The organism is Laspinema sp. D2d, from assembly GCF_025370755.1.
Taxonomy (GTDB): Bacteria; Cyanobacteriota; Cyanobacteriia; order Cyanobacteriales; family Laspinemataceae; genus Laspinema.
In genome coordinates this window covers 57,672-115,342 of record NZ_JAMXFC010000013.1, presented here as the reverse complement: position 1 = coordinate 115,342, position 57,671 = coordinate 57,672, and the positions used below count along the sequence as shown (strand labels likewise).

Annotated in this window: 36 protein-coding genes (1 of these 36 only partly in view); 16 read left to right on the top strand and 20 right to left on the bottom strand. The window is 45.2% G+C overall.

Features of this window, described 5'->3' with window-relative positions:
- Window positions 1-137: 137 nt before the first annotated feature.
- The 5 genes from NG796_RS11290 to NG796_RS11270 all read right to left on the bottom strand — a co-directional run bounded on the left by NG796_RS11290 (window position 138) and on the right by NG796_RS11270 (window position 4,776).
- On the bottom strand, window positions 138-569 hold the full coding sequence (locus tag NG796_RS11290) for an archease (protein WP_261206733.1): 432 nt from the start codon (window positions 567-569) through the stop codon (window positions 138-140).
- A gap of 3 nt (window positions 570-572) precedes the next feature.
- On the bottom strand, window positions 573-1,457 hold the full coding sequence (locus tag NG796_RS11285) for a CobW family GTP-binding protein (protein WP_261206732.1): 885 nt from the start codon (window positions 1,455-1,457) through the stop codon (window positions 573-575).
- A gap of 5 nt (window positions 1,458-1,462) precedes the next feature.
- Window positions 1,463-2,914 carry an RtcB family protein gene (locus NG796_RS11280; protein WP_261206730.1) on the bottom strand — a complete coding sequence of 484 codons (1,452 nt, stop codon included), beginning with the start codon at window positions 2,912-2,914 and terminating at the stop codon, window positions 1,463-1,465.
- A gap of 224 nt (window positions 2,915-3,138) precedes the next feature.
- Entirely contained in the window at window positions 3,139-3,942 is an 804-nt protein-coding gene (locus tag NG796_RS11275; protein ID WP_261206729.1) for a HEAT repeat domain-containing protein, read from the bottom strand.
- A 96-nt stretch (window positions 3,943-4,038) separates the two neighbouring features.
- Window positions 4,039-4,776: a phosphatase PAP2 family protein gene (locus NG796_RS11270; RefSeq protein WP_261206728.1), complete on the bottom strand. Its 738-nt coding sequence runs from the start codon at window positions 4,774-4,776 to the stop codon at window positions 4,039-4,041.
- Between the two features lie 189 nt (window positions 4,777-4,965).
- On the opposite strand from NG796_RS11270, the gene leuB reads away from it, so the two are divergent.
- The 9 genes from leuB to NG796_RS11225 all read left to right on the top strand — a co-directional run bounded on the left by leuB (window position 4,966) and on the right by NG796_RS11225 (window position 17,609).
- Entirely contained in the window at window positions 4,966-6,051 is a 1,086-nt protein-coding gene (gene leuB / locus NG796_RS11265) for a 3-isopropylmalate dehydrogenase (protein WP_261206727.1), read from the top strand.
- A gap of 163 nt (window positions 6,052-6,214) precedes the next feature.
- Window positions 6,215-7,081 (top strand): fructosamine kinase family protein, encoded by an 867-nt coding sequence (locus NG796_RS11260; protein ID WP_261206726.1) that lies wholly within the window; start codon window positions 6,215-6,217, stop codon window positions 7,079-7,081.
- A 1,393-nt stretch (window positions 7,082-8,474) separates the two neighbouring features.
- Window positions 8,475-9,746 (top strand): DUF1574 domain-containing protein, encoded by a 1,272-nt coding sequence (locus tag NG796_RS11255; protein ID WP_261206725.1) that lies wholly within the window; start codon window positions 8,475-8,477, stop codon window positions 9,744-9,746.
- Window positions 9,747-10,150: 404 nt separating this feature from the next.
- Window positions 10,151-10,489: a nucleotidyltransferase family protein gene (locus NG796_RS11250; RefSeq protein WP_261206724.1), complete on the top strand. Its 339-nt coding sequence runs from the start codon at window positions 10,151-10,153 to the stop codon at window positions 10,487-10,489.
- Window positions 10,461-10,805, top strand: coding sequence for a DUF86 domain-containing protein (locus NG796_RS11245; protein WP_261206722.1), 345 nt, complete (start codon window positions 10,461-10,463; stop codon window positions 10,803-10,805). Before NG796_RS11250 ends, NG796_RS11245 begins: the two co-directional genes overlap by 29 nt.
- On the top strand, window positions 10,806-11,891 hold the full coding sequence (locus NG796_RS11240) for a DNA cytosine methyltransferase (RefSeq protein ID WP_261206720.1): 1,086 nt from the start codon (window positions 10,806-10,808) through the stop codon (window positions 11,889-11,891).
- A gap of 535 nt (window positions 11,892-12,426) precedes the next feature.
- On the top strand, window positions 12,427-12,693 hold the full coding sequence (locus NG796_RS11235; RefSeq protein ID WP_261206718.1) for a hypothetical protein: 267 nt from the start codon (window positions 12,427-12,429) through the stop codon (window positions 12,691-12,693).
- A gap of 262 nt (window positions 12,694-12,955) precedes the next feature.
- Window positions 12,956-15,586, top strand: a complete 2,631-nt coding sequence (alaS, locus tag NG796_RS11230) for an alanine--tRNA ligase (protein ID WP_261206716.1) — start codon at window positions 12,956-12,958, stop codon at window positions 15,584-15,586.
- Window positions 15,587-15,755: 169 nt separating this feature from the next.
- A complete protein-coding gene (locus NG796_RS11225; RefSeq protein ID WP_261206715.1) occupies window positions 15,756-17,609 on the top strand; it encodes an adenylate/guanylate cyclase domain-containing protein in 1,854 nt (617 codons plus the stop codon).
- Between the two features lie 43 nt (window positions 17,610-17,652).
- On the opposite strand, the gene NG796_RS11220 is transcribed toward NG796_RS11225, so the two are convergent.
- Window positions 17,653-18,282: a class I SAM-dependent methyltransferase gene (locus NG796_RS11220; protein WP_261206713.1), complete on the bottom strand. Its 630-nt coding sequence runs from the start codon at window positions 18,280-18,282 to the stop codon at window positions 17,653-17,655.
- Between the two features lie 112 nt (window positions 18,283-18,394).
- On the opposite strand from NG796_RS11220, the gene hemH reads away from it, so the two are divergent.
- On the top strand, window positions 18,395-19,558 hold the full coding sequence (gene hemH, locus NG796_RS11215; RefSeq protein ID WP_261206800.1) for a ferrochelatase: 1,164 nt from the start codon (window positions 18,395-18,397) through the stop codon (window positions 19,556-19,558).
- 144 nt (window positions 19,559-19,702) lie between these two features.
- Here the strand turns inward: hemH and NG796_RS11210 are convergent, their stop codons facing one another.
- Window positions 19,703-20,305: a DUF4126 domain-containing protein gene (locus NG796_RS11210; protein WP_261206798.1), complete on the bottom strand. Its 603-nt coding sequence runs from the start codon at window positions 20,303-20,305 to the stop codon at window positions 19,703-19,705.
- An 853-nt stretch (window positions 20,306-21,158) separates the two neighbouring features.
- Between NG796_RS11210 and NG796_RS11205 the strand changes: the two genes are divergently transcribed.
- Both NG796_RS11205 and NG796_RS11200 read left to right on the top strand, forming a co-directional pair.
- Complete coding sequence (locus tag NG796_RS11205; RefSeq protein WP_261206711.1) at window positions 21,159-22,445, top strand: Glu/Leu/Phe/Val family dehydrogenase; 1,287 nt, start codon at window positions 21,159-21,161, stop codon at window positions 22,443-22,445.
- A 227-nt stretch (window positions 22,446-22,672) separates the two neighbouring features.
- Window positions 22,673-23,596 (top strand): Npun_R2821/Npun_R2822 family protein, encoded by a 924-nt coding sequence (locus NG796_RS11200; RefSeq protein ID WP_261206709.1) that lies wholly within the window; start codon window positions 22,673-22,675, stop codon window positions 23,594-23,596.
- A gap of 111 nt (window positions 23,597-23,707) precedes the next feature.
- Here NG796_RS11200 and NG796_RS11195 read toward each other — a convergent pair whose 3' ends face one another.
- The 8 genes from NG796_RS11195 to NG796_RS11160 form a co-directional block, all read right to left on the bottom strand.
- The gene (locus tag NG796_RS11195) at window positions 23,708-25,207 is read right to left on the bottom strand and encodes a response regulator (protein WP_261206708.1); all 1,500 of its coding nucleotides are present in this window, start codon (window positions 25,205-25,207) and stop codon (window positions 23,708-23,710) included.
- A complete protein-coding gene (locus NG796_RS11190) occupies window positions 25,204-31,194 on the bottom strand; it encodes an AAA family ATPase (protein WP_261206707.1) in 5,991 nt (1,996 codons plus the stop codon). The genes NG796_RS11195 and NG796_RS11190 overlap by 4 nt, the downstream gene beginning before the upstream one ends.
- 914 nt (window positions 31,195-32,108) lie before the next feature.
- The gene (locus tag NG796_RS11185) at window positions 32,109-38,141 is read right to left on the bottom strand and encodes a hybrid sensor histidine kinase/response regulator (RefSeq protein ID WP_261206706.1); all 6,033 of its coding nucleotides are present in this window, start codon (window positions 38,139-38,141) and stop codon (window positions 32,109-32,111) included.
- A gap of 663 nt (window positions 38,142-38,804) precedes the next feature.
- A complete protein-coding gene (locus NG796_RS11180) occupies window positions 38,805-44,831 on the bottom strand; it encodes an AAA family ATPase (protein ID WP_261206705.1) in 6,027 nt (2,008 codons plus the stop codon).
- A gap of 422 nt (window positions 44,832-45,253) precedes the next feature.
- The gene (gene rimM / locus NG796_RS11175; protein ID WP_261206704.1) at window positions 45,254-45,889 is read right to left on the bottom strand and encodes a ribosome maturation factor RimM; all 636 of its coding nucleotides are present in this window, start codon (window positions 45,887-45,889) and stop codon (window positions 45,254-45,256) included.
- Between the two features lie 154 nt (window positions 45,890-46,043).
- Entirely contained in the window at window positions 46,044-47,210 is a 1,167-nt protein-coding gene (locus NG796_RS11170) for a zinc-dependent alcohol dehydrogenase (protein ID WP_261206701.1), read from the bottom strand.
- 399 nt (window positions 47,211-47,609) lie between these two features.
- On the bottom strand, window positions 47,610-47,975 hold the full coding sequence (locus NG796_RS11165; protein ID WP_261206700.1) for a hypothetical protein: 366 nt from the start codon (window positions 47,973-47,975) through the stop codon (window positions 47,610-47,612).
- Between the two features lie 121 nt (window positions 47,976-48,096).
- Window positions 48,097-48,816, bottom strand: coding sequence for an SRPBCC family protein (locus NG796_RS11160; RefSeq protein WP_261206699.1), 720 nt, complete (start codon window positions 48,814-48,816; stop codon window positions 48,097-48,099).
- 132 nt (window positions 48,817-48,948) lie between these two features.
- Here NG796_RS11160 and NG796_RS11155 point away from each other — a divergent pair, with 132 nt between their 5' ends.
- Window positions 48,949-49,086 carry a hypothetical protein gene (locus NG796_RS11155; RefSeq protein WP_261206698.1) on the top strand — a complete coding sequence of 46 codons (138 nt, stop codon included), beginning with the start codon at window positions 48,949-48,951 and terminating at the stop codon, window positions 49,084-49,086.
- Between the two features lie 43 nt (window positions 49,087-49,129).
- On the opposite strand, the gene NG796_RS11150 is transcribed toward NG796_RS11155, so the two are convergent.
- On the bottom strand, window positions 49,130-49,717 hold the full coding sequence (locus tag NG796_RS11150; RefSeq protein ID WP_261206697.1) for a 2'-5' RNA ligase family protein: 588 nt from the start codon (window positions 49,715-49,717) through the stop codon (window positions 49,130-49,132).
- A gap of 299 nt (window positions 49,718-50,016) precedes the next feature.
- Here NG796_RS11150 and NG796_RS11145 point away from each other — a divergent pair, with 299 nt between their 5' ends.
- A complete protein-coding gene (locus NG796_RS11145; protein WP_261206696.1) occupies window positions 50,017-50,487 on the top strand; it encodes a hypothetical protein in 471 nt (156 codons plus the stop codon).
- A gap of 174 nt (window positions 50,488-50,661) precedes the next feature.
- Here the strand turns inward: NG796_RS11145 and NG796_RS11140 are convergent, their stop codons facing one another.
- The 4 genes from NG796_RS11140 to NG796_RS11125 form a co-directional block, all read right to left on the bottom strand.
- Window positions 50,662-52,002, bottom strand: a complete 1,341-nt coding sequence (locus NG796_RS11140) for an ATP-binding protein (RefSeq protein WP_261206695.1) — start codon at window positions 52,000-52,002, stop codon at window positions 50,662-50,664.
- A 139-nt stretch (window positions 52,003-52,141) separates the two neighbouring features.
- Window positions 52,142-53,059: a succinate--CoA ligase subunit alpha gene (locus NG796_RS11135; protein WP_261206693.1), complete on the bottom strand. Its 918-nt coding sequence runs from the start codon at window positions 53,057-53,059 to the stop codon at window positions 52,142-52,144.
- Window positions 53,060-53,069: 10 nt separating this feature from the next.
- Complete coding sequence (locus tag NG796_RS11130) at window positions 53,070-54,254, bottom strand: succinate--CoA ligase subunit beta (protein WP_261206691.1); 1,185 nt, start codon at window positions 54,252-54,254, stop codon at window positions 53,070-53,072.
- Window positions 54,255-54,403: 149 nt separating this feature from the next.
- Window positions 54,404-54,646, bottom strand: a complete 243-nt coding sequence (locus tag NG796_RS11125) for a hypothetical protein (RefSeq protein WP_261206690.1) — start codon at window positions 54,644-54,646, stop codon at window positions 54,404-54,406.
- A gap of 134 nt (window positions 54,647-54,780) precedes the next feature.
- Here NG796_RS11125 and NG796_RS11120 point away from each other — a divergent pair, with 134 nt between their 5' ends.
- Both NG796_RS11120 and NG796_RS11115 read left to right on the top strand, forming a co-directional pair.
- Window positions 54,781-56,679, top strand: a complete 1,899-nt coding sequence (locus tag NG796_RS11120; protein ID WP_261206689.1) for a hypothetical protein — start codon at window positions 54,781-54,783, stop codon at window positions 56,677-56,679.
- Window positions 56,680-56,909: 230 nt separating this feature from the next.
- Window positions 56,910-57,671, top strand: partial view of an SBBP repeat-containing protein gene (locus NG796_RS11115; protein WP_261206687.1) — the beginning only. It continues 2,103 nt past the right edge of the window; only the first 762 of its 2,865 coding nucleotides appear in the window; its start codon is at window positions 56,910-56,912; its stop codon lies beyond the right edge, outside the window.

The following is a 57,671-nucleotide window of genomic DNA, read 5'->3' as shown; positions in this document are numbered from 1 at the left end:
CTATTTTTTTGACTTTCTATTCTTACGAGAAGATGAGGGGAAAATCAGGATATTTTACCGGCTATCCAGGGAACAATGAGAATTTTATTGGGCTGAAATTAAAGGGAGTCTAGCATTTTAGTCCCTCCAAACCGCTGTTAAATATCCAGGATAACCCTTGCTATCCATCCCTCTGGGGTGGATTCAAGTTTAAATTGATGTAAGGTGACTGCTTTGACATCAACCCGCTGTTCATGGCGATCGGGGTCGAGGGTTTCTCCTTTGGCGATCGCCTCTAGGTGATACAGTCCATTGTTCTGGGCGATCGTCACTTGTTGTCCGAGTAATAACAACTGTTCACTGTCTTTATAATACAGGAATTCCTGTAAATAATTAAACAGTAACATATCCAATTCATCGTTTTCTAAGGTGAAGTAACGCTGTTCGGTCAAAACAATGGTTTCTAATTCAAAAATCATCGCATTCAGCGTAGCATTTCCTGCGGCAATAAACACTTCTTCTAACTCTTTCCCTTGGGCTAGAAAAGCAATATCTGCTGTTGCCACATCTTCTAAAAATTCATAAGGCATCGGCTATTCCTCACAGGATTGCAATCGCTGGATGATGTCAGATTGGCGAGTCTGTACTTGTTTCCCAATAAACACTAACTCGGTTTTTTCCCATTGAAAGGGTTCCAATTCCCAGCGTCCAGCGACGAAATTAAACAGATAATTCCCTTCGGAAAACCGGATAAATCCTTTAGCGCGATAGACCTCGGATTCTAGGGTATCGGCAAAGGATTCAAACCGAGAACGATCAAAGAGATGGTCCGAGGTATAGCTAAAGGAATCAAATTCCAGTTGATGAACGTGATGGGGTGGTTTTTGAATGCGATCGCGATTTAATCCAAATAGTAAATCCGGGTCCACTTGGCAGCGTTCAGTTTTGACAATTGGGGCGATATTATTAATCTCGGTTAGCTTCTTCTCAATTTCCTTTAAGTGTTCTTCATCGACCAAATCTACCTTATTTAACAGGATAAAATCCGCCCCTTCAATTTGCAGGCGACTGGTATGACCAATATGGGGATATTTGACTAATCCATCGGCATCAATGGTGGTAATTACTCCATCCAAAATTACTTGAGTTAATGTTTCTTGAATGTCAAACACCAAAGCATCGGGTTCCGCCACTCCAGTAGTTTCTACGACAATTACATCGGGGTGAATCGTTTCGATAATTTCCTCAACTGCCGCCTCAAATTCTCCGGCGAGGGAACAGCAAACGCAACCCCCGCCTAATTCGGCAATCTGAATATTTTTACCTTCAATGACTTTACTATCAATGGCAATTTCGCCAAATTCATTCATTAAAATGGCAATTTTGCGGGGAACGGTCTCTAAAATATAGCGCAGTAAGGTAGTTTTTCCGCTGCCTAACGGTCCGGTAATTACCGTAATCGGAGTGCGTGTTTCCATTGTGATTACCCCTTGACATTTCCAATGGGAACTAAGCGCACTACTCGCTTACTTAATCCGGCTAATTCGGTAGCTTCTACTACCTCATCTACATCTTTATAAGCGCCTCCAGCTTCCTCGGCTAAACCTCGCCAGGAAGTGGTTCTAATGTAAATCCCTTGCTTCTGCATATCTTTTTGTAATTGTTCTCCATTCCACTGTTTTCGGGCCTTGGTTCGACTCATGGTTCGTCCGCTACCGTGGGCGGTACTAAAGAAACTTTGAGCCCCTGTGGATACCCCTGCTAACAGATAGGATCCGGTTTCCATACTACCGCCTAAAATCACCGGCTGACCATAAGGTTTATAGCGGTCTGGAATGCCGTCCATTCCTGGACCAAAGGCGCGAGTAGACCCTTTGCGATGGACCAGTAGCGATCGCATTTCGCCATTGACGAGATGCTGTTCTAATTTTGCTGTATTGTGGGAAACATCGTAAACTTGATGCATTCCTAATGCTTCAGCGGACCGTCCAAATACATCAGAAAAAACCTCCCGAATCCGGTGCAAAATCACTTGTCGGTTGGCAAAAGACATATTTAATCCACATTTCATGGCGGAAAAATAATCTTGCCCTTCGGGAGAATTAAACGGCGCGCAAGCCAATTCGCGGTCTAAAATCTGAATCCCATATTTAGATTCCATGACTTTAAGAAAGACTTGCAGATAGTCCGTAGCGACTTGATGTCCAAATCCGCGACTGCCACAGTGAAACATCACCACCACTTGATTGGGAATGGTAATCCCAAAGGCTTCAGCTAATTCTTTATTGACGATATTTTCAGGACGGGCAACTTGAATTTCTAAATAGTGATTCCCGGACCCCAAGGTTCCGATTTGATTGCACCCGCGATCAATGGCTTTGTCGCTAATTTTAGACGCATAAGCCCCGTCAATACAGCCATTTTCTTCCGTGAGTTCTAAATCCTCGTCCCATCCATATCCCTGGTTAATACACCACTTAGCCCCCTCTTGAACCACTTGGCGAAATTCATTGCGAGAGACTTTAACAAAGCCTTTACTCCCCACCCCTGCGGGAACGCGTTCATACAGCTTATCGATTAATTTTTTAATGTGGGGTTTGACCTCTTTTTCGGTGAGATTGGTCACGACTAAACGCATTCCACAGTTAATATCAAATCCAATGCCTCCGGGAGAAATGACTCCCCCTTCGGCAATATCCATTGCAGCAACACCGCCAATAGGAAATCCATAGCCAAAGTGACCATCGGGCATACATAAAGCACTTTGGGTAATTCCTGGGAGGGTTGCCACATTGCTAATTTGGTCCGCAACCGCTTCATCCATATTGTGGATTAACTGTTGGGTTGCATAAATTCGCGCGGGAACGCGCATTCCAGATTTGTAAGAGGTGGGAATTTCCCAGAGATAATCAGAAATTCGTTCTAGGGGTTTCATAAAATTATTTGGAGGACAAAAATTGGGAACACAACCGGCAGCCCGATAACTCAGGGATGGATTGCCAACCCTAAGTTATCGGACTCTATTCGGTCTATCCTAACCTTTGCCTTAGTCTTTTGCCTACTCTGTTGAGATGGGGAAGGCAAATTAGGTTTACAACGGCTACTATTGATCCGGTATTTTAGTAGCCAAACCGCAAGAGAATACGGGATTGTTGTGGTTTATTTGCGCTTTTTCTTCTGTTTATTGCCAGCTTTTGGGTGAGTTTTAGGGGACCCAAACCCAGAGGCAACTTGGGTTTGAGAATGTTTTTCGGGATGTTTTTCAAACAAGGCGGCAATCCCAGCGGGGTCTTTCAGCTTCTTCTTGGCTTCTTTTAACCCCAACCCGACCTGAATGGTATCCCAATTGTCGCACCAATCTTTATTAATGCGATCGCCTGCAAAGGCTGCCTCAATCGCTGAAGCGGCTTCCACTGCTTTTAATTCAACTAAACTGAACACAATAAACCCGTTTAAAATTTGAGACTCGGGATCAAAATAGGCCAATCTTTCCGTTAAAATACTCACACATTCGTCCCGGACTTCGGGATGTTGAGTCGCCATCACTTCCAGAGAATTCACCGCCGAGGCTCGGGCCGAGGTATTATAATCAGGATTGGCTAAATAATCTCTCAAAGCTGGAATTGCATCTGGGCCAATTTGGGCCAAAACTTGAGGTAATTCGTCTATGAACCAATCGTGATCGTCTAATGTATGAATCAAGGAGACTAAGGGTTGAATCGCTGTTTCTGCCCGCAGTTCTGCCAGCGATCGCCAAGCATGAATCGGTCCCCAAACTTCCAGACTCTCGGCATCGGCATCGTGTAATTCATCATCCCCTATCATGCGAATTAATTCGGGAATCTGTTCGGCTGTAAATCCAAATTTTTCGAGATAATGGGTACTGTTTTTGAAGTCATACTTGAAAACTGCCCCATAAGTCAACAGGTTGCTAACCGGGGGAGTGTAATTGGTTGAACTCATGATATAGGTTTGCTCAATCGATTATTTCTCAGGTTTCTATCTTGCCATAAAACATAAAATTAAGCACTCGAATTTTCAGCAAATCCCCAAAAATCCTTAAAGCTGTTTTCGCCGCATTTCCTCTCGATGTTTGCGAATTTCAAAGCTGAGAATTGAGGCATTTAACCAAGCAAAACCCGTGGCATATCCGGCTAAAACATCCGTAGGCCAATGCAAGCCGACATACATTCGACTCCAGGCGATCGCCAACACCAGAAAAAAAGCTCCCCCATAAATTACCCCCCGCCATCGGGGAAAAGACCGGCCTAACAAATAGCCACAAAACCCATAAATCACTACCCCATTCATGACATGACCACTCGGATAACTGGAGGTATTCAAGTGATCATGGATTATTGCCCATATCTGGGGTGGTCGATCGCGATTGAAACCGGCTTTAATCAACAGACTAAGCAAAGACCCGCCTATCGCTGCCCACAACAATCCAAACAATTCAATCCACTGTCGGCGGAGCCAAAATTTGACCGTTAATCCCACAGAAATCCCGGTTAAGACCACAGGTCCACCTATATTAGAAAAGGTGGTCATCAAGATATCCAGAAGAGGAGTATGGGTTTTTTGAATAGCCAGCATGATATATAAATCCCAATCCCCAGTTTCTCCGTTCATGACCTTATGGGTAATATAAAAAAATACTCCAACGGACAGCACAAACAGCAGAATACCTGTAATTAACATCCGGGAGGGAAGAGATAACACGGATTGAGAATTAAATTGCTGGTGCCAAAATCGAACCAACTGGGATGCTTTTTGCCGAAACTTAAAAATGGTCATTTTAAATCCACTAATCGAACTCAATCAAACCCGAGAGGCTCCCTCTTCAGTTTAGAATCAAAAGACTCCGGTAGAAATTTGAGCGCTGAATGAGTGGCGATCGCCCCCGATCCTGATGTGCTCTGTCGAGTCTCAAATGGGACAGTTTTTGGATATGATGAATCATTTGCAAGAACTTGTTGAGAACCTATGACCCAAAACTACCGCATAACTCTTCTTCCCGGCGACGGCATCGGCCCTGAAATTATGGCGATCGCGGTAGACGTCTTAAACCTGGTCGGACAGCAACTCGACTTGAGTTTTACCTTCACCGAAGCGGCGATCGGCGGATCTGCCATCGATGCCACCGGAGAACCCCTGCCTTCGGACACCCTCAAACAATGCCAAGATAGCGATGCCGTCCTCCTCGCGGCGATCGGGGGCTACAAATGGGATAACCTCCCGCGCCACCAACGACCGGAAACCGGCTTACTAGGACTGCGGGCGGGTTTGAATCTGTTTGCCAACTTACGACCCGCGACCATCTTACCGCAACTGGTGGATGCATCCAGTCTCAAGCGGGAAGTCGTTGAAGGTGTAGATATCATGGTCGTCCGGGAACTCACCGGGGGCATTTATTTCGGTCAACCGAAAGGCATTTTCGAGACGGAAACCGGAGAAAAACGCGGCGTCAATACAATGGCCTATACGGAATCAGAAATCGACCGTATTGGGCGCGTTGCCTTTGAGACAGCCCGGAAACGCCAGGGTAAACTATGTTCCGTGGATAAAGCAAACGTCTTAGATGTCTCCCAACTTTGGCGCGATCGCATCACTCAACTCGCCGCAGAATACAGCGATGTAGAACTCTCTCACCTGTATGTCGATAACGCCGCTATGCAATTAGTCCGGTGGCCCAAACAATTCGATACCATTGTCACCGGCAACCTGTTTGGAGATATTCTCTCGGATGCTGCTGCCATGCTTACCGGCAGTATTGGAATGTTGCCTTCTGCCAGTTTAGGGTCATCCGGTCCCGGTTTATTTGAACCCGTCCACGGTTCGGCCCCAGATATTGCCGGACAGGATAAAGCGAACCCGATCGCCCAAGTCTTAAGTGCAGCGATGATGTTGCGCTATGGGTTAGATCAACCGGAAGCAGCAACAAAAATTGAGCAAGCGGTTCTCCAAGTTCTGGATGCCGGATATCGAACTGGAGATATCATGTCCGAAGGCATGAAACGGGTGGGATGTCGCCAAATGGGTGATGCGTTACTTCAAGCCTTAGCCGGATAAACGCCCCCTTGTCCCCTGTAAACCTGACGATTGATGGGTTTAAGTTAATCTAGCCCTCCCCTGTGTCATGGGGAGGGTGGACTCCTGGGATGGTTGGGCTATTTTAGAATAGGTCTTTAAAAACCAAATTTAATAACCGTCAGGGATGCTGAAGGAAGGAACCATGTGGGATCACATTGCGAAACAGATTGCTGAGGTAACCGGAGAGAAATTTGCCCTGGGCGATCGCCGTTCTGTGGGTGGGGGTTGCATCAATCAAGGGTATCGCGTCACGGGAGGCAATCGCACCTACTTTGTCAAGCTGAATCGCGCTGTGGATCTGCCCATGTTTGAGGCGGAGGCGTTGGGATTGCAAGAAATGTGGGACACCCACACCATTCGAGTCCCCAAACCGATTTGTACTGGCATTGCCAATGATTCAGCCTATATTGTTTTAGAGTGGCTGGAGTTGGCGTCTCGCGCCGATACTGAAGTTTCCCGAGAAATGGGGCGCAAACTAGCTGCATTGCATCAACATTCCGGTTCAGGCAAATTTGGCTGGAGTCGGAATAATACCATTGGTTCTACCCCACAAATTAATACCTGGACCGCCGATTGGACGGAGTTTTGGGCGGAACATCGCATCGGGTTTCAACTTCAACTGGCGCAACGAAAAGGGGGGCAGTTTCCCCAGGGCGATCGCCTCATCGATGCAATTCCTAAATTATTAGCAAATCATACCCCCCAACCCTCCCTCGTTCACGGCGATTTATGGGGTGGCAATGCCGGGGTGACTGAAGCGGGGGAACCGACTATTTATGACCCTGCCACCTATTATGGCGATCGGGAAGTTGATATTGCTATGACTGAATTATTTGGGGGATTTTCCACAGCTTTCTATCAAGGATATAACGAAGTTTGGCCCTTGCCTGCGGGATATGAACAGCGCAAAACCCTTTATAACCTTTATCACATTCTGAATCATTTTAATTTATTTGGGGGCGGGTATGGGTCCCAAGCCAATCGAGCGATCGCCACCCTATTAGATTAACGTATCCCCCAAATCAGAAGCCCAGACTTTTAAGGGTCTGGGCTTCTTTTATAAGCTAACTGACGGCTATTAAAAAACAATCGAGGGCTTTAGGCATCGGGAGTCAGTTAGCGGTTTTTAAAACTTTATTGAAAACCGTCAAAAAAAGGGATAACCGTTGCTGGTTTTAAAGATAAGCAACCAATGTGAATATCTGATGAAGATTTTCCTAACTTCAAAAAATTTTTTTAGGGACTTTGGCCCTCCCGAGGTTAGTCCCTGCCTATCTTGGTAATTCTGGTAAGGGATTTCCATAAAAAAACTTCTGCATTAGAAGTAATGCCGAATTATTCAAGCCCCCCTGGAACTAAATATTTATTCCTCTGGCTTCCCCCTTAAGAAGGGGGACGGGAGGGGGATCTCCCGGGGGGTTGGGGGGATCTCTGATAGAAGATTTTATTTTGTAGAGTTCCCTAACCTAAAAGGTTCCCTCCCAAAAGGGAGCAGATTTCGGATCCAATACTTGGAGACTCCACCCAAATAATAGGCCCAGACCCCGAGGGATCTGGGCTAATTTTATAGACCCGCTGACGATTATTCAATGGTAGAGGGCAAGGCAACAACTAAGTGTCAGCAAGTGAAGTTTAAAAGAGCTTTGAAATGAGTTAAAAAGAAGTTAAAACCTTTATTGCTTATTAAGATAATGAAAGAATGTGAATATCTTATGAAGATTGGAAAATTTTTCTAAAAATTTTTTGAGGGGTATGAGTCCGTGATCCCAGGGCCTCTCCTTTCCCCCGGATCCAGTACCCCAGAGCTAAAATTAGCTCTAAAAATATAACCAGACCCAATTGGGTCTGGTTATGGGTTATTTTTATAAACTGGCTGAGTCCTTATACAAGAAACGATTGTAAAAGGCATCAATACAGCCAGTGGTTTTTAAAGGGGCTTTGAAAGAAGTTACGAACAGGTTTGGAACCTTAGCTGATTATCAAGATAATGGAGAGCTGTGAAAATCTTGTGAAGATTTGCAAAACTTTCCAAATTTTTTTTACCCGGCTTTTGGAGTCGCGATTTTCGGGGCTACATCCAACCCGAGTCCCCCTCCTGCGTCATCTGGAATCCGGGAATTATCTGATTCTACTCCATTTCCGCAATGGCTTCCGGTGACTGGGGTTGGGCATGAATTGTAACCGTATCAACGCATGATTTGAGCTAAAATGATGTCCCGGATCGTAGCCGAAGCTGGAGAAGGGCGATCGCTCAATAGACCCGGAAACCTAAACTCATCAAAGAACCGTCCGAGGCACCCAAGCTAGGAACGATAACTGGCTAAACTGTTCAAGAAGATGGCCTTGTTCCACGTAATGACTTGACCCGATAACAAATTAGTTATATGAAAAGACTCGCGTTTGTGACTTTGAGACTGTTATCCCTGGCGATCGCACTCCCAGCAGTAACTCAAACCCTGTGGATTCATCCAGCGATCGCTCAGGGGGTCGTCAACGCCCGAAGATCCCAGTCCCAACCCTTCCCCTCCTTTAACAGTCAGCGACTCGACGAACAACTGATCCGCTATCAGCAACAGTTGAACCAATCCGGACCTCCAGATATCTTAATCGTCGGCAGTTCCCGCGCCCTACAAGGCGTAGACCCCCTCGCCTTAGAACTCGCCTTAGCCCATTATGGACATCCGGGACTGAGAATTTATAACTTTAGCATCAATGGAGCCACGGCCCAAGTCATTGATCTCCTATTACGGAGAATTTTGACCCCGGATCAACTCCCCAAACTGATTATTTGGGCCGATGGCGTGAGAGCTTTTAATAATGGTCGTCCCGATCGCACCTATCAAGCAATCCTGGAATCCGAAGGGTATCGCCTCCTCTCCAGTGGCGTGCGTCCTCTACAAACCCAAGGTTCATCCACCCCCACCAGAACCGGACCGACAAGAAGGCGGCAAAGTGCGGTCCCGGGGGCCTTTCCGAAAATAGACCCGCCCCCCCCACTCACCACCAATGATGACCCCCGAGAAGCCCTTGCCACAACCTATCAAGCGATGAATGTCTGGTTTAGTCAGGTCAGAGAAGAAATTGCCGCCACATACAATGACGAGGCACAACAGGCGATGTGGATCCGACGGGGGGACCCCGGAGACCGTCGGAACAACCCCAGACCCAGCACCCCCACTCCTGGAACTGGGAGACCCCCCCTGCCGACCATAGAAGCCCTGACTGCCCAGCAGACCCCGAACCAAATGCAACCCACGGGGTTCGTTCCCGTGAGCGATCGCTATAATCCCGAGACCTACTATCAGAAACATCCGCGAGTATCGGGGCAATATGATGGAGATTATGCAGCATTTAGCTTGCAAGGGGAACAAACCCGAGCATTAGAGGCGATCGCGCAATTTACCAACAGCAAACAAATCCCCTTAGTCGTCGTTAATCTCCCCTTAAATAGCGATTACCTCGACGCCGTGAGAAGTTCCTCCGAACAACAATTCCGAACTCAAATGCAACGCATGGCGACTCAACGAGGCTTTATTTTCCGCGACCTCGGGCAACTCTGGCCCACCCAGGATAATTACTTTGCCGACCCCAGTCACCTCAACCGCTACGGAGCCTTTTCCGTCGCCGTAGAACTCGCCGCAGACCCAACCATTCCTTGGGGGAGAGCGAGATAAACTGAGGGTTAATTATCAGGAGAATTAGCAATAATTGAAACAGGCATTTTAGGCCATAAATTCATAGATTATAAACCGGGTTTCTTCAGAGAAAATTTGGCAAATTTATAAAATTTTTACAGAAACCCGATTTTTTGTCCTGAGCAATCTAATCCCTTTCACCGTTCCCCTCAGTGGCTTGGATTTGGGGCATAGTTGAGTATAATAAAAATACCCCCTTACTCCCGCTAACCCATGCAAGCGTTTGAATTTAAAACCATTCTCCAAAACGGAACCATTAGCCTTCCGTCGAAATACCCCCACCAGTGGGAAGGTAAAATCATCCGCGTCATTGTTTTAGAAGACATCGATAGCACTTCGCCATCACTAGAAACGAACCCAATCACATGATTTCGCTGTTAACTATGAACGCAATTAACCACAATATCGAACTGCCCTTCGCCCAAATTCAAGCGTTTTGCCAACGCTGGCACATCACAGAATTTGCTCTATTTGGCTCCGTCTTGCGCGATGATTTTCGCCCCGATAGTGACATTGATGTGCTGGTCACGTTTGACCCGCAATTTCGGCGGGGTTTAGCCGAAACAATCCAAATGCGTCAGGAGTTAGAAACCCTTTTTGGCCGGGAAGTTGACTTAATTGTAAAACCTGCGATCGCCAAAAGTGAAAACTGGCTACGCCGTCAACAGATACTGGAATCTGCACAAGTTATCTATGCCACAAGATCTAGAATCCCTAATTGATATTGAAAATGCCGCTAAGCGTATCCTCCGCTATGCCAATGGTATTGAGCCAACTGAACTGATCACTAATGATGAAAAGGTTTCAGCGATTCTCTATCAGATTACAATCATTGGAGAAGCCACAAAGCGCCTTTCAATGGAATTTCGTCAACAACACCCAGAAATCCCTTGGCGAAACTTAGCTGGGATGCGTGATGTGATTGTTCATGAATACGATCAAGTTGACCTCGATATTGTTTGGGACGTAATCCATGGCGAAATTCCTCAACTTCTCGTACAACTTAAACCTTTAGTGATTAAGCCTCCAGAACCGTAAATGACTCCTGAACACCCCCCTGAAAAAATCCCTTATCTTGAGTTTCTGAATACTGAACTTAAACCCATTTCGGATCGCACCGATAAACCCTTGGTGATTGACCTATTTTCCGGTTGTGGGGGATTTGCATTAGGATTTGAAGCGGTCGGATTTAGAACCATTGGATATGAAATGGACTCCGACGCCTGTATGACTTATCGGAAAAATCTCAATTCTCTTTGCCATAAGGTTCTATTAACCCCTGAAAGTGAATTAGTTCAAGGCGCATCGATCATTATTGGGGGTCCTCCTTGCCAACCTTTTAGTGTTGGGGGAAATCAGCAGGGAGTCAAAGACAGTCGAGATGGATTTCCGATTTTTATCAATGCGGTAGAACGCCATCAACCGGCGATCGCCATCTTTGAAAACGTGCCCGGAATGCGATTTCGCAATAAAGCCTATTTTGAAGAAATTATCAACAGCTTAAAAGCCTTAGATTACATCATAGAATGGGAAATTCTTACCGCAAGTGATTATGGTGTTCCTCAACGCCGACAGCGATTATTTTGTATCGCCCATAAAGGCGCATGGGAATGGCCCAAAAAAACTCATCACTATCATCCTTACACCGCTGGAGAAGCCCTCGGAGAACTGGCATTGATGGCACCACCCAACTCCAAATTTCTAACTCCTAGTATGGATGAATATATTAGAAAATATGAAAAAGCGTCTAAATGTGTCAACCCTAGAGATTTACATTTAGATCGACCCTCTCGAACTGTAACCTGTCGGAATTTGAGTGCAGCAACGGGAGATATGTTAAGAATTCGCTTACCGGAAGGACGGAGACGACGGTTAACGGTTCGTGAAGGTGCACGCCTGCAAAGTTTCCCGGATTGGTTTGAATTTTATGGCAACGAAGACAGTCAGTGTAAACAAATTGGCAATGCCGTTCCCCCCGTTTTAGCCAAGTCGTTAGCAGTTAGGGTTAAGGCATATTTGAGAAATAGGGCGCGATCGCCCTCAAAAAAATGTCTTAAGTTTGAGGAACCTATTCAGCTATCTTTTAATTCTCTAAATTCCGATTTTCTGGAAGTAACTGAATAAAGCAAAATTTTTGAATAAAGTCCAGCGGTTCATAAAATTGAACAAGCTTGGTCGTCTTAACAGAAACAAAGAGTGATGTTTGTGTTGGTGTAGGTGAAAAGCCCGGTTACTCTGTCAAAAATAATACAAACTAATACCATAGACTCTTCGGATTTCCTGACTGTGCTGCACTCTTTATGGCCGCGTTGCTGAATGGAACAACGAAACAATCTCTACAGTCTGTCTGTTGTTCTTACTCAGTCTATCACGAGTCTCATTCAGTCTTAAACGGGGCCAAGCAGCCCTCCTGGTCTAGCGAAATCTCCCTGAAGAGGGGATTTTACCCTTTCGACTGCGGGTATAAGGAAGGGATATTTCTGAGATTGTCTTGCGGATTAAAAAAGTTTTCAAAATTCACCGGATTTTCTATTTGACCTTTGTTTTTATTAAGTCTAGTATAACGTAAAAATAATAAATTAGGTAATTTTATAAAATACTCCTGAATTTTTTAAGCATTCTTGTAGGAGGGGATGACCAATTTACCTCTACCAGTTCTATGCTTAAACAATTAACATTTTTCGTCTTTTTTGGTTTAGTTTTTGGTACGGTAATTGGGGTGCCTCAAGTTAAAGACAATCTCAGTAAGACCACGGAATTTATCAGTTCAAATCATACCCATACTGTTGATTCAGTCACTCAACAAAATCCGGATGAGAAAAAATGTACGATTCCTCGGGGTAGCGGGAGAAGAGATGACTGTTCTACTGAAGCATTTACACAACCCAGTTCCCAGGAGATGAGAACAGACTCTGTTGCTAGTTAATGAATATCAATTTTGAGTGGAATAGTGAAACCCAGTAGATCACCTACTGGGTTTTTTCAGGTTGGGGAATTGTTTAGGAGTGATGTTTTGACCCCTGAGAAAAGATATGGAGAGGTAATGCTGTACGATCGCCAATTAGTCCCAAGGATTCAGGGACCCTAACCTTTGCTGATCGCTGTTCCAGGGACGGAGGTAGCGATCGCCTCTCAACGAATGCGACAATAGAATACCTGTTCACTCAATGAAACTCGTTAACTAACTCATGCCTGCTGTTCCTGAATCCCTCTCCGGTAACCAAATCCGCGAAAAGTTTCTCAATTTCTATGCCGCTAGGGGTCATCAAATCCTACCGAGTGCCTCTTTAGTCCCAGAAGACCCTACGGTTTTACTCACAATCGCCGGGATGCTGCCGTTTAAACCCATTTTTCTCGGACAGCGCACTCCGGAATTTCCACGTGCCACTACGTCTCAAAAGTGCATCCGCACCAATGATATCGAAAATGTGGGACGCACCGCCCGCCATCATACTTTTTTTGAGATGTTGGGCAATTTTAGCTTTGGGGATTACTTCAAAGAACAGGCGATCGCTTATGCCTGGGAACTCTCCACCGAAGTCTATGGACTTCCCAGCGATCGCATTGTTGTCAGTGTCTTCCGCGAAGATGACGAAGCGTTCAATATCTGGCGGGACAAAATCGGCATTCCCCCCCATCGCATTAAGCGCATGGATGAAGCGGATAATTTCTGGGCCTCCGGTCCTACGGGTCCCTGTGGTCCTTGTTCAGAATTGTACTATGATTTTCATCCCGAACTCGGGGATGACAACCTTGATTTAGAAGATGATACCCGCTTCATCGAATTCTATAACCTGGTTTTCATGCAGTATAACCGGGACGCTGAAGGCAATCTTACCCCGTTGGCAAAAAAGAATATTGACACGGGATTAGGGTTGGAACGGATGGCGCAAATCCTCCAAAAGGTTCCCAACAATTATGAAACGGACTTGATTTTTCCGATTGTCAAAAAAGCGGCAGATATTGCCGGAATTGATTACGCTACGGCAGACGAAAAAACCAAAGTTTCGCTGAAAGTAATTGGGGACCATTCTCGCGCGGTGGTCCAGATGATTGCGGATGGGATTACCGCCTCTAATATTGGCAGAGGGTATATTCTGCGCCGGTTAATTCGTCGGGTGGTGCGTCATGGACGATTAATCGGGATTCAAGGGGTATTTACTCCCGAGGTGGCAGAAGCAGCGATCGCCTTGGGAGAAGGGGCCTATCCTAATCTACGCGATCGCGAGGCGAGTCTGAAGGCGGAACTGCAACGGGAGGAAACTCGGTTTTTAGAAACCCTGGAACGGGGTGAGAAACTGTTAGCAGAACTGATGGAGAAAAACCCCAAAGAAATTCCGGGACGGGATGCGTTTATCCTTTATGATACTTATGGTTTCCCGTTAGAATTGACTCAAGAAATTGCCGAAGAACGGGGAATGACGGTAGAATTGCCTGGATTTGAGGCAGCAATGGAAGAACAACGGGTGCGATCGCAAGCGGCCCATGAAACCATTGACCTCACGGTTCAAGGCAGTTTAGATAAACTCGCTGAACATATTCGCGGGACTGAATTTTTAGGCTATTCTGAACCCGTAACCACCTCAGAAGTGACGGTAATTTTGATGGGAGGTAACTCCGTTGAGTCGGCGACATCAGGCGATCGCGTTCAAATTGTCTTAGATAAAACGCCGTTCTATGCTGAATCCGGTGGACAAATAGGCGATCAGGGATTTCTCTCGGGTCAAGATAGCTTAGTTCGGATTGAAGAGGTCAAAAAAGAATCAGATTTCTTTGTGCATTTCGGACGGATTGAACGGGGAAGCATCGCGGTAGGCGATCGCATTACTGCCCAAATTGACCGCGCTTGTCGTCGTCGGGCGCAAGCTAATCATACCGCAACTCACTTGCTCCAAGCAGCATTAAAACTGTTGGTGGATGAGGGAATTTCTCAGGCAGGTTCTTTGGTCGATTTTGACCGTTTGCGCTTTGATTTCAACTGTCCTCGTGCCCTAACTCCTGATGAGTTGAAACAAGTTGAGGACCGAGTGAATACCTGGATTGCGGAAGCGCATCAAGCCCAAATTGAGACGATGGGATTGACGGAAGCGAAGGCAAAAGGTGCAATCGCCATGTTTGGAGAAAAATATGCCGATGAAGTGCGAGTCATTGATTTTCCTGGCGTTTCAATGGAATTGTGCGGGGGAACTCATGTGAGTAATACCGCTGAAATTGGCGCGTTTAAGATTGTTTCTGAATCCGGGGTTGCCTCCGGGGTCCGGCGGATTGAAGCAGTAGCAGGACCGGCGATTTTGGACTATTTGGAAGTGCGCGATCGCGTGGTTCGGGAATTGAGCGATCGGTTTAAAGTCAAACCCGAAGAAATCTGCGATCGCATCGAGAGTATTCAAGCGGAATTGAAAGCGACCCAAAAACAATTAGACAGCCTGAAAGCTGAATTGGCTATTGTTAAATCAGACCAATTACTCGCGGATGCTGAATCTATTGGGGAGTTTAAACTCATTGTTGCTAATCTCGGTGAAGTGGATGCAGAATCCTTGAAAACTGCCGCCGAACGGTTACTACAAAAACTCGGAAATGGGGCGGTTGTTTTGGGTTCAGTTCCCAGTTCAGATAAAGTCAGTTTAGTGGCTGCCTTTAGCAAAGAAGTGAATGCCAAAGGATTGCAAGCGGGTAAATTTATTGGTGCGATCGCCAAAATTTGCGGTGGCGGTGGCGGGGGACGTCCGAACCTGGCACAAGCAGGGGGACGAGACCCGAACCAGTTACAACAGGCGTTAGAGACAGCTAAATCCGAGTTAAAAGACGGGTTGCAGTAAAGTCACTGGGGTGGGCAAAGGCCCACCCTTTTAGCCCATTCCAAGGTAGCAAAAGTGGGGGATCGCTGCTTATTTTTTTTGCAATAAAAATTAACCTTTTCTACCCTCCCGTTTTCTAAGGGCGATCGGATATCCTCGGAACAAGCCTTTCTACGAGAGCGAGATATCTATGGGTAACTTCATCAAGCGAGCTTGGCACCAATTCTTGCACTTACTGTATAAACGTACCATCCTCGTTTTAACGGTTTTATTCTGCATTGGGGTGGGGGTAGCGATGGCAAATATGTCCCGGCTTTCTTCCCATTTGATTACCTCTCAAGCCCTTCAAAATACCTCATTATTTGCGGAGGCAATGCAAGAAGCTAGGACACTTTACAGTTCCCAAGCTGTTGCCCGAGTTAATGAAATACCGGGAATTACTGTCACTCATAACTATAAAAATCAAACCGGGGCTATCCCTTTACCGGCAACGTTTCTACTGGAATTAGGCCATACCATTAGCGAAAAAAATAGTGGAATGTCCGCCAATCTTTATAGTGATTATCCTTTTCCCTGGCGACGGCAAGAGGGGGGACCGAGAGATGCTTTTCAACGGGATGCCTTGCGCTATTTAAAACAATTTCCGGACCGTTCCTTTTATCGAACTGAGAAAGTCGGGAATAATCAGATGTTTCGGTATGCTCAAGCGGATTTGATGAAAGCTACCTGCGTGGCTTGTCATAACTCCCATCCCGATAGTCCTAAAACCGATTGGCAAGTGGGAGATGTGCGCGGCATTTTAGAAGTTTCTCAGCCTTTAGGTAGTTTTATTGCTGATACTCAAAGGGGATTAAGTGGGACATTTTTGATGCTGGGCGGGCTCTCGGGATTAGCATTATTTGGACTGACTTTAATTCTCGGTCGCTTACGGGAAACAGCCAAAGAATTAGAACAGAGAGTTCGGGATAGAACGGCTGATTTAGCCATTGCCAATGGGGATTTAGAAAAACGTAATAAATTGATTCAGCAGGTATTTGGACGATATTTGAGTGATAAGGTGGTGGCTAATTTACTGGATACGCCGGAAGCACTCAAGTTAGGAGGCGATCGCCGTCAAATTACTATCCTGACGTCGGATTTACGAGGATTTACGGCCCTTTCGGAACGACTTCCCCCCGAACAAGTGGTGGAAATTCTCAATTTTTACCTCAAACAAATGGCGGATATCATCACTGAATATGAGGGGACCATTGATGAATTTATGGGGGATGGCATTTTAGTGCTGTTTGGTGCACCGACTCCGCGATCGGATGATTCAACTCGGGCGGTTGCCTGTGCCCTGGCGATGCAATTAGCCATGAATGGGGTGAATGAAAAAATGACCGAATGGAATTTACCTCCCTTAGAAATGGGGATTGGAATTAATACTGGGGAAGTCGTTTTGGGAAATATTGGTTCCGAAAAACGCACGAAATACGGTGTGGTAGGCAGTCAGGTTAATTTAACTTATCGCATTGAATCTTACACCACAGGGAGTCAAGTTCTGATTTCCAGTTCAACCTTAAGGGCCATTACGGTTCCTTTACGAATTACCCATCAAAAACAGGTAAAACCGAAAGGGGTCAAAGAACCCATTACCATTTATGAAATCGGAGGGATTGGCGGTGATTATAATCTCTATCTAACACAAGAAGAAGAAATTTTTGTGACGCTACCGGACTGCATTCCGATTCAATATACGATTTTAGAAGGAAAACATATTGGAGATCAGGTGATTCAGGGGGAGTTCATCAAACTTTCCCCCAAAAGTGCCGAAGTCAGGACTACAGAAGGGAAAGAAAACTTGAAACCTGCTCCTTTGAGTAATATCAAGCTCAATTTAGTGGAACTCTCGGAAGAGGGAATAAAAGTCAGTGAAGATGTCTATGCTAAGGTGCTGGAGAATCCAGGGGAAGCGGACAGTTTTTATATTCGATTTACGGCTAAACCTCCGGGGGTTAGAGAAAAGTTAGATCATCTCTATCACGCCCTGGAAGCTGAGTAATATTGACAGTTTAAGGAAACTTCCAAGTTTCTGAGTGCAAAGTTTAATCGGATTTCTGAGCGTGAATCACTTGCAAACTTCCCCCGGCATAGAGTCGGGGGGAATCCACTTTAAAACCAATTTCTTGCAACAGTTCGGGCAAATTCGTTTGAAGTAATTGCCAAGCGGTTTCGGTTTCAAAGAGCCAGAAAAATAGGGTCAATCCAGGCCAGAATAGGGGATTAGTAGGCGGATGGAAATCAACGATCGCAAACGTTCCTCCCGGCTTCAGGACCCGATAGACTTCCTGGAGAATTTGCCGCAATTGTTCAGGGTCCATTTCGTGCAGGGCGGCGCTAGTATGTACGAGGTCAAATTCACCGTCGCCAATGGGAATATTTTCGGCGAAGGCTTCAATGTAGGAGGCTTCTGGGACATTGTTTCGTGCCCGATTTAGGGAGAGGGGAGAGGCATCCAAGCCGGTGACGTTCTGGGAAGATTGGACCAGGTAGGCGGTGGCTTGTCCACTCCCACAGCAGAGATCCAGAATTTTGCTCTGGGGATGGAGGGTGAGTCCTTGGAGGGCTAACTGCCGAAAGCGCGATTCCCCACCGACGCTGAGGGCGGCGATGCGGGAGATGCCATCATAAAGCCACTGATAGCGATAACTCCAGTCTCTAAGAATTGTTGCCACGGATACCCCCTTGAATAAAAATGCAGATTTAACTCAAACTGTGACTTAATCAACGGTATTATTGTTAAAATAAGTAAACAATAATGAAAACTCTAAGGAAACTGTGACTGCTATGGGCCGTGTAGGGGTACTGTTACTGAATTTAGGTGGGCCGGAGCAAATTGAAGATGTTCGACCCTTTCTGTACAACCTGTTTTCTGACCCGGAAATCATTCGGTTGCCTTTTCCGTGGATGCAAAAACCCCTAGCATGGCTGATTTCGAGCCTGCGGAGTAAAAAATCCCAAGCCAATTACATGGAAATTGGCGGGGGTTCGCCTTTGCGTGGGATTACCGAGGAGCAAGCGATCGCCTTGCAACAAAGTTTACAGGACAAGGGACAGGATGTGCAGGTGTACATCGGAATGCGCTACTGGCATCCGTTTACGGAAGAGGCAATCACCCGCATTAAGCGCGATGGTGTCGAACAATTAGTCATTCTCCCCCTGTATCCCCAATTTTCGATTAGCACCAGCGGATCCAGTTTCCGATTATTGGAAAAAATTTGGTCAGAAGACCCTTCTTTGGCCCCGGAAAAACATACGGTTATCCCTTCTTGGTATCAGCGTCCCGGTTATCTGCAAGCGATGGCGCAATTAATCGCCCGAGAACTGGATGGCTTTGAAAATCCCGACCAAGTGCATATTTTCTTTAGCGCGCATGGGGTCCCCGTCAGCTATGTGGAAGAAGCAGGCGACCCCTATCAGGAAGAGATTGAGGAATGCACCCGACTGATTGTGCAAACCCTGAATCGTCCCAATCGTCATACCCTGGCTTATCAAAGTCGCGTGGGTCCGGTGGAATGGCTCAAACCCTATACGGAAGATGCGATCGCCGAGTTGGCAGCAGAAGGCATTAATGATTTACTGGTAGTCCCCATCAGCTTTGTCTCGGAACATATCGAAACCCTTCAAGAAATCGATATGGAATATCGAGAAGTGGCAGAAGAGGCGGGAATTGAACATTTCCATCGGGTCCCGGCATTGAATACGCATCCGGTGTTCATTGAGGATTTAGCTAATTTAGTGGTAGAGGCGATCGATGCGCCACCCTTGACCCTGGATCAAGTCATGCGTCCACAGAAAAACTTCAAAATGTATCCCCAAGAACGCTGGGAATGGGGAATGACCACGGCTGCGGAAGTCTGGAACGGACGACTGGCAATGCTGGGGTTTATGGGACTGTTAATTGAGTTAATCAGCGGTCATGGCCCGTTACATTTTATCGGATTGCTGTAGTGGCTGCCGGAGACTGAGGGATTTCTCAGTAACCGGCAGGGTTTAGTTTATAAAAACCTACACCCTCCAGGGTGGGTCTACAAAAACGAAGCTTGCCTAAGCCCGCTAGTAGAGAAAACCAACTTTTGACAACCGGATTTGGTATTAGTCCGGTTCGTTTTTATTTTGACGCGGATTTTTCCGCGCCCCTTGCTGGATATACCAGCGATACCACTCCTGAGATGAACGAATCGCTAACCATAATAGGAGTAGGGCAATAATGCCGCCCTCGGTGGGTGCGTCGAAGGCGAAGAGTACGAGACAAATACATAAAGCATCTTGAGCGAGAATCGCCCAGAGGGGTAATTTCCCGAGGCGATAGAACCAGCCGACTTGCACCAGTTGGAGTACCAGGGCTAATAATCCCCCGACAACGCCGATTAGGGCAACGATAAAGGTGGGGGCGTCACTGTCGTCCCGAAAACTGGCAGCGGCGATCGCCATGCCCATAATTGCGCCCACAAAGGGACTAAACAGCAGTTGCACGTTTTGAAGGAGGCGCTGTCCCCAAGGTTGTTTGGAGGCAAAAAGCTCAAATAAGGACCAACTCACCAGAACCCCGATCGCCACCTGGGGGGAAATCCGCGACAGCAGGGGGACGCGGGACCATAATTCATCCGCATTTAATAAACCGATTAACAGCAGCGGTAAGGCAATCCGCAGACCCCCTGCTGCTGAGGCCGATAGCGCCGCTAGGAGTGGAATCATCATATTGGCAATTTAGTCTCTTGGAATCTTATGGTTTCCGCTCACCTAGTCCAGCTATCGGTGTTTAAGCACTCGGCGATCGCCAAGCGGTTTTAGCCGCCGATCTCGAAGGGGGTGGCGATCGCACCCCGCCTGGTTTAGGGTTTTGGTGCATCCCCTGTTCATAGTTTAAATGCTTAGGCGGTTATCTGCTTGCAACCGGATTCAGTTCAGTTCGGGTTTTCTCTACTCCTGCATGATTCCCTCCTGCCTACTCCCTTCTTGAATACCTTTTCCACGGCTCCATTCCCTGCCGTTTTAGTTTAAATTAAACCGGGGATCAATGAATTCACTATGGGTCTCAAGGAATTAGGGCTTAAATTGGCCGAAGTTGTCGGGTTTAATTATCCTGAAATTCAATTAAAAACTGTATAATAGACTACAGTAGTGCGTTGCTAACAAACCGAATTGCCCTATCTTTTTACAGTATAAGCATAAAATATTTTTTTTGATAATTCTATGTTTTATGCTTATAAGTAACCCAGAACGCCTAATGTCAAGTCCCTCTAATCTCCCCTCAGACTGAATCCAGTTGTAGTAGGTCTAAAAAACCCGCACCCTCAAGGGTGGGGCTATCAGGACAAAGCCCCCCTAGGCGGCGTCAGAGAGAAAACCGACTTTTTGCAACCGGATTTGATATCAAACGAACCCGATCGGCCTACGGGGGTCTCTTCGGACTCATGCCAGGGCTGCTTAAGGCATGACCACAGCAGAGGACAGATTCACCGGACTTGAAATGCTCTCGCCTTGTAGAAAACTGGGGTAATTCAGGGTTTGCACCACCAGCGCGATCGCCAATATGGAGCCTAGTAAAATGTCCGATTCACTCTTTGCCGATGCCAGCAAACGCTTAGAACGGGCCATGAAATACGTCTCGATTTCCGAAGACGCCCTCGAATATCTTAAATATCCTAAAGCGAGTCTAAATGTCTCCATTCCCGTGCGCATGGATAACGGTTCCTTACGCATTTTTCAAGGCTATCGGGTCCGCTACGACGATACCCGAGGTCCAGGGAAAGGAGGAGTCCGGTATCATCCCAATGTTTCGATGGATGAAGTCAAATCTTTGGCTTTTTGGATGACCTTTAAATGTGCGGTTCTCGACTTACCTTTTGGCGGTGCAAAAGGCGGCGTCACCGTCAACCCGAAAGAACTTTCTAAACTGGAATTAGAACGATTAACTCGGGGTTATATTGATGCGATCGCCGACTTTATTGGACCTAACATCGATATTCCCGCCCCAGACGTTTATACTAACCCCACCATCATGGGTTGGATGATGGATCAATATAATATTATCCGTCGTTCTCTCAACCCCGGCGTTGTCACCGGTAAACCTGTCACCCTAGGCGGCAGTTTAGGTCGCGATACCGCCACCGGAAGCGGTGCTTATTATGTCATAGAAGCCATTATGGGGAAATTTGACCGACTCCCCCATCAAACCACCGTTGCCATTCAAGGATTTGGAAATGCCGGTTCTGTGGTGGCCGAACTCCTCGCCAAAGCGGGATACAAAGTGGTCGCCGTGAGCGACTCTCAAGGGGGAATTTATGCCAAAAAAGGGCTCGATATTCCCAGCATCCTCCACTACAAAAAATCTAACCCCGGAATTCAAGCGGTCTATTGTCAAGACTCAGTTTGTAATATTGTTGAACATGAAATTATCACCAATGAGCAACTGTTGGCCTTAGATGTGGATATCTTGATTCCCGCTGCCTTGGAAAATCAAATCACGGAAGCTAATGTACAAGATATCAAGGCCAAATATATCTTTGAAGTTGCCAATGGACCGATTAGTTCCGGGGCCGATCGCATCCTAGAAGACCGAGGCATTTATGTCGTTCCGGATATTTTAGTCAATGCCGGAGGGGTCACGGTCAGTTATTTTGAATGGCTGCAAAATCGCAGCGGTTTATATTGGGAATTGGAGGAAGTGGAAGAACGCTTGCTGAAGAGAATGCGCAAAGAAACCGAGAAAATTTGGCAAATTGCCGATGAATTCTCCATTTCCATGCGCACTGCCGCTTATGTGCATGGGTTAAACCGTCTCGGAGAAGCCCTCAGCGCCAAGGGGACCCGGGATTATTATGTGAAGAAATAAGTCAGAATCACCATTAGAGGGCGGTGGCAGGGTGCAAAACTCAGCCACCGCCAAGGGTCCCTAGAAACAAGCCCCATTGAAATCAAGGTCAATTTATGATAGGGTAAGTGCCAAGATTTAACGGGGCTTCTAGGGTGGCGATCGCCTCAGCAACAGGGGGAGTTTGATAAGGAGTCTAGTCAAGCGTATCATCAACCAATTAGGATTAATCCGTTGAGGAGAGAACTATGAGTCGGGGAATTTATATTATTGCTAATGACCGGGTTAAGGAGCAGGCGATCGCCCTGCTGAATAGCATTCGCTTATATGATCCGGATGTGCCCGTTGTGATGATTCCCTATGACGAGACTTATCAAGAAGTAGCTGACACCCTCCAGGAAAAATTTGGAGTTAAAGTTTATGAAGATTTAGAGTTTATTAAACGGTTATCTCAAAAACTTCAGGAAATTTTTGGCGTACAATTTTTTGCGCGTCCCAATCAATTTAGAAAACAAGCCTGTTGGTTTGGGCCCTTCGATGAATTTGTATATATCGATACCGATATCGTTGTTTTTGAAAAAATTAGCGATAATTTTAACTATCTAAACGACTCCGATTTTATTTGTTGTGATTATCAACATTCCGGAGGAATTACTAATGTTTTTTCCCCTGAAATTCTAAAAGCCGGAGTTTTCACTTCAGAACAGCTTCAAGATATTTTTAATGGCGGATTCTGGGGGTCAAAAAAAGGGTTAATTACGGAACAAGATTTATATGACACCTTTACCGAATGTGCCGCCCATCCGGAGTATTTCGATTTCTCCCAAAAAACTTCAGATCAGCCGATTATCAATTACATGATTTTGAAGAAAATTCCGCGCCGGTTTAACATCGTGCGCCGCCCAGGAAAAGCCCCGGGCAACTGGGCGGGAACCCAAAAATTTCAGCCCATTGATGGACCCAAACTATTTGACCCGGATATCAACCAACCCTTACAATATTTGCATTGGGCGGGCTTTCGGATTGAACCGGGATGTCCCTATTGGGAGATTTGGGAACATTACCGCTATCTGAATGAACCGAAACCAGAACGCCCCGAGTACAAACCGGCCAAAAAAAGCTTCTTGAAGGTACTGCGCGATCGCCTCAGAAAAATCAAAGCTAAATTTTGAGGACTGACCTAAATCAAGCTGTCAAAGACCTATGTTCTCTCTGACAGCCCGATTTGAAATGAGGGATTTAGAGTAGCCCCCCGTGTCTGGGTCGGAGTTAGCGTTCTCCCTCTAAGCAGACAGAGATAAGACCCCAACTTGATGGGAAATGGGAATTTCCACTTCAAAGATAGTGCCTTGGTTGGGTGCGGAGGTACAGCGTAGATTTCCTTTGTGTTTTTCTACCACAATTTGCCAAGTAATCGAAAGTCCGATTCCGGTTCCTTTCCCCGGGGGTTTCGTGGTGAAAAAGGGATTAAAAATACAACCTCTGACGGCTTCAGACATTCCCGGGCCATTATCGGAAATGCGGATAGTAACCTGATTTTTTCCGCTCACTTCCGTGCGAATTACAATTCGCGTGGGATGCGCTTTCATTTGAGGGAGGGTTCTAGTGTCGTTCCATTCATCCACCGCATCGATCGCATTGGCGATAATATTCATAAACACTTGATTGAGTTCGCCGCCATAGCATTCGACTTCCGGTAAATGGGAATCATACTCGCGGATTACTTCAATCTCTGGGCGATCGGATTTGGCTTTCAAGCGGTTATTTAAAATCATCAAGGTACTGTCAAGTCCTTGATGCAAGTTAACCCGCTTCATGTGAAATCCCTCATGACGGGAAAAATGTCGTAAGGATAAGACAATTTCCCGAATGCGCTCGGCCCCCACTTGCATGGAGTCCAAAATTTTCGGTAAATCTTCCTTGAGGAAAGGTAATTCGGTCGATTCCATCGCTTCCTCTATCTCAGGAATCGGTGCCGGATAATGCTGCTGATATAGCTCAACAATTTCAATCAGGTCTTGAGTATAATTATGAGCGTAGGTGAGATTACCATAAATGAAATTAACGGGATTGTTGATTTCATGAGCGACCCCGGCGACCAACTGTCCTAAAGCCGACATTTTTTCAATTTGAATCAGTTGGCTTTGCATTTGCTGGAGTTGCAACAGGGAACGTTCAAGTTGGAGGGCCTTCTGTCGTTCTCGATGTTCAGATTCCTGTAAGGCGATCTGGGCTTGTTTGCGTTCATTAATTTCCTGGCTGAGGCGATTGTTAGTTTCCAGCAATGCCTTAGTCCGCTGTTCCACCCGGTGTTCTAACTCTTGGGCGAGACATTCCAGTTCACCCCGGGCGCGATCGCGCTCGACAATTTCTGCTTCCAGCTTTTGCGTGAGATGGCGGATGCTCAGATGAGTCTTGACCCGCGCTAAGACCTCTTCATGTTGAATCGGTTTGGTAATATAGTCAACGGCACCGGCATTAAACCCTTTGACTTTATTTTCCGTATCATCCAGGGCCGTCATAAAAATGACGGGAATATCTCGGGTAATCGGATTTTGTTTTAACAGTTCACAGGTTTCAAAGCCGTCCATTTCTGGCATAAGTACATCTAACAGGATTAAGTCCGGTTGAGAATACTCGACTTTTTTTAAGGCACTTTTTCCACTGCGAGCGACCCAGATTTTAAACCCCGATTCGCTCAAAAACTCGACGACCGACCCTAAATTAGTCGGCATATCATCGACGATTAAAATCGTCCCCAATTCCAAACTGCGATCGCTCATTGTCCTGCCTCCATATACCCTTGAACAAAAGCTAGTAATTCCTCTTCGGCAAAAGTTGTAGCCAAGTGAATCACCTGCGTTGCAAACGGTGCATACCGCCGATCCCCATCTAGCAAGCGTTGCACTCGTTCTTGGATCGTGACCAATTCGCCCTTCATTGCCAAATCGAATAAGATAGCTAATTCCTCTGCGTTAGGGGCGATCGCTTCACTCAAGTGAGGGGGGATAGAAGCAGGGATCAGACTGGACTCATCATTTTCAACTGCTTGCTCCTCATATATCCATTCTAAATGTAAATGGTTTCTTAAGCAACTTAAAAGTTGTTCATCTCGAATCGGTTTGAGGAGAAAATCATTACAACCCATCTTCAGACAAGATTGTTCCTGAGACGAAAAAATACTCGCTGAGGTCCCGATGGCTACCAAATTTTGGGCTTCAGGCATTTTTCTAATTTGCCGCATGGCTTCAAACCCATCCATCACCGGCATCACCAAATCAATGATAATGCAATCCGGTTGGAACGAAGAGACTTGATTGAGACAATCTTGCCCATTGATTGCTTCGTGAACTTCAAATCCGAGAGGACTCAGTAAATTCACCAGAACCGATCGATTTTCCCAGCGATCGTCCACCACCAAAATTTTCCGAGGTACGCCCACAAATCCTCGAATAATTTTTGACGATTCTTGGTGTTCTTCCGTGCAGTTGTCGGCTCTAGGTAATTCGACCTCAAACCAAAACAGACTACCTTTTTCCACCTCACTTTCTACCTGAATTGAACTCCCCATCATCTCCACTAACTGAGAACTAATCGCGAGTCCCAATCCTGTCCCTTCCGTTTGACGAACCGTTCCATTCACCTGTTCAAAGGGTAAAAAGATGGTGGCAATTTGGTCCGGTTCAATCCCAATTCCCGTATCTTGGATTAAAAAGCGCAGGGTAATTAGAGGGTGATCCGGGTCTAGGAGCGGCGGGGGTATAGCTTCGACTTTAAAGGTAACCCGACCCGTTTCCGTAAATTTGACGGCATTTCCCAGTAAGTTAATTAACACTTGGCGCAAGCGTTTTTCATCGGCACAAACCCCTAGAGGCAACTGAGAGGAGGGTTCATAAATGAGGGAAATTCCTTTACTGTCCGCACGAACCCGGCAGATGTCAGCAATACTTTGTAAAAACTCTGGCAGATGGAATGAGGTGGGCTGCAATTCCATTTTTCCAGCCTCGATTTTGGACAAATCTAAGACATCATTAATTAGAGTCAGTAAGTGCTCGCCGCATTTGTGAATAATTTTTACACCGCTTTTTTGAGAGGGACTGAGGGTTTTATCTCGGTTGAGAATTTGGGCATAGCCTAAAATTCCGTTGAGGGGAGTTCGGAGTTCATGACTCATACTGGCGAGGAATTGACTCTTAGCCCGATTCGCTGTATCAGCCGCTTTTTCCGCCCGTTGCCGTTCTTGAATTTCGATTTCTAAACGGTCATTTTTAGTTTTTAATTCCTGGGTTCGGGCTTCGACTTTTAGCTCTAAAGTATGGTAAAGCGTGGCATTTTCTAAGGCGATCGCGAATTGGCTGGATAACATCTTGAGCACTTCAACTCGCCTCGGGGTAAAGGCTCCAGCAATCAGATTGTTTTCTAAATAAAGAATGGCACTGAGTTTTCCTTGGTAGAGGATGGGTAAACACAGCAGAGACTTCGGTTGATGTTGGCGGATATAAGCATCGCCACTAAACATTGCCTCTTCACTAGCATCGGTGAGGATGATATCTTGTTGGGTGCGCATCACATATTCCAAAGCGGCGATCGCCACCTCGGAACTCTCATGAATCGGGATTGATTGCATCACCTGTACTCCCCCTGGATTCCCCTCGGCTTTAATTACCCATTCCTCCCCTTCACAGAGGATTAATGCGCCTTTTTCTGCCCCCGCATTTTCAATTAAAATCTTCATTAACTTTTCTAGCAAATTGGGCACTAGAATTTCCCCAGAAATTGCTTGAGTTGCTTTGATCACCGATGCCATATCCAGAAGACTCGGGTCAATTATGCTGTTCCCGGTAAGGGTTTCCTGGGTGATAGTGGCGATCGGTTCACCGTTGGGGACCAGGGGAAATGGGTTCAACACCGCATCCAGTAATTCAGGATAACGTTCTTCTAAATCCTTAACTTTAGCTTGTGCACCCCAACGGATATAACAATAGTAGGCATCTATCAGATAAGTTTTAGCAATTTTCTCCCGCCCGAGGGACAAATGAAACTCCGCTGCGAGTTCATTGCCTAATGCTTCGTCTTGAATATACTCTTGCTCTTTTGCTCCTTTAATAGCTTGCTCATAATAATCCATTGCCTGTTCTTTTTGCCCTAATACCCTCGCTTTTTCTGCCTCCACTAATTTATATTTATGTTGAAAATTTTCGGGACAATGGTAGGCCCAATTTGCCATTTTTTCCTGATGGGCGGTGATGTCGATCAGGTATGCTGCTTGTTCCTGGGGTTGGGCATTAGCATATAAGCCTAACAAGGCGAGGGAATAGTAGAAGTTATAGGCAACGCTATACATTAAACCTAGCCCTCCTTGGGCATAGGTTAAGGCTAGATTTGCACTGACTACGGCCTGTTGATAATCTTTGAATAAGTAAAGTAAAATAATTTCTGAGACATAGTAACAGTATAATAAAGTTTGATTTTGGGACTCTTCCATGCTGGGAAGGATTTTTTTAAACTCAGAAATCGCTCCCGTTAAGCAAAATTTCTCAACAGGTTTGATTTCAAGCATTTTAACCAATTGATAAAAAATTTTAATATAGTAAATGTCAAAATCTTGTTTCATTTTTTGACATAAGGCATCATATTTAATTTGCTCTTCTTTTACTTTTTTTAAATGGTATCCACTTAAAAATAAATAATTGCAATAAGTGCCAGAATTATGACAGGCAAAGTCTATATCTCCCACTTCCAGACCACTTTGAATGCCTATCTTAAAATCTTGAAAATATCCTCGAATTGGCTCTTTCCAATGTCGAACTAGAGCATTAAATGTGGCCCAAATTTTTGCTTGAACCGATTTAGCTTCAAATTTTTCAAGCAAGTAAACGCCCTGTTTCCCAAATCGATATCCAGAATCGATATCGTCGAATCCACCACAGAGCAGCCCCCCATAAAAAGTATAGGCGTAAGCAGCATGAGCCGACTGTCCATATTCAATGGATAAACTGATCATGGTAGAGATAATCAGGGGAAACAGCGCCGGATGCCCCAAATAAGCTACTGCCAAAAGAGTATTTAATATTTGCATAGCGGCAATTTTATCTGGGTCGGTCATGACGGGTAAATCCGCTAAATTATCAATAACCAGCCCTTCATGGGGTGTTTGCTCCAAGCGGACTCCGAACATTTCTAAAACACTGGTTCCAGTTTCTATCGCTGCTCGGAGTTGATTTTTAGAAATATCAAATTGAATTTTCAACTCATAGACTTTAACTTTTTCAAGAAGGGTTTTTGCCTGGGCCAAAAGAATATCCGATAGGAAGTGCGATCGCTCAAAGTTGGTAGTTATAAATTCACATTCTGCCGCTTCTAAATGCAGGGTAAATGTTAGCTCATACTGGCGTTCCCAGCTATCTTCGCCCAAAAGCGCTAACCCGACATTCAAATATTTAACTGCTGACTCATAAGCTGTAGCCGCTTTGGCTTTTTGTCCAGCAATCAGGTTCAAAGCCGCCAATTCATCCTGATCGGTCTCCGAATCAAGTAAATCTATTCCGTAATTTAGTTGGTTAACTAAAGCAAATATATTTTCTTTTCGTTCTTCGGGGGTCGTTTTTTTCAGCAGTAATTGCCCTATTTTGAGGTGGGTTTGTTTTTTCTCCTCATCAGGAATTAAAGAATAGGCGGCTTGTTGCACTTTATCATGTAAAAACTTATAATCAACCTTGACATCAGTTAAGACAATCCCCTGGGCTTCCTCCTGATTAAACACTAGAGGAATTTTATACTCGTTACTCAGGGGTAAAATCAAACCCTGCTGAAGGGCTGACCACAATTGCACCGCCGTCAGGGAGGTAGATTTCTGGTGTACGATCGCCAGGACCTCTAAATTAAACGTATTGCCAATACAAGCGGCAAGTTTTAAAATTTCTTGGGTCGCTTCTGACAGTTTGCGGATATTTCGGGCAATCAGTTCTACTACGTTATAATCGGTAATTCCGATCGCCTGAATTTGCGCGATATTCCATTGCCACATTCCCGATTGCAGGTCATAGCAGAGCAAATCTTCCTGATACAGGGCTTTTAAAAGTTGAGTTAAGAAAAACGGATTTCCTCCAGTTTTATTAAACAGGAGTTCGGCTAGGGGTTTTGACTGGACGGCTTCTTGTAATGTATCGGCAATCACGTCTTCTACCTGAGTCAAATTTAAGGGCTGGAGGACCAAATTATTCAGAGTCGTCCCAGCTTTTTCTATTCTTTCTATCGTCTGAATGGTGGGATGGATGGGAGAGACTTCATTATCCCGATAGGCCCCCAGCAATAACAAATACTGACTCTCGCGATCGGTCAGGAGTAACTCAATTAGTTTTAACGAAGCAGAATCAGCCCACTGCAAGTCATCTAAAAAGACAACTAGGGGATGTTCTTTGCTGGTAAAAACACTAATAAATTGTTTAAAAACCCGACTAAAACGGTTTTGAGATTCGGTGGCCCCCAGTTCGGGAAGCGCAGGCTGTTTCCCGATAATTAATTCAACTTCGGGAATCACCTCGATAATCACTTGACCATTATTGCCTAATGCAGATGTTAATCGTTCTCGCCAAACTTGAATTTGAGCATCCCGTTCCGTGAGGAGTTGCAGGATTAAAGATTTGAAGGCTTGAATCAAAGAGGCAAACGGAACATTTCGCTTAAATTGGTCAAATTTACCGGAGATAAAATAGCCCCGTTGTCGCACAATCGGTTTGTGAACTTCTGCCACTAACACGGTTTTACCAATGCCGGAATACCCGGAAACAAGCATAACTTCCGTGCTTCCATTGGCAACCCGCTCAAACGTTTTGAGCAGGGTAGCAATTTCTGCATCGCGTCCATAGAGCTTTTGAGGAATAGTCAGTTGTCCGGCTTTGTCTGCATGACCCGGTATAAACTCAGTAATTTCCCCGGTGTTTTGGAGTTGAATTAAACAGGTTTCTAGGTCAAATTTTAATCCGGCAGCACTTTGATAACGGTCTTCGGCAGTTTTCGCCAGCAATTTCATGATCACAGCAGAAATCGCTTCAGGAATTTCAGGATTGATTTGATGGGGGGGAATCGGTGTTTTAGCAATATGACGATGAACCAGTTCTAAGGGGTCGTTACTGCTAAAGGGAAGCTGTCTCGTCAACAGTTCATAAAAGGTCACCCCCAGGGAGTAAAAATCACTCCGGTAGTCTACTGATCGGTTCATTCTCCCGGTTTGTTCGGGGGACATATAGGCCAACGTTCCTTCCAGTAAATCGGGATGACTCAGGGTGGGATTTTCTCGTTCGAGTCGGGAGGCAATGCTGAAATCAATCAGTTGAATCGTTTCGGTGAGGGGATTAATAATAATATTTTGAGGTTTAATATCTTTATGAATAATGTTCTGGTGATGCAGTTCACCAACGGCATCGACGAGGGCCGTTGCTATTTCAAGAAATTTAACCAGGGAAAGCGAGTGAGACTCTAACCATTGATTTAAAGCGATCGCCCCCGTATCTTCTAAAACGAGCGCCCACCCATTTTTATAGGGTTCTAAACTAATGGGTTGGATAATAGTATTGATCTGGAGGTTTTCTAAAATTTGATATTCATGGCGTAGGCGCGTAATGTCAGCCAGACTCGGGTATTCAGACTTAAGGGTTTTGACGATCGCCTTGGACCCATCTACCGGGTTTTGAGCGCGATAAATGACTGTTTTCCCTCCTCTGTGCAGGGTTTCTAGGAATTCATAGTGTTCTATTAAGTTAACAGTCATTGAGATTCTCCAAGGTAGGACAGAGAGGATGAGGGTCCCACCTTCGGGGTGGCACCTCCTGACAACAAAAAGGTAAAGAATTATAACATTGAGATTGAACCGTTTATCGTGGCGATCGCCTTGGGGTAAAGGTCCTAAACAGACTTGCCTTCATGGAATGAAACCCTGTCTGCTTAACCTCAGCCTCTCTATCCCTGTTATTTTAAGACAGGCCAGACCCTACTTAGGGTTTACTTAAATTTAGGATGCCACAAAATTTAATAAAAAATTCAAAGTTAATAAAATTTAATTTTAAGTCAGCCAAAAAACGTTGGGAATAGAGAAAATTACTTATTTATTTCAATGCTTCTGCCAAAAGACCTAATAAAGACTCCGATTTTCACCCCAAAGTCTCTGCGAAACCCATTTGGCTTCAGCCTTGAATCTTTCACAAAAATTACATCCAGTTCACCCCCCATCAAAATTATTAAGTAATTTTGCCAGTTGACTTTTATCGATTGACTTCTATTTTTTATGACTCCTTCTCCATTCTAGGCCGCTTTTTCAAAGGGAAAATTAAAACTCTTGTATAATACGGAAGCCGGTCTTGATAGACTCAAAAAAACTACCCCCTCAAGAGCAAGTATAAAAGCGGACCAAGCCTGCACTTTGGTTCAAAAACTGGCTGCACAGGCTACTTTATAAAAATGATTTTTGATACCCAGATTTGATAGAATACCAAACCCAGTTGTCAAAAGTCGGTTTTGTTGATGAGCAAGCTAAGGGAGGCTTCTTCCTTGTAGCCTCGCCCTTTCTTAACGGAACCCTCCGCAAAAAGGGTGGGGGTTTTTATAGACCTGGATTCCGTATAATTCTGGAACTTTGCCGTTTGTTAGGGCGGATTAAAGGTTCTGGGTTCTGATGACGGCAATAGGTTATTCTGTGGCCTTTATATACCCTTGCACAAATGCTAGTAATTCCTCTTCGGCGAAGGTTTTAGCCAACTGAATCACGTGAATTGCAAAGGGTACATAACGCGGGTCAGCGTCGGCCAACTGTTGCACTCGCTCTTGAATGGTGACCAATTCGCCCTTCATGGCTAAATCGAATAAAATAACGAGTTCTTCAGGTTTTGGGGCGATCGCTTCCCCAGATGAAGAGGGGGTTAGAGGCTCAGTGAAACTGGATTTAACAGTCACAACCGCTGGCTCATCATAAATCCATTCTAACTCTAAATGCTTACCTAAGCAATCCAAAAGTTGCTCCTCCCGAATGGGTTTGAGCAGAAAATCATCACAGCCGATTTCTTGGGACAATTGGTCTGCCGGAGATAAAATACTGGCTGAAGTTCCGATCGCGACAACCTTTTTAAAATCAGGCATTTTTCTAATGCGCCGCATAGCTTCAAACCCATCCATGACCGGCATGACTAAATCAATGATGATACAATCGGGTTCAAAAGACTCGACTTGATTGAGGCAGTCTTGCCCATCACTGGCCTCTTGAACTTCAAACCCAAGGGTTGTCAATAAATTCACGAGAACCGAGCGATTTTCCCATCGGTCATCTACTACCAAAATTTTGCGCGTTTCTCCCCCATAGCCTTGGATAATTTTAGGGAGTTCTTTCGGTTCTTCTTGATAATGTTCGATCACTGGAAGTTCTAAGTCAAACCAAAACTGACTCCCTTTTCCCGCTTCACTTTCAACTTGAATGGTACTCCCCATCATCTCTACTAATTGACGACTAATTGCCAGTCCCAACCCAGTACCTTCGGTTTGTCGAATGGTCCCCTTTACCTGCTCAAAGGGTAAAAATATGGTGACGAGTTGTTCTGGGGTAATCCCGATTCCGGTATCCTTTATCCGAAATTGCAGTCTCATTAGAGGATACTCAGGGTCTAATTTTACAGGCGGGATAGATTCCACTTGAAACGTTACCCGCCCGCGTTCCGTAAATTTAACCGCATTTCCCAGTAAATTAATCAACACTTGGCGCAAGCGCTTTTCATCCCCAAAAACACCCCGGGGAAGATTCGGCGCGGGTTCATAAATCAGGGCAATTCCTTTACTTTCAGCCCGAACTCGGCAGATATCGGAAATGCTTTCTAAAAATTCCGGGAAATGGAACTCTTTAGGTTGCAATTCCATTTTTCCAGCTTCAATTTTGGACAAATCTAAAACATCATTAATTAAGGTCAATAAGTGTTCACCACATTGATGAATGATTTTCACTCCACTTTTTTGAGCTTGATTTAAGTGTTTATCCCGGCTCAGAATTTGGACATAGCCTAAAATTCCATTGAGGGGAGTTCGTAGTTCATGACTCATGCTGGCAAGGAATTGACTCTTGGCTCGATTGGCGGTATCAGCCGCTTGTTCTGCACGTTGCCGTTCTTGAATTTCAATTTCTAAGCGGTCATTTTTGGTTTTTAATTCTTGCGTTCGGGTTTCGACTTTCAGTTCTAAAGTGTGGTAAAGGGTCGCATTTTCGAGGGCGATCGCCGCTTGACTTGATAACATCTTCAGCACTTCTACCCGCCGGGAGGTAAAGGCCCCAGCAATCAGATTATTTTCTAAATAGAGAATGGCGCTGAGTGTGCCTTGGTAGAAGATCGGTAAACAGAGTATAGATTTGAGTTGATGTTCGCGGATATAAGCATCGCCACTAAAGACGGGATCTATACTAGCATCGGTGAGAATCACATCTTTTTGAGTGCGGGTGACATATTCCACGACGGCGATCGCCACATCATTACTCTGATGAATGGGGACCGATTGCATCACCTGTACCTGATCTTTTGTCCCGGATGCTTTGCTCATCCATTCCCCATGTTCCAATAAAATCAACACGCCTCGTTCTGCACCGGCATTTTCAATTAAAATTGTCATTAACTTGTCCAGCAAATTCGGAAGTACAATTTCTCCAGAAATTACTTGGGACGTTTTCATCACCGATACCATATCTAAAATCGTGCCATCAATGATATTGGTTCCCGCGAGGGTTTCTTTGGTCAGTTGAGCAAGGGGTTGAAGGGTGGGGGATGTTAATTTGGGGTTCAGGACTACATCCAGCAAGTCTGGATAGCGTTGTTCCAAATCTTTGACTTTCGCCTTTGCACCCCAACGGATATAACTATAATAAGCATCCGTTAGGTAGGATTTGGCAAGCAGTTGTTTTCCTTGAGACAGGTAAAATCGTGCGGTGAGTTCATAAGCCAGGGCTTCTTCCTGGATATATTGATTTTCTTGCGCCCCTGCAATGGCTTTGTTATAGTAGTCCATTGCTTCAATTTTTTGGCCCAAAACCCGAGCTTTTTCTGCCTCGACCAAGTAGTATTTATGCTGAAAATTTGAGGGGGCATGACTCGCCCATGTTTTCATTTTTTCTTGATTGCTTTGAATGCGATCGCGAATGACAGCTTGCTCCGATTCCTCCCGGGTGAAATAAACTGAAAGTTGGGCCAAAGACTGGTAAAAGTAGAAGGAGGGCACAGCTATCCAGCCGGTGACGCCATCTAAATACTGTTCAGCTTGATTGCCATTTTTTAGGGCTTCTTCAAACTCATAAAAGAGATAGCACAAAATTAACTTATTTAAAAATACATAATGAATAACGGTTCGCTCATTGGCTTGAAGATGTAAGGGCAGCGAATGTTCTTCATGATATGCAGAACCTATTAACTTACAGGGAGTTTCTCCTTCTCCCATTAAATTCAAAACCCCTTGATAAAAAGGTTGATGCCATTTTAAGGCAGTTTGTTGATTAATTTTAATAATGGCTTTACTATAAGTTGCCATTTCCTTGTGTAGGGTATTGAGATCAACCCCCATCCAATATAAATGTTGGCATCGCTGAGTAGCAGAATAGCCAGCATTAGCAATATCTCCATATTCTAATCCACTGGAATAAGCCTCCTGTAAAAGCGCTAAAGTCTCCTTGAGATGATGTTTCCAATGAACCGTAAATGAAGCGACTTTAAACAAAGTTGCTGTTTTGACCTCTTTGATATCTAGGCGATTCAACAAGTTTAACGCGAGTTGTCCAAATCCATACCCCAGTTCAATATCTTGCAGCAGCCCAATTAAAATAATGCCATAATCTGCAAAACCACAAGCAGAATAGGCCGAGTTCCCAAATCGGTAGGACAAGTTAACGTGCTGACAAACTAACAGAATAAATAAGGAAGGAGCCGATAAAAAGGCAGCCGGAACCAGGTTTGTAATCAATCGTAAAATTGCCTGTTTAGTCTCATCTTCTACTAAAGGCATATCTAACAATTGAGCCAGACTTTCTTCATTGAGGGTGGCTCGGGTCGTAATTAAAGCCTCTTCTACTTCAGCAGGAGTTGGGGATTCGCTGAGTTCTACCCCAAGCCCTTTGAGAATGTGTAAGCCGAGTTTGACCCCTTTGAGCAGTTCCCCTTGCATTTCGCAACTTTTCAGGCGAAGTTCATTAATTTTCAGGGTATCTAGTAAGATGTGAGCATGGGTTGCAACCCCTGCTGCTAACGCTTCCATGACCTCAAAATTACCATTCAAAAGTGCGGCTTCGGCTGCTTCTTCATGGAGTGCCAAAGTGAGGGGATACTGCCGGTTCCAGCAGTCTTCTGGGAGCAATCCTAACCCCACATTCAAATATTTCAGAGCAGACTCAAAAGCCGTTGCAGCTTTAGCCTTTTGTCCCGCCATCAAATTCAAAGCAGCCAATTGATCGCGATCGGCTTCAGTGGTGAGTAAATCCGTCCCATAATTGAGTTGATTAACCAAGGCAAAAATATTTTCTTTTCGTTCTTCTTCATTAGTAGACTCCAGCAGCAGTTGCCCAATTTTTAAATGGGTCTGTTTTTTCTCCCCATCGGGAATCAGGGAATAGGCCGCTTGTTGTACTCGGTCATGTAAAAACTTATAATCAACCCGGACATCAGTTAAGGAAATTTCAGAGGATTCCTCGGGACTAAAGACCAAGGGAATTTTATAATCATTACTGAGGGGTAAAATTAACCCAGCTTGCAGGGCCAACCATAATTGTGCGGCGGTCAAGGACTTAGATTGCTCATTAATAACGGCTAGAACCTCTAAGTTAAAGCTATTCCCAATACAAGCAGCCCATTTTAAAAGATGTTGGGTTGTTTTAGGCAACTTTTGAATATTGCGGGCAATTAATTCCACTACGGTGTAATCCGTAATTCCAATGGCTTGAATCTGAGCAATATTCCAGTGCCATTTTCCCTCGCTCAATTGATAAACCAGTAAGTTTTCTTGATACAAACTTAAGAGCAATTGAGTCAGGAAAAAGGGATTTCCTCCAGTTTTATTAAATAAGAGTTCCGCTAAGGGTTGGGAGCGAACCGTTTCATTCAGAGTCTCACTGACTAACTGTTCAACATGATTCAGTTGCAAGGGAGAGAGAACAATGTTATGAATGACGGTTTTGGCTTGTTCTATTCGCTCAATGGTTTGAATGGTGGGATGGACCGGGGAAACTTCGTTATCACGATAAGCCCCAATTAATAAGAAATACTGACTATCCGTATCAGTCATCAGGAGTTCAATCAGTTTTAACGAAGCTGAATCGGCCCACTGTAAGTCATCTAAAAACACCACTAAGGGATGTTTTTTCGTGGTAAAAACACTAATAAATTGTTTGAAAACCCGACTAAATCGGTTTTGAGATTCGGTGGGTCCCAGTTCGGGGACGGGGGCTTGGGCCCCGATAATCAGTTCAACTTCAGGAATCACGTCAATGATGATTTGCCCGTTACTTCCTAATGCATCCAGTAATCTTTCTTTCCATAGAAGGATTTGAGCTTGCCGTTCGGTAAGCAGTTGCAAAATTAAGGATTGGAACGCTTGAATGAGGGAGGCAAAGGGGATATTTCGTTTGAATTGGTCGAATTTTCCGGCAATAAAATACCCCCGTTGGCGGACAATGGGTTTATGAACTTCGGCGACTAATACGGTTTTGCCAATTCCCGAATATCCTGAAACCAGAATCAGTTCGGTTGGACCAGAGGCGACCCGCTCAAAGGTAGTGAGAAGGGTTGCGATTTCGGTCTCACGTCCATAGAGTTTTTGAGGAATAGTGAGTTGTCTGGCTTGGTCAGCTTGTCCGGGGATAAAGTCGTGGATTTCTCCGGTGGTTTGTAAGCTGAATAAGCTGGTTTCTAAGTCATATTTTAAACCTTGTGTACTTTGATAGCGGTCTTCGCCAGTTTTGGCAAGTAATTTGACAATGATCTGAGAAATAGCCTCGGGGATTTGAGGAGTGAGTTGATGAGGGGGAATCGGGGTTTTCGCTATATGGTTATGGACCAGTTCTAAGGGGTCATTACTGATAAAGGGAAGCTGGCCGGTTAACAGTTCATAGCAGGTGATTCCTAGGGAATAAAAATCACTCCGGTAGTCTACACTCCGGTTCATTCTGCCAGTTTGTTCTGGGGACATATAGGCGAGAGTCCCTTCCAGTAAGTCGGGATGACTGACGGTGGGATTTTCGCGCTCCAGCCGTGAGGCAATGCTGAAATCAATCAGTTGAATCGTTTCCGTGAGGGGGTTAATAATAATATTTTCCGGTTTAATATCTTTGTGAATAATGTTTTGCTGGTGTAGTTCGTTTAATGCACCCACTAAATCAATAGCTATTTCCAGAAATTTAATAAGAGAAAGGGTATGAGACTTGAGCCATTCGCTTAAAGAGATTGCGCCCGTATCTTCTAGGACAAGCGCCCATCCATTTTGATAAGGTTCTAACCCAAGGGGTTGGATAATTGTGTCAATCTGAAAGTTTTCTAAAATTTGATACTCATGACGGAGGCGGGTAATATCAGCGAGACTGGGATATTCCGATTTGAGGGTTTTGACGATCGCCTTGGACCCATCGAGCTGGTTTTGAACCCGATAAATGACTGTTCTAGCTCCTGAGTGCAGGGTTTCCAGGAATTGATAGTTATTTAAGTTGACAGCCATGTTAATTCTCCCAGGGATAAAACAGGTGATGAAATTGAGCGGGTTATAGTAACAGCAGGTGGGACAAAAGGTTTTTGGGTTGTGGGGTTTTAACGGTTAAGGGTGGCGATCGCCTTGAAGGTAATGCTCCTCAACTCAGTGGTATTCAGGGGATGAAGACCTCTTTTCCAAGCCCAGCCTCTACCCCTGTGTCATCGGAAAACAAGCCGGTGTAAAGTTCGTCTTTTTTTGGGTAATCTTAGAATGCCACTAAGATGCCTGAAAGTTTAATAAATTCTAAAAATTTAATAAAAATTAATTTTAATTTATAAAACAATACTCGAACTCCATAAAATTACTCAGATTATCTCAAGGCTTCCATAAACCAACCCAAACAAACGGACCTGTTTTATTGACCGCATCCTCGCTAAGGGATTTCCATAAAAAAACTTCTGCATTAGAAGTTTTGCTGAATTATTCAAGCCCCCCTTAATAAGGGGGGTTGGGGGGATCTCTGATAGAAGATTTTATTTTGTGGAGTTCCCTAACTGTTGTGGTTGAGTCTCGAATACTTGAAAACAATGAACCCCCCTGAACGGATACCCAATCCTATACAGACCTATCTGTATAGGATTGAGTATATAATAAGGAGTATAGTTGTGGGGGCGGAATGATGACAAGGGGTTATTCTCCCGCTTCCAGATAACTTTGAACCAAGGCGAGTAATTCCTCTTCGGCAAAGGTTTTCGCTAAGTGAATCATCTGAGTGGCAAAGGCTGCATAACGAGGATCTCCGTCAGCCAACTGTTGCACTCGTTGCTGAATGGTGACCAATTCCCCTTTCATAGCTAAATCGAATAAAATCGTGAGTTCTTCCGTATTCGGGGCGATCGCTTCCCCAGATGAGGAGGTTGGAGCATCGGTATCACTGGATTGAACACTCACAGCGGCTGGCTCATCATAAATCCATTCTAACCCTAAATGCTGGCCTAAGCAATCCAAAAGTTGCTCCTCTCGAATCGGTTTGAGCAGAAAATCATCACAGCCTATTTCCTCTGAAAACTGGTCTCCTGATGATAAAATACTGGTCGAAGTCCCGATCGCGACAACTTTTTTAAACTCGGGCATTTTTCTAATGCGCCGCATGGCTTCAAACCCATCCATGACCGGCATAACTAAATCAATGATGATGCAATCTGGTTGAAAAGACTGCACTTGATTGAGACATTCTTGCCCGTCATTGGCTTCCTGGACTTCAAACCCAATGGTTGCCAATAAATTCACGAGAACTGAGCGATTTTCCCATCGGTCATCTACGACCAAAATTTTACGAGGTTCTCCGACATATCCTCGGATAATTTTCAGGTGTTGTTTGAGTTCTTCTTGATAATGTTCGAGTACCGGGAGTTCTAATTCAAACCAAAACTGACTCCCCTTTCCGGCTTCACTTTCCACTTGAATGGTACTCCCCATCATCTCTACTAATTGACGACTAATCGCCAGTCCTAATCCGGTCCCTTCGGTTTGACGGACCGTCCCATTCACCTGCTCAAAGGGTAAAAAGATCGTAGAGAGTTGTTCGGGGGTAATACCAATTCCCGTATCCTGGACGCGAAAGCGCAGGAGCATTTGGGGTCGCTGCGGGTCTAGCTTTGCCGGGGGTAACGATTCGACTTGAAAGGTTACACTACCACTTTCCGTAAATTTGACTGCATTTCCCAGCAAATTAATCAACACTTGGCGTAAGCGTTTCTCATCGCCAAAAACACCCTTGGGCAGATAAGGAGAGGGTTCATAGATTAGGGTGATGCCTTTACTTTCGGCTCGAACCCGGCAGATGTCGGAAATACTTTGTAAAAACTCCAAAAAATGGAATTCTTGAGGTTGTAATTCCATTTTCCCGGCTTCGATTTTGGATAAATCTAAGACATCGTTAATTAGGGTGAGCAAGTGTTCCCCACATTGATGAATAATTTTAATGCCGCTTTTTTGAGTTTGATTTAAGTATATATCCCGGTTAAGAATTTGGGTATAGCCTAAAATTCCGTTGAGGGGAGTTCTTAGTTCATGACTCATGCTGGCAAGGAATTGGCTCTTGGCTCGATTAGCCATATCAGCCGCTTGTTCTGCCCGTTGCCGTTCTTGAATTTCAATTTTTAAGCGGTCATTTTTGGTTTTTAATTCCTGAGTTCTGGTTTCGACTTTCAGTTCTAGGGTATGGTAGAGGGTGGCATTTTCTAGGGCGATCGCGGCTTGGGAGGACAGCATTTTCAAAACTTCGACCCGCCGGGTTGTGAAAGCACCAGAAATCAAATTATTTTCTAAATATAAGATGGCTTTAAGTTGACCTTGGGAGCGGATCGGTAAACAGAGTAAAGACTTGGTTCGGTGCATCTGAAGGTAGGGGTCATTACTCAAGAAGTCTTCTGTACTCGCATCATTAAGAATGACATCTTTTTGAGTTTGAATGACATATTTAATGGCGGCGATCGCCAAGTTTATACTGTCTTCAACCGGGAGGGATTGTAATACCTGTACATCTTCTTTTGTTCCCGTGCCTTCAATTAACCATTTCCCCTCATGAAATAAAATCAGGGTTCCCCGTTCTGCACCCGCATTTTCAATTAAAATTTTCATCAATTTATCGAGCAAATGCGGCAGCACAATTTCCCCAGAAATCACTTGGGACGCTTTGATCACCGATGCCATATCCAGAATACTGGTATCGATCGCACTGGATGACGTGATGGTTTCATGGGTGATTGAGGTAGTCGTAGGAATCGTCTGTATAGGATTCGCCGGATTCAATACGGAAGCCAATAATTCAGGATACCGTTGTTCTAAATCTTTAACTTTTGCATTCGCACCCCAGCGAATGTAACCATAGTATGCCTCAGTCATGTAGGCTTTGGCAATGGTTTGTTTCCCCCAGGCTTGATAAAATTTTCCACTTAGTTCATAGGCGAGTGCTGCGTCCTGAATATAGTGGTTTTCTTTGGCTAAGGCGATCGCGCGATCGTACATCTCGATCGCCTCCAACTTGTCCCCTACAACTCGGTAGCGTTCAGCCTCTACTAAATAGAATTTATGTAAAAAATTCATCGGTGCATGAGTCGCCCATTTCTGGAGTTTGGCTTGATTTTCTTGAACCCGTTCAAGAATTAAAGTTTTCTCAGCCTCCGACCCCTTTTCATACAGAGCCAACCGAATGATAGATTCATAGAAATAATAAATGGTGACTGTCACCTGTCCTGGGGCTGCGCTCAAGGAATCTTTAAGGATTTCAATCGCTTGCAATCCTTCTAAGTAATGTTCAAACACGCAACAAAGCATGATTTTATAAGTCAAAAAATAATGCTGTTCCAATTGGTTGTTAATTTTTATCTCCGGAGCCATCATCATTTCTTTATCATAAATTCTGCCCTTCAGTCTCGCGGGATTTTCTGCTTTTTCGATTAAATTTAAAATGACTTGCCACACAATTTTCTGATACTGCAAAGAGTTTTCTTGGTGGGCATTTTTCATAGCTTCAGTAATTTTTGCCACTTCTCGTTCTAGGGAAATCAGTGGCTTTCCGGCAAAAAACGAGTAATAACTATACTCAAAAATAGAATAAGTGCCGTATTCTATTTCTCCCGTTTCTACTCCCGAAAAATAATTAGAACGCAATGGTTCCAAGGTGTTAATTAACGGTTCTTTCCACGGAATAACTCCGGCATAAATAATTCCATGAACTTTTGTTTCAATATTTTTTAAATTTAATTGAGAAGCCAACCTTAAAGCCATTTGACCCAACTGATAACCGCGCTCAATCTCCCCAAAGCCACACAAGAAAAAGGCATATAAGGCATAGGCAAAAGAAGAAATGGGCGCATTGCCATGTTCCACCGATAAATCCACCTGTTTACAGACGAGTAGAGGCCCCATTAAGGGAAACCCAATATAGGCAGAGGACCAAATATGGGACAGAATACTAATAGTTGCCAATTGATGAGGATCGCTCATCAGGGGAAGATTCAGCAACTCTTCATTTTCCTGATTCCCCAAAACGGATGCGGTATGGGAAAATGCTTGCTGAACATCAGATAAATTTGGCTCATTAGGCAAGTCAATTCCTAATTCCTTTAAGACAGACAGTCCCAACTTTAGGGATTCTAATACCTGACCTTGGGCTAAATAGGCTTGCATCTGGATTTCATATACCTTGAGTTTATCCAGGAGGGATAAAGCTTGATGTAAAACCACCTCAATCAAACCCTGCATCTGGGGAAAATCACCCGTTAGATATACGGCTTCTGCTGCCTCATTATAAAGAGATAAAATGAGAGAATAATCAGTTTTCCAAGCCCGTTCTCCTAATAATTCTAAACCCACATTTAGATATTTAAGCGCCGATTCATAAGCCGTAGCGGCTTTGGCCTTTTGTCCCGCCATCAAATTCAGCGCAGCCAATTGATATTTTTCTGAATCAGAGGTGAGTAAATCTGTCCCATAATTCAGTTGATTAACCAAGGCAAAAATATTCTCTTTCCGTTCTTCCTCTGTGGTAGACTGTAGGAGCAGTTGACCAATTTTTAAATGGGTCTGTTTTTTCTGGTCCTCGGGAATTAGAGAATAGGCGGCTTGTTGTACTCGGTCATGCAAAAACTTATAATCTACGCGGACATCGGTTAAGGAAATTCCGGAGGATACCTCCGAACTAAAGGCCAAGGGAATTTTATAATCATTACTTAACGGTAAAATTAACCCCGCTTGCAAGGCTAACCATAATTCTGCTGCGGTCAAGGCGTTAGATTGCTCCTTGACAATTCCTAAGACTTCTAAATTAAATGTATTCCCAATACAAGCAGCTAATTTAACGATTTCCTGGGTGTTTGGGGGCAATTTACGGATATTGCGAGCCATTAATTCAACCACGGTATAATCGGTAATCCCAATGGCTTGAATCTGCGCAATATTCCAGTGCCATGTTCCCTGGCTTAAATGATAAACCAGCAAATTTTCTTGATATAAACTTAAAATGAGTTGGGTCAGGAAGAAGGGATTTCCTGCGGTTTTATTAAATAAAAGTTCTGCTAAGGGTTGGGAGCGAACCGTTTCATTCAGCGTTTCACTAACTAACTGTTCAACATGATGCAGATGTAGGGGATCTAAAACAATGTTATGAATAACGGTCCCGGCTTGTTCGATTCTTTCGATAGTTTGAATCGTGGGATGGACCGGGTTGACTTCGTTATCTCGATAGGCTCCAATTAATAAGAAATACTGACTGTCCGTATCAGTCATCAGCAATTCAATCAGTTTTAATGAAGCGGAGTCGGCCCATTGTAGGTCATCTAAAAAGAGAACTAAGGGGTGTTCTTTTGTGGTAAAGACACTAATAAATTGTTTGAAGACTCGACTAAATCGGTTTTGGGCTTCTGTGGCCGCTAGTTCCGGGACGGGGAGTTGTTTGCCGATAATGAGTTCAACTTCGGGAATCACGTCAATGATGACTTGTCCGTTACGTCCTAATGCATTCAGGAGTTTTTCTTTCCAAATTTCAATTTGGGCGTCTCGTTCCGTGAGCAGTTGTAGGATTAAGGATTGGAAGGCTTGAATCAGAGAGGCAAAGGGAATATTTCGCTTAAATTGGTCAAATTTACCCGAGATAAAATAGCCCCGTTGGCGCACAATGGGTTTGTGAACCTCTGCCACTAAAACGGTTTTACCAATGCCAGAATAGCCGGAAACCAGCATCATTTCAGTGGTGCCATTTGCCACTCGTTCAAAGGTGTTTAACAAGGTAGCAATTTCTACTTCCCGTCCATAAAGTTTTTGAGGAATGGTGAGTTGTCCGGCTTGGTCCGCATGACCCGGAATAAACTGGGTAATTTCTCCAGTGGTTTGTAACTGAATTAAACAGGTTTCTAGGTCAAATTTTAATCCGGCAGCACTTTGATAGCGGTCTTCTGCGGTTTTGGCGAGCAATTTCATAATCAACGTAGAAATTGCTTCGGGAATTTCTGCGTTGACTTTATGGGGGGGAATCGGGGTTTTGGCAATATGACTATGGACAAGTTCTAAGGGGTCGTTACTGCTAAAGGGTAAGGTTCCTGTTAACAATTCATAAAAAGTGACCCCCAGGGAATAAAAATCACTTCGATAATCTAAAGTGCGATTCATTCTGCCGGTTTGTTCCGGAGACATATAGGCGAGAGTCCCTTCCAGTAAGTCGGGATGACTCAGGGTAGGACTTTCTCGTTCTAGGCGGGAAGCAATGCCAAAATCAATCAGTTGAACCGTTTCAGTGAGGGGATTGATAATAATATTTTGAGGTTTGATATCTTTATGAATAATATGCTGGTTATGGAGTTCGCTCAGAGCAGTTACGAGGGGAATGGCGATTTCCAGAAATTTAATGATAGAAAGAAAGTGAGAACCTAGCCACTCACTTAAAGATATTGACTCGGTATCTTCAAGGAAAAGTGCCCACCCGTTTTTATAGGGCTCTAACCCCAGGGGTTGGATAACGGCGTTGACGTGGAGGTTTTCTAAAATTTGATATTCGTGGCGTAGGCGGGTAATCTCAGCGAGGGTGGGATATTCCGATTTGAGGGTTTTGACGATCGCCTTGGACCCATCCACCTGGTTTTGAACCCGATAAATAACTGTTTTGCCTCCTGAGTGCAGGGTTTCCAAAAATTGATAGTTATTTAAGTTGACAGCCATTCTGATTCTCCCAGGTGATGAAATCAAGGGTGAGGGTCTGATTGTGAGTTTAAAGTTGAGCGCTTTACCTTGACGATCGCCTTTGTTGCGCAGTCCTCCACTGCTATTCCAGCGGCGAGTTCAAAACCTATCATCCGAACCCTAGTCTCTCCATCCCTCCAATGCTGAGACTTGCGTTAAGATTAGTCCGGTTCTATTTTAATCTACCCCATCAAAATAATGATATAAAACCTTTCAAATTTAATAAAAATTAATCTAACTTAGTAGAAGCACTCTTTTTGTCCCTGAACTCTGTCCAGTAGTCTTTAATTTTGCGGAAAATACTGACACACAAAAAAAATTAGTGAGAATAGACTGCTTGCCTAATTCTCAAAAATGCCCATTAACAACCAAGAGTCACTTTTGAGAATTGGGCAAGAAATCTAATTATTGACCTCTAATAAACCTGGAGGCGGATTGATTTCTACCCGACCGGCAGCCATGTCTACAATGGGCACAATTTCTTTCACAAATGGAATTAAAATATTAGGCGGTGATTTGCGTTTGGTCGGAGTTGCAGAAGTTTCGGAACTCTCAAAAATTTCAGGAGTTTCAACCGATGTCACAGGAGGTTTAATTGCCAAGATATCATGACCCGCGCTGAGAATTTCGACGACCGTCCCGATTTCCTCTCCGGTGCGTTGGTCGATCGCCACTAAGCCAATTAAATCCTGGATATAATACTCATCTTCCTCTAAATGGGGACGATCGCCTTGGGGAACAAACATCAAACAACCCCGCAACGCTTCGGCCTGATTGCGATCGGTTACCCCGGCCAGTTGTACGATAAAGATTCCCTTATTTTCAATCAATCGACCTTGCACTAATTCCACAGGTTGAGGAGTAGATTGATTGGGATACTTTAACCATCGCTGTCCCGGTTCCTCAAACCGTTCTGGGAAGTCCGTGGAGGGATAGACTCGAACTTCACCGTTGAGACCTTGCACGCCAATGATTTTACCAATTTCGATCCATTCATCGGAGGGGCGTGTGTTCGGAGTTGAGGGCTTTTGTTTCATGGTTATCAGGACAAAAAGACGGAAGGATAGAGAATCCCTGCGGCGATAGCGGGCGATCGCCATGATGACAATCGCCCGCTTTTAGGTTCCGCACTTCAAGAATCTAGGGCGAAAACTGCCCGGATGATTCCATGCAGTCGCCCTAATCTGAGGGTTAAGGATTTAAGACAATTTTAATGCAATTGTCACGCTTATGCTTAAATATTTCATATCCTTGAGGTGCTTGATCCAAACTCATCTCATGGGTAATCACAAAGGTGGGGTCGATATCCCCATTTTGGATGCGCTCAAGTAGCGGTTTAAGGTATTTATGGACATGAGTTTGTCCCGTTTTCACCGTTAATCCTTTAGAAAACAACGCCCCCAAGGGAAACTTATCGACAAATCCACCATACACTCCAGGAATCGAGAGCGTACCGCCTTTGCGACAAGCAACGATCGCCTGTCTTAATGCCGTGGGGCGATCGGTTTCCAAGCGTAAACTTTGTTTCGCTTTATCATAAAAGGCATCCAATCCAGTCCCGTGAGCTTCTAATCCTACCGCATCAATGCAAGAATCGGGTCCAATGCCACCCGTCATTTCTTTAAGTGCTTCTCCGGCATCGATTTCTTCATAATTAATCGTTTCCGCTTTCCCTTCGCGCGCCATTGCTAACCGTTCCGGAACCCGATCAATGGCAATCACACGTTCTGCACCTAACATATAGGCACTGCGAATCGCAAATTGTCCAACCGGACCACAACCCCAAATCGCTACGGTATCTCCCGGTTGAATGTTACAATATTCTGCCGCTTGATAGCCTGTGGGAAAAATATCTGTGAGAAACAATACCTGCTTATCGGTCAATCCTTCGGGGATTTTTAAAGCTGCGGTATCTGCAAAGGGAACTCGCACATATTGCGCTTGACCCCCGGCATATCCGCCCAACATATGGGAGTATCCAAATAATCCCGAGGGCGTGTGACCGTAAGCCTTTTCCACTATTTTACCATCGGGGATGGAGTTATCGCACAAAGACCAGAGATCGCGATTACAAAAGAAGCAGTGACCGCAGGCAATGGTAAAGGGAATCACCACGCGATCGCCTTTCTTCAGGTTTGTTACTTCTGGACCTTTATCGACCACTTCCCCCATAAATTCATGACCGAGAATATCTCCCTTTTGCATGGTGGGAATATACCCATCATAAAGATGTAAGTCTGAGCCACAAATGGCGGTAGAAGTAATTTTTAAAATGGCATCTCTAGGATTTAGAATACTTGGATCGGGAACGTTTTCAACCCGCACATCGTTCTTGCCATGCCAGCATACTGCTTTCATTTTTTAAATTCTCCTAAATTTTAATAAATGGGGATTTATGAAGCGCTTCCCCGACTTCTTAGGGTCCCGATATTTTGTAGCTCTAGGGAGCAATATACTCACCTTACAGCCTATCTGGACCTCACCGGACTCTAAAATACTAGACTTCTTGCAAAATCCCGTAGAGATCCCCCTAACCCCCCTTAAGAAGGGGGGCTTTTTTGAATTTTGCAAGAGGTTTACTATTTGAGTTAGAAACCCATCCCTAATTCATCCAGTCCCCTCCTCTTTGCAAGGGAAGGAGTAGGGTGGGGTTCTTCTCCATTTACCCCTAACAAACCATCCCTGATTGATATTGCTGAACTTCCCTATACTCCAGGGAAAGCTTTGGATATCACAGAGTAGAGATGGCTCTCTCAATTACCGGCGACCGGAACGAGTGGAGGAGCGAGTTCCAGGAGCATCGGGGTTATCCGGATTCAAGGTTTCATCGATATTCTGCTCAATCACTTTGGGAATATTTTTCCCTAAGTTGCGAATATTTTTTAAACCCGTATCTCCAATTTCTTCACTGGGGAAATCTTCAGCACTGTTTTTAATCTTCTTAACTGTAGCTGAGTCTACTTGTTCGGGATTATGTTTGGGGGTCGTTAATTTAGCGGCCTGGGCGCTGTTATCCGTGATGCCTCCAAATGTAAATCCGAACAGCAAAGTGAAGGTAGCTAGACACCAGCCAATCATTTGATTGAGGCGAATATTTTTTAGCCAAGATCTGTTTAAATTCATAAGGTCAATGGTTTTAAGGGTTTTCAAGTTTTTTGTTGAACAACTTATTTCATTGGAACAATAATTGTGGGATTTCGTCTCTTTCTTTAGGAATAAATCCTCATTCCAACTAGGACCAAATTTAAGAAGCACCGGAAGGTTGACCTTCTATGGTAGCAATTTCTCCGGCTTCTGCCAGCATTTTAAAATGACGAATATCATCGCGAATTTGCTGTTCAGCCGATTGACCCACTAGGTGAGCAAAGGCATCGGTAAGTTTGCCTCCGGGGGGTTTATATTCCAGGACTACTTTGACTTCAGTGCCTCGGTTTCCCGGCGCAGGTTGGAAGCGAACAAATCCGGAATTTTCAATATCGGCATTTTCAACGGAAGTCCAGGCAATCAGATGATTTTTTCGGTCCGTGATAATTTCAGCATCCCATTCTAAGGTTGTATTTAAGGGTGCTTTTGTGACCCAATGCGATCGCGTCTCATCCAGAACTTTGACGGACTGGAGATGCTTCATAAACAAGGGCAGATTCTCAAAATTTCGCCAGATGTGGTAGAGTTCATCAGGAGTACGATTGGCGATGGTCACGGTTTGTTCAACGGAGATTTTATCGGTGCTTTGAATTGCCGACTCGACAGCAGATTTCAGACTGCTTTCAGAGGTGGCAGCACGATAGGCTAAACTACCGCCAGCGATCGCGAGTAATACACCGCGTAAGGAAGCTTGTTGCAATCCCATTAAAACCATTGCACCGCCGCCAATCAAGGAACTCCAACGCTCGGTATCGCTCATGCTAGTCTGTTCAGGCGATCGCGGTTGAGAATTGGGAACCGAATCGGATGTGGATGACATAATTTTTTCCTCAAATCAATCGGAGTTATCCTGATTAGGGAAAACTCGCGAATAACGAATAAGTCTGTTGACCACTTTAGCGAGGGGGAACTCCGGTGCACTCTGCCAAAAGGGGGAAGCCACACTCACTCGGTGGGGATAGATGAGGAAGCGATCGCCCCGTCGTCCATTAATTTTTATCCCGTGGAGTATAAAAACTACACTTTAGAGGATTCGGCGGTGGAGAAAACAGATTTTAAAACAATGGATTGGGTTTGGATTCCCGCCTAAGCGGGAATAAAAGACTGAGAATCTTCACGGGTTGCTGTTGCGTTTAATTCGGTTCAGCTAATGATTTAGCAACCTGAGCTTTTAAGGGAAATTCTCCACAAATATGCCATCGTCTATCTTGAAACATCAGTAAAGTTAGATGACTGGCTGAACATTCGTAATACAACTCACGATCTTTAAATTCAGCCCAGCCCATATTAAAATGGTGGCGTCTAAGATCTTTAAAGGCGATCGTCATGTGTGGGGAAAACGATCGCCCCTTAGATTTTGGGTCATAAATTCCCAGAGACGAGTTGAGATCTGCCGATAACTCCGACTGAAACAACAATAATTCTGGGGTTTTCTTGACATTTATATAAATTACGCGGGGAGGAAACGAACCAAACCCTGATAGAACCATCGGCACAGGTTCACGGACCTCCGCAAACCCTCTGAGAAACTCTTCTAGGAGTCCCTGCTTTTCTACCTCCCATTCAAAAGGGGCTTGTAGGGTAACATGGGGGGGAGACTTGAGAGCCTGACGCGTTTGGTAGTTCTCAGCAAAGTGCTGTTTGTATCCGGTGACTTCCTCTTGAATTGCCTCTGGGGGTAAAAGTGCAATAAAATATAACGTGGGATCGGTTGAAATCATGGCATTCCTTGGGTGTTGACATACAATCGGTTTTGAAATCGGGGCCTCAAGCCTGGAGTATCCCTGGGGTAATCGCCCTAAACCGGAAAACCCTGGAGTCCTGACTCAAATAAACTTACGATAAATCATTCCGTTAAGGATATAGAGTAACCTAATCCTTAATCACTTGGCTGAGTTTTCAAAGGGATTTGTAGCGATTAGTCCAGTACAATAAGCTAAATATCCCCGGTTTCGCGCCCATCTGGAAAAAGATTTAATCCAATTGAGCGGCGGATTCCAGGCTGAAATATCAGCAAATCATGATGACTGATGCGATCGCTTTAAAAGATATGTCCCGAAGCATGACTACTGAAAGTTCTCTCGTTCCCCTCTCCTCCCTCAATCCCTTTGAATCCCTGACTCCGGAACAGATTTCCGAGTGGGCGGGATATCATTTGCAATATGTTGATTTTAAAGATGTGGTCAATGAGGAGGGACTCCATCAACTCCCAGATTTCCCCGGCTTATATTTCGTCTATTTTATCATTTATGATTCCAAGGGGAAATGGACCGAAAATTTAGTTTATATTGGCATTGCCACGACCAGCATTAGTCAGCGATGGAAGTCTAATCATCAAGTTCCCATGTTTGGAAAAATGCATAAACTGGGCCTTGAAATTCTGGTTAGAACGTTTACGCTCCTGCCCGGAATGGTCACTGCAGAAACTCTACAAATGTGGGAGCAATCGTTAATTCAAAAGCTCCATCCCGTGTTTAATGAGGAAATGTAACAATTAGATTTATTGCAAAATAACTGAGGGATCCCCCCAACCCCCCTTAAGAACGCCAATCGGCTTTTTAGAAATTAGCAATAAGTCTATTAGACTTCTTGCTAACTTCTTCATTTCTCTTAAGCCCTCCTTTTCAAGGGGGGTTCGGGAATTCAATTCCCCAGTCTATTATTGTTATCCCATCCCTTGTTCTGATTGCATAAAATCCACAAATTGACGGGCGGTGCGTCCGGAACGACCATTATTGCGGGTAGCCCATTGTAAGGCTTGAAACTCTAAGTCTTCCGGGGATAAATTTAATCCTGCTTCTGTGGCTAAATGACAGACGATCGCCAAATATTTATCTTGATTGGCGGGTTCAAACGTTAAGGTTAATCCAAAGCGATCGCTAAAAGAAAGTTTTTCCTGAAGGGTATCCCAGGCATGAACTTCATCCGCCTGAGAAGGGCGGGGTCTCTCCTCAAAAAACTCCCGGACTAAATGGCGACGGTTAGAGGTGGCATACACCACTACATTCGGAGGACGTGCAGTGAGAGTCCCTTCTAAAATCACTTTTAAGGCTTTAAAGGAATCGTCATCTTCCTCAAAGGATAAATCATCTACAAAAATAATAAATTTCTGGAGAGCATCACGTAGTTCATCGACAATTTGGGGTAAATGTTGCAGTTGAGATTTGGGAATTTCAATTAATCGTAATCCTTGGGGGCTATATTCATTTAATAATCCCTTGACTAAGGAAGATTTACCCGTTCCTCGACTGCCATAGAGTAAAACATTTAAGGCGGGTTTACCGGCTAATAAAAATTCCGTATTCTTTTTTAAAGTCTCCTGCTGGAACTCATAGCCAACTAATTGCGTCAAGCGCACCGGGTCAGGGTGTGGGATGGCTCTTAGTTTCCCTGACTGTGAAGTAAAGGCTTGATACTCTGTAAATTGCCCGGTACCCTGTGTTTGGTAATAGGCAACTAACTCCTGGAGAGTATCAGGCCATTTTTTTTGGGATTTGAGGGCTGCGATCGCCCGTTTTCGGGAACCCAGAGGGAATTGATCCATCGCCTCGGGTTCGGTAAAAGATTCATTCCAAAGTACGGGAGGAAGGGGGATACCACTGGCGGATTCTACCCACTGCCGGAGGCGATCGCCCGAACAGTCATAAAAACATTGCAACCCCTCTAAATCATTCATAACCGCCGCGATTAATGGCGGGGGGATTTCTTCAAACGGCTGACGTTGTATCTGGTAGGTAAAGGGATTTTCATCTTTCAGGATGCGATCGAGCAGATAGTCTTGCCAGCTCATTTCTTCTGCCGCTAAACGCTTAAACCAGCAACCATAAGCCTTCAGACAATTTAATCCGATCCGGCCCCCAGCGCCGCCCCCGGAACTTTCATAAATCAACTGGATCAGTTTTATAAAAGATTTCCCCAGTTCACTGTTAAAAACTCCTTGATACAGCAATAAAGAGGCTGCTTTAATTTCTAAATATTGAATTGAACTAACTGTTTCACTATCCATTTGATGCCCGAATCAGAAATGAAAAATCAAAATCCAATGAATGATGGATTAAATAATCGCTTAGTTTAGCCCGCTCAGGCGGGCTTGATTGTTTAAATTTTCTCCCCATAAAGGGAGGAATTTCATCCTAAAATTACCCTTACTTTTTCTTTTGTTTCATGACTTTTTTAACCAGCCCTGGAATTTCGGCAGGACTAGAAGCCACGGGAATTTTTGCGGACTTAAACGCCTGAATTTTGCTTTGAGCTGTATCTGGATCAGCCCCAATAATGTTAAAGGTTTTACCCGTAGAAAGTCGGGCCGCCATAATATCCCCGGCATGACCGAGGCGCTTGCCTTTCGGTGCATGATGACCGGCGACATAAGCCACCACAGGTTTATCAATAGCAGCGGCGATATACTGTGCCGCTTCCTCTTCACTACTGCCGCCAATTTCACCGACTAAGACGATCGCCTCCGTCTGGTCATCTTCATCCAGAATTTGCAGCCATTGGGCAAAGGAAGAACCCAAAATTGCATCACTGCCAATCCCCACGGCGATCGATTGACCTAACTTAGCCTGAGTGAGTTGCAGAGCAATTTCATAGGTGAGAGTACCACTGCGACTGATTAACCCCACGGAACCGGGGGTATAAAAATCGCTCTTGTGAATCCCTAACAAAACCTTTCCCGGGACGATAATTCCCGGGGTATTAGGACCGAGGACTAGAGTATCTGTCGCCTCTGCCTTTCTGACGAGTTTGACCATATCCAGAGGCGGCATTCCCTCGGTGATGATAATAATCTGACGGATGCCAGCGGCGATCGCCTCCAACGCTGCATCTAGGACCGCATAAGGCTTAACAAAAATCACCGTCACATCTACCGGACCGACCTGGCGTAGGGCCTGTTCGACCATATCAAAAACGGGAATCTCCTGAACCGTTTGACCCCCAAAGCCCGGACTAATTCCGGCGATCACATTGGTTCCATAGGCTTTCATTAAAGCAGCATGAGTGGCACCGATCACCTCGGTAATGCCTTGAATTAATATTTTGGTATCCGGCGTAAAATTCATCAACCCTCCTTTAGGCATTCGTTGCCAACGACACGGACAAAGCGATCGCCTCATCCAAGTTTTCCACGACCGTGACTTCTACCGCCTGCAAAATTTCTCGCGCTTGGTCAATTTCGCTCCCATATAACCGCACGATCACCTTGACCTGGGTTTGAGGATTTCCGGTGGCAGTTTCCCGCTGACTCTGTTTTTGGTAATGGGCGATCGCCTCAATAGCCTGAGTGCAGGAACAGAGACCCCCGAGCAAATTCACCAACACAACCTGGACATTTTTTTTCTGACTCACCAGGGCCAACCCGAGCTTGATGCGATCGCACAGGAGTTCCGGGGTCAAATCCCAACGACATTCTCCGCCAATATTCACAAAATTAGCAGGCTTGCCTCCGGCAGCATACACCAAATCCAGAGTCGCCATTGTCAGGCCCGCGCCATTACATAACAACCCAATATTTCCATCGAGTTCCACAAACTTCAATTCCGGTGGCACCACCATCACCGGATACTCGGACCCCGCCACCAATCCCTCATCAAGCTGAGTCTTGGGCAGTAACTGTAACAAACTCGGGTGACGTCCCAGGGCCTCATCATTCACCGTCACCTTGCCATCCAGGGCCATCACTTCCCCCCCTGGACTAATTCCGAGGGGATTGATTTCTACCAGGTCCAAATCCCTCTCCACAAATAGCAAATACATCTTTTCGACGATATCGCTCACCGCCTCAATCAGGGGACCCGTGCAACCCATCTTCAGAGTTAAGCGACGGGCATAAAAGGGCGAAAACCCTTCATCTACGACAACCTGCTGCATCTGTTCCATCGCCAATTCTGTACTGGTCCCCCCTTGGCTGGACCCTAATAACAGGGGGCGACGGGCGGCGCGATCGAGAACTACCGCCAAATAAAATTCGCGATCGGTGTCATATTTAGCCTCAGCTAAAAGCACCTCGGGATATTCCGTATTGATGGGAAGATGAAAAATATTTTGAGCCGCTGCCACTGCATCAATCGTATTCGCCACAAACTTGATACCACCTGCTCTCCCTCGTCCTCCGGCCCGGACTTGGGATTTAAGTACAACCGGATAGGGAATCTTCAGTCCCTTTAAGTCTTTGGGATGGTCGATCCGTTGCGAGGGCAAAACTGGGATGCCCATTTCCCTGAATAGTTCTTTTGCTTGATACTCTAATAAATCCATGAATGTATGAAAAACGGTGGGGGTGAACGATCAAACGCTGAACAATAAAAGGCATCAAAGCCGGTTTAAATTATCGCCATTCAATTATCGCAATTCGGGGCTTCTCGATATCTGGGGTTTACTCCGTTTGTAGTGTGGCCTACTTTTGATCAAAGTGCCAATCCATGAGGGATTGAGGGTGAGGGCAGGAGCGCATCCGCCAGACCCGACTGGCGATCGGGAGTGTTCCCTAGGGGATTTGCCATCTCTAATCGGGATTTGTCAAGTCTCAAACCCACCAAACTTGATAGAATACCACATTCGGTTACCCCACAGGGGCGATCGCCCCCATTCCCCCATTCGCCGAAACCCTTGCCAGTCGGGATATCTCCGAACTTCCCCCCTTGCGTCAAAAAAAGCTAACATCTGAGCGTTTTGAGGATGTTGTATGCTATCTAATTAATTAACTTGAAGGCTTGCCAGTTCGTAACCCGTGCCGGTAAGCACCAAACCTGCACTACAGGATGTGTACCGGGGGTAAAAACTTATGACAACTGCAGTCCGCCCAGGCGATTTAAAAATGATCGCCGAACTCATCGAAGAACGCTTGCACGCCGAATTGCCGGAAAATTTGCCGTTGCGAATTCGGTGCGCTTACAAGCAAGGCAATTTAATCGTTTTGGGAGAACATACTCCCGAGGTCAAACTCGACCTGCCACCGACCTTTAAAGCCATTCAACAAGCGATTCTGGCTTTGGTGGGCTATCTCCCGGGTCAGTTACGACTTTATCTGCGAGTCAAGGGTCAAAAAACCCCCTACGCTTACCATGCCTTCAAAACCCCTCAACCCCTCGGGGCGGTCATGGATCCGGAAGGGGGCCAACCCGTACTCCTGCTCGATCGCCCTCCCCATCGTGCTACCCATCGCCGGGAAGCCGCACCTCCGGTTAGTGAAGAGGCAAGGCAGGCAATGGATTTGGCCGCCGCCGCTTTTCCCCTCAATCCCTTTGATGCCCCTCCACCGGAGGACGCTTTTGAGGAGCAACTGGAACTGGAACCGGAACCCCAACGGCAACGGCAACGACCACAGCAACGGTCATCCCAACGGCAACGAGCACAGCAACGGGAACCGCAACGGCAACAGAAGTTGGGAAACCAGCCCAGTTCTTGGTTACTGCCCTTTAGTGCTTGTGCTTCCATCGCCCTAGTTTTGGGGTCAGCCACATTTTATGCCCTGTCTCGTCCTTGCGCGATCGGCACCTGTCAGCAACTCGTCACCGCCAACGAGTTGACCCAGGATTCTGCGGAATTGCTGCAAGCGGCTCAATATCAACAACAAATTCAAGCTGCCCGAGCCCAACTTACCTCCGCCAGTCAACTGTTAACCGGAATTCCCCTCTGGTCCAAAGATTACGGAACCGCTCAACGCCTACTCCGACGAAATCGCAATCTGACCGCTGGTTTAGATGAAATGGTCAATGCCTTAGATACCGCCTTGAGTGCGGTTGCTCAAGGGAAAAATCCGCCCCATCCGTTGCAAGTGTGGGAGGGAGTTGCCTCAAACTGGCAACAGGCGATCGCCTTTCTGGAATCCGTTCCCCCCGATAGTCCGGTTTATCCTCTGGCGTTAGAAAAATTACCCACTTATCGGGCTAATTTAACTGAAATTAAACAACGGATTCAGGCGGAAAAAACCGGACGCGAACAAATGCAGGCGATTCTATCTGTAGCTAAAGTCGCCCAAGCGCGCAGCGGCGTTGCTCAGTCCGTGGAAAGCTGGGAAACTATCTATACCAGTTGGGAACAGGTAATTAAACAGTTAGAGGCCCTGCCACGAGGGACAATGGCTCATCAGGAAGCAAGTCAACTCTTGCCGAGTTATCGATCGCAGCTTGAACTCTCCCGCGATCGCAAAACCAAGGAGAAAATCGCGACGGAAGCTTATGAGTCCGCCATTCTCGCTGCCGATCGCGCCGAAAATGCCGCCCTCAACAATCAATGGTCCCAAGCGGTAGACCAGTGGAATCAGGCAGTTACTTCAGCAGAACAAGTCCCCACCGGCACCTACTATTATCCCAAAACCGCTGCCTCCCTCCAGGAGTTCAAGGCACAACGGGAAGTAGCGCAAGAGGAACTCAAAAAAGCTAACCTCATCGCTAAAACCCGGGCAGATCTGAACACTACTTGTCAAGGCAATCCCAAAGTTTGTGAATATACCTTGACCGATAGTGTGATCAGCGTTTGGTTAAGTGCTGACTACATTCGGAAAATTCAACAAACGGCTACAGTTGCCACCACCAACCGCGACCCAAAAGTCCGTCAAAGCTTGGATCTGCACGTCAATACTCTGCGAACCGCCTTAGAAGCGATCGCGGATAACGCCCAGCTTCCCCTGGAACTGTACGACCCCTACGGGTCCTTTATCGGACGTCATACACCCAATTAACCTGGGTAAAATAGGCTCAATTAAATCTACCCCAAGATAGATTTAATTGAGTCTTTCCTTGAATTTAATAGACAAATAAAGGAGTCTATCTCCTTGTCTATTGAATTCAGTTCTATTCTAAGCAAATGGATAATCTTGTACCCGAGTCAGTTTGGGATCTGACTCCAACTATTCCAAGTACCCTGGTTCCCTCTGATCATCAGCTTGCTTCCCTTCAAAATCCCCAGGGAATGGCTGAAAACACGGTTTCTTTTAGCCCCGCAACAGATTCGATTCCTGTTGATTTTGACAATCTTCCTTTAAGTTTTATTGCCAATGTTGGACAACTTGACCCCGAGGTGCAGTTTCTTGTCCAAGGCGCACAACATGATATTTTCTTTACCCCGGATGAAATTGTCTTAAGCAAATCCCAAATCATCAATGATGAAACCATCTCTCATCAAGTCAAGGTTTCATTTGCCGATGCTAACCCAGACCCGACCATTGAGGCAGTCGCACCATTGCCGGGAGTAGCTAACTTTATCACCGGAGATGATCCGTCCCAATGGCATGAAAATATCCCTACCTATCAAGGCATTGCCTACCAAAATCTCTATGATGGAATTGATTTAATTTATGGGGGGAATGAGGGAGAACTCAAGAGTGAGTTTATCGTGAATCCGGGTGTAGATCCCGGACAAATTCGGATGAACTATGAAGGGAGCGATCGCCTGAATATCCGAGAAGATGGTGCATTGGTAATCGAGACTCCCTTCGGTGAATTAGTCGAATCTGCCCCCTATCTCTACCAGGATATCAACGGAGAACGGGTCACCGTCAGCGGGGCTTATCAACTCTTAGACAATGCACAAGTTGGCTTTACCATTGGCGAGTATGATCCGTCTGTCCCTCTGGCGATCGACCCCACTTTAGAATATACAACCTATCTCGGGGGTAGCCAATTTGACTCAGCCCAGGATATTTCTGTAGATGACGCGGGAAATATTTATCTA

What these genes read in the sequence shown, in the direction of transcription:
- NG796_RS11140 (WP_261206695.1), bottom strand. Translation starts at nt 52,002, where the DNA reads ATGGATAGTGAAACAGTTAGTTCAATTCAATATTTAGAAATTAAAGCA.
- NG796_RS11145 (WP_261206696.1), top strand. Translation starts at nt 50,017, where the DNA reads ATGATGACTGATGCGATCGCTTTAAAAGATATGTCCCGAAGCATGACT.
- NG796_RS11200 (WP_261206709.1), top strand. Translation starts at nt 22,673, where the DNA reads ATGAGTCGGGGAATTTATATTATTGCTAATGACCGGGTTAAGGAGCAG.
- NG796_RS11240 (WP_261206720.1), top strand. Translation starts at nt 10,806, where the DNA reads ATGACTCCTGAACACCCCCCTGAAAAAATCCCTTATCTTGAGTTTCTG.
- NG796_RS11275 (WP_261206729.1), bottom strand. Translation starts at nt 3,942, where the DNA reads ATGAGTTCAACCAATTACACTCCCCCGGTTAGCAACCTGTTGACTTAT.
- NG796_RS11180 (WP_261206705.1), bottom strand. Translation starts at nt 44,831, where the DNA reads ATGGCTGTCAACTTAAATAACTATCAATTTTTGGAAACCCTGCACTCA.
- NG796_RS11205 (WP_261206711.1), top strand. Translation starts at nt 21,159, where the DNA reads ATGTCCGATTCACTCTTTGCCGATGCCAGCAAACGCTTAGAACGGGCC.
- NG796_RS11165 (WP_261206700.1), bottom strand. Translation starts at nt 47,975, where the DNA reads ATGAATTTAAACAGATCTTGGCTAAAAAATATTCGCCTCAATCAAATG.
- NG796_RS11285 (WP_261206732.1), bottom strand. Translation starts at nt 1,457, where the DNA reads ATGGAAACACGCACTCCGATTACGGTAATTACCGGACCGTTAGGCAGC.
- NG796_RS11225 (WP_261206715.1), top strand. Translation starts at nt 15,756, where the DNA reads ATGGGTAACTTCATCAAGCGAGCTTGGCACCAATTCTTGCACTTACTG.
- alaS (WP_261206716.1), top strand. Translation starts at nt 12,956, where the DNA reads ATGCCTGCTGTTCCTGAATCCCTCTCCGGTAACCAAATCCGCGAAAAG.
- NG796_RS11280 (WP_261206730.1), bottom strand. Translation starts at nt 2,914, where the DNA reads ATGAAACCCCTAGAACGAATTTCTGATTATCTCTGGGAAATTCCCACC.
- NG796_RS11190 (WP_261206707.1), bottom strand. Translation starts at nt 31,194, where the DNA reads ATGACTGTTAACTTAATAGAACACTATGAATTCCTAGAAACCCTGCAC.
- NG796_RS11120 (WP_261206689.1), top strand. Translation starts at nt 54,781, where the DNA reads ATGACAACTGCAGTCCGCCCAGGCGATTTAAAAATGATCGCCGAACTC.
- hemH (WP_261206800.1), top strand. Translation starts at nt 18,395, where the DNA reads ATGGGCCGTGTAGGGGTACTGTTACTGAATTTAGGTGGGCCGGAGCAA.
- NG796_RS11135 (WP_261206693.1), bottom strand. Translation starts at nt 53,059, where the DNA reads ATGAATTTTACGCCGGATACCAAAATATTAATTCAAGGCATTACCGAG.
- NG796_RS11270 (WP_261206728.1), bottom strand. Translation starts at nt 4,776, where the DNA reads ATGACCATTTTTAAGTTTCGGCAAAAAGCATCCCAGTTGGTTCGATTT.
- NG796_RS11210 (WP_261206798.1), bottom strand. Translation starts at nt 20,305, where the DNA reads ATGATTCCACTCCTAGCGGCGCTATCGGCCTCAGCAGCAGGGGGTCTG.
- NG796_RS11250 (WP_261206724.1), top strand. Translation starts at nt 10,151, where the DNA reads ATGAACGCAATTAACCACAATATCGAACTGCCCTTCGCCCAAATTCAA.
- NG796_RS11170 (WP_261206701.1), bottom strand. Translation starts at nt 47,210, where the DNA reads ATGAAAGCAGTATGCTGGCATGGCAAGAACGATGTGCGGGTTGAAAAC.
- NG796_RS11245 (WP_261206722.1), top strand. Translation starts at nt 10,461, where the DNA reads ATGCCACAAGATCTAGAATCCCTAATTGATATTGAAAATGCCGCTAAG.
- NG796_RS11160 (WP_261206699.1), bottom strand. Translation starts at nt 48,816, where the DNA reads ATGTCATCCACATCCGATTCGGTTCCCAATTCTCAACCGCGATCGCCT.
- NG796_RS11290 (WP_261206733.1), bottom strand. Translation starts at nt 569, where the DNA reads ATGCCTTATGAATTTTTAGAAGATGTGGCAACAGCAGATATTGCTTTT.
- NG796_RS11150 (WP_261206697.1), bottom strand. Translation starts at nt 49,717, where the DNA reads ATGATTTCAACCGATCCCACGTTATATTTTATTGCACTTTTACCCCCA.
- leuB (WP_261206727.1), top strand. Translation starts at nt 4,966, where the DNA reads ATGACCCAAAACTACCGCATAACTCTTCTTCCCGGCGACGGCATCGGC.
- NG796_RS11130 (WP_261206691.1), bottom strand. Translation starts at nt 54,254, where the DNA reads ATGGATTTATTAGAGTATCAAGCAAAAGAACTATTCAGGGAAATGGGC.
- NG796_RS11260 (WP_261206726.1), top strand. Translation starts at nt 6,215, where the DNA reads ATGTGGGATCACATTGCGAAACAGATTGCTGAGGTAACCGGAGAGAAA.
- NG796_RS11185 (WP_261206706.1), bottom strand. Translation starts at nt 38,141, where the DNA reads ATGGCTGTCAACTTAAATAACTATCAATTCCTGGAAACCCTGCACTCA.
- rimM (WP_261206704.1), bottom strand. Translation starts at nt 45,889, where the DNA reads ATGAAACAAAAGCCCTCAACTCCGAACACACGCCCCTCCGATGAATGG.
- NG796_RS11195 (WP_261206708.1), bottom strand. Translation starts at nt 25,207, where the DNA reads ATGAGCGATCGCAGTTTGGAATTGGGGACGATTTTAATCGTCGATGAT.
- NG796_RS11235 (WP_261206718.1), top strand. Translation starts at nt 12,427, where the DNA reads ATGCTTAAACAATTAACATTTTTCGTCTTTTTTGGTTTAGTTTTTGGT.